Here is a 57,671-nt window from a genome sequence, read left to right as displayed (position 1 = left end):
GCCAACTTCACCTATGCGCTGAGCAACGCCGGCCCGTCGAGCTACACGCTGACCGCCACCGGCATCGGCAAGATGAGCGGCTTCGTCTACACGCTGGACCAGAACGGCCGCCGCGCCACCACCGGCAGCCCGTCCGGCTGGGGCACCAACACCGATTGCTGGGTCGACCGCAAGGGCGGGAAATGTTCGTCCAACTAAGCCGTGGCCGCGGCTTCACGCTGATCGAGATGATGGTCGCCATCGTCGTCATGGGCGTGCTGATGGCCATCGCCATTCCGAGCATGAGCGCCTGGCTGATGGCGACGCGCGCGCGCTCGGCCGCCGAGTTCTACCGGGAAGGCTTTACGCTGGCGCGCCGCCAGGCGGTCAGCCACAACAGCGCCAGCCGCATCACGCTGACCGTCAATCCCGTCAGCGGCCAGATGGACTGGCAGGTCGACATCTGTTTTACGATTCCCGGTTCGCCATGCAATGACCTCACCGGTTCCTGGTCCACCGTTGACGCACCCGCCGGCAACGACCCGCAGGGCGCCGCCGGCTATCGTTCCGTGTTCCGCGCCGCCAGCGCCTTGCCCCCCACCGAGGTGCTGACGCCGAGCATCTTGCCGCAAGGCGCCAACGCGATTTATTACACGGCGCTGGGCTGGGTCGATCCGACCATCCAGCCGCGCGTGGCCCAGTTGCGGCTGGACCCGGCAACCGCCTTGGCGCACGACGTGCCGGTCAGCGCGGTGACGGTGTCGCTGGCCGGCATGCCGAGCCAGTGCGATCCCACCCGCGAGGCCGGCGATGCGCGGGCCTGTCCGCCATGATGCGGCGCCGGCACAGCGCGGCGCAGCGCGGCATCGCGCTGCTGGAGGTGATGATCGCCGTGGTCATCCTCGGCATCGGCCTGCTGGGCGCGATCGGCATGCAGGCGCGCGCCTACTCGGCGCTGTCGGACGCCGGCCTGCGCGCCGAAGCCACGCTGGCCTGCGAAAAGCTGGTCGGCGCCATCAGCACCGACGCCGCCAACGTGGCCAGCTACGCGCTGGCCGAGGGCGCCACGCCCAACAGCACCATCGGCCCGTGGGCCAGGGAGACCGCCGCCGCGATTCCGGGCGCCATCCTCTCGGTGACGGTGACGCAACAGCCGCACCGCAGCCAGGTCGACATCAGCATCCGCTGGACCCGCAAGGCGGGCGCGGCGGAAATCCGCCAGCAACTCACCGCCTATATAGGATCCTGACATGCGACGCCTGCCGCTTCCGCGCCGGTCCGCCGGTTTCTCGCTGGTCGAGCTGATGGTCAGCGTGGTGATCGGCATGCTGGCGATCCTGTTCGCCACGCGGCTGGTGCTCAGCGGCGAGCAGACCAAGGACGGCGCCGTCGGCGGTTCCGCCTCGATGCAGAACGGCATGCTGGCGCTGTACTCGATCAGCAACGACGCGGCGGAGGCCGGCTGGGGTATCAACGATACCCTGGTGGCCGGCTGCAACACCAGTTTTGCCGACAGCGCCGGCTACGCGCTGGCGCAGATCACGGTGGGCGGCGTTGCGCGCACGCCGCTGGCGGCCGCGGTGATCCAGCCCGGCGGCAGCGGGTCGGACGTGATCTCGCTGTATGCCGGCAAGTCGGCCGCCGCCGTCGGTTCGCTGCGCGTCAATGGCGACCTTGCCGTCGGCGCCACCGTACTGCCGACCAGCACCCAGACGCCGTTTGGCTTCGCCGCCGGCGACGTGCTGGTGGTGGTGCCCGAACCGGCCTCGCCAGGCTATACGGATTGCTCCATCGTGCAGATGGCCGGCATGCAGTCGGGCTCGAACAGCGACAAGATCGCCCTCGCCAGCGGCGGCGGCTTCCGCTTCGGCCCGGCCAGCGGCCTGGCGCACGCCTATGCGAAGGGCGGCGGCCGCATCTTCAATCTCGGATCGCCGACGCTGCTGTCCTTCCATACCTGGTCGGTGTCGGCCGGCACCTTGCTGCTGCGCGCCACCGATCTGCCCGGCGCCGGCCCGCAGGGCATGTCGGTGACCGACAACATCGTCTCGATCAAGGCCCAGTACGGCCTGGACACGCGCGTCGTGCCGATCTATAACCCGCTGCCGCCGCCGAACGGCAACGGCGTGCAGCTGACGCAATGGAGCAACACCATGATCGACGCCGACGGCGACGGCGTCGTGGCCGGGCCGGGCGACTTCCAGCGCGTGGTGGCGCTGCGGCTGGCGGTGGTGGCGCGCAGCAAGACGGCGGCGCGGCCCGGCAGCGACGGCAACTGCCATGCGACCGACGCGCAGCCAACCATGTTCAACACGGCGGTGGGCGGCGCGGCGGCGGTGCAGGTGAGCGTCAACGTCGCCGTCGCCGACGACCCGGTCGCCTGGCAGTGCTACACCTACCGGGTGTTCGAAACCGTGGTCCCGGTGCGCAACGCGCAATGGCGGCCATGATGCGGCCACCCGTCCAACCGCGCCAACCGCGCCAGCGCGGCATCGCCCTGCCGGTGATCCTGATCATGCTGACCGTGATGCTGATTGGCAGCATCTACCTGCTGCGCGCCAGCACCTCGACCACGCTGACGGTGACCAACCTGGCCTATGACGCCGCGCTCAGCAAGGAAGCCGACCTCGGCGTGCACGCGGCCTTCGACTGGCTGGCGCAGCCGGCCACCAAGCCGCTGCTGGTGGCCAACAGCCCGGCCAACGGCTATGTCGCCACCATGAATCCGGGCTGGACCGTGAGCACGCCGGCGTTCTGGACCGGCTCGGTCTTCAAGGACCCGGTCGGCGGCGGCAGCCGCGTCGAATACGTGATCCACCGCCTGTGCAATTTTGCCGGCACCTACAACGCCACCACGCCGGTCGCCAACAGCTGCATGCTGAGCGCGGCCAAGCAGGGCGTGGCGGCGCCGACGCCGCTCGGCGCCAGCCTGTCGCAGAACGCGCCGCTGTACGACGGCCAGCCGCAACTGCATTACGTGATCACCGCGCGCATCTTCGGGCCGCGCGGCGGCAACGTGGTGGTGCAGTCGGTGGTGATGATGGGCCCGTGAGGCCGGTTTTTACAATGGAACAACCATGAACTCCTCCCTGTCCACGCTGGGCCGCCGCGCCCTGTTGAGCCTGATGCTGCTGGCCTCGGCCGCCGCCTTCGCGGCCCAGACCCAGATCGCCCAGGTGCCGCTGCTGAACATCCAGGGCACCGGCACCGTCAAGCCCAACCTGATGCTGCTGTTCGATAATTCCGGCTCGATGGACCAGGCCTACACGCCCGACTATGTCGACGACGCCATCTGCCGCGGCGGCGCCACGCTGGCCGCCAGCGCGGTCAGCTGCCAGCCCGGCCATCCGCCGTACATGACGGCCGACTTCAACAAGCAGTACTACAACCCGGCCATCGTGTACGCGGTGCCGGTACGCGCCGACGGCACGTTCTATCCGTCGCAGACCACGTTTACCAATGTCAGCAACGACGGTTTCGGCGTCCGCTACAGCACCCTGGGCGGCACCGCCAGCAGTTCGTCGTCGTCGGTCAACCTGCTGACCGGCTTTCCCGACCTGCTCTGGTGCAATCCGAACAACAGCCGGGACTGCGGCAGCAACACCACCACCTACACCTATCCCGACGCCACCCATACCTCGGCCAGCGTGATCTACGGCGCGCCGTACTACTACACCATCGGCGTGACCGAGTACTGCACCGACGACACCATGACCGTCTGCCGCACCACCTCGGCGGGCGCGGCGGCCCCGCCGAATTACCCGGTGCCGGTCAAGGTGCGCTGGTGCAGCGACAAGACGCTCAACACCTGCCAGGCCAAGCAGGTGGGGGCGTTCAAGTATCCGCGCTATTCGACCTCGGCCGGATCGGTGGCGGCCTATGCCACCATCGCCATCAATGCCTCGATGGGCGCCGGCGCGCTGGCGATCAGCGGTGTCAGCATCAACGAAGGCGGCACCAGCGTGGCGCTGACCTCGGGGGCCGTCACGGCATCCAACGGCACCAACACCGCCGCCAAGAGCCAGGCCTTCGCCAGCGCCCTGGCCAGCAACATCAACAACAACACGGCCACCACCAGCACCGACACCTCGGCGCTGCGCTACATGGCCTGCGTGCGCACGCCTAGCGGGGTCGGCAACGTGCCGACCTGCGCCAGCCTCGGCATCACGCTCAGCGCCGACAACATCGTCGGGGTGGTGGCGGTCGACTGCACCAGCACGCCGAAGAACGCCGCCAACTGCCCGCGCATCTTCGATGCCTCGCGCTCCGGCTACGGACTGACGGTGACCGCCGCGCCGCCGGCCATCGTGCCGCCCACCGCGCTGCTGGCTGTCAGCGGCACGGCCACCAACGCCTCGACCACCACCATCAAGCTCGACTCCGTGACGCTGGCCAGCAACGTTTCGATCAGCCGCCGCGCCAGCGCCGCCGCGGCGGCCAGCGCCATCGCCACCGCCATCGGCACCACCGCCGACGTGCGCGGCTATGTCGGCGGCAGCAACGTCACCGATATCTGCCAGGCCGCCAGCAACAGCACGGTCTGCCTGGTGAATGTGGCGACCACGGCCATCAACCAGGTGCCGTCCGCGACCGGCGTCACCGGCCTGACCTTCAGCGCCACCAAGAGCAGCGGCTTCATCGACGCGATTCCGACCGTGACGGCGCCGATGTCGGGCGGCTCGACCGGCCCGAGCAGCTTTGTCCGCGTCGACATCGTGACCGGCAAGACCTATCCGCGGGCCAGCGAGCGCACCGACTGCGTGGCGCAGGCCGGCGTCTGCACCTACCAGGAGGAAATGACCAACTTCGCCAACTGGTACGTCTACTACAAGACCCGCCTGCAAATGATGAAGACCTCGGTGGGACGGGCCTTCTCGACGCTGACCGCCAATTACAAGGTCGGCTTCGCCAAGCTGTCGGTGGCGGCCACCGGCGGCGCCATGGAAATGGTGCCGGCCGATTTCACCGGCACCTCGCGCAGCACCTGGTACACCAAGCTGTACGCCACCACCACCTCGGGATCGACGCCGACCCGGCCGGCGCTCGACAATCTGGGCCGCATGTTCGCCAACCAGACACCCTACGAGTACGCCGCCGGCCAGGAAGTGGTGCAGTATCCGTGCCAGCAGAACTTCGTGATCCTGACCACCGACGGTTACTGGAACGGCGGTTCGACCAAGGACTACGGCAGCGGCTTCCCGGCGGTGGTGAACAACGACAATGCCGAGAGCGTTTCGCGCTTCTGCAGCTATACCGGCGGCTGCACCGACACCCGGGCGCAAAGCCAGCCGTCGCTGGCGGACGTGGCGCTGCACTGGTACAACGGCGGCTCGAGCACCGGCACCGTGTCGCTGCGGCCGGCGCTGGAACCGAATATGAGCAAGCCCGGCTCGGTGCCGGCGCGCTCGGGCGAAAACACCCACCTGCACATGAACACCTACACGCTGGGCCTGGGCGTGGACGGCGTCATGAACTACGACCCCAATTACGATACCAGCGCGCGCAAGATCGGCGGCGACTACTACAACCTCATCACGCGCCTGGCCACCGGCTGCCCGTGGAACAACAACGGCCCGTATGTGTGGCCGAATCCGGACGTGACCAACACCGGCAACACGGTGCAGGAGCGGGTGGACGATCTGTGGCACGCGGCCGTCAACGGCCACGGCAAGTACTTCAGCGCCTCGCAGCCGAAGGAAGTGGTGGCCGGCCTCAGCGAAGCGCTGTCGAACATGCAGATCCGCCTCGGCGCGGCGGCGGCGGCGGCCACCTCGACGCCGAATATCTCGCTGGCCGACAACGACATCTTCGCCGATACCTTCACCACCGTGAAATGGTACGGCGAACTGGCGGCCAAGAAAATCAACACCTCGACCGGCGAAATCGGCGCCACCACCTGGACCAGTTCCGACACGGTGGGCCGCAACATCGGCGCCACCGGCCCGGACGGCCGCAGCATCAAGATGCTCGACACCAGCAACAACACGCTGAAGGAAGTCAACTTCAACACCATGAGCACGCTGGAAAAGGGCTGGTTCAGCAACAAGTGCACGGCGCTGGCGCAGTGCACGCTGTTGAACAGCACCGAGCGCGACACCGTCAACAACGGCGTCAACCTGGTCAACTGGCTGCGCGGCGCCCAGACCTATGCCGACGACCGCCTGTTCCGCGCCTACACGCTGACCGACCACACGCCGCCTGGCCAGAGCAACGCGATTCCGATCCTGCTGGGCGACATCGCCTCGTCCAAGCCGGCCTATCTGCGCGACGCGCGCAAGAATTACACGCGCGCCGGCTATGCCGACTTCAAAAACGACACGCTGACCCGCCCCCGTCCGGCCACGGTGTTCACCGCCGCCAATGACGGCATGCTGCACGCCTTCGACGCCAGCAACGGCACCGAGCGCTGGGCCTATATGCCGCGCATCACGATGAAAAAGCTGTACCTGCAGGCCAGCATCACCTACGGCACCAATCACCAGTTCACCACCGACGGCTCGCCCGAGCTGGGCGACGTGCAGATCGGCGGCGTCTGGAAAACCGTGCTGGTGGCCGGTCTCAACGGCGGCGGCCGCGGCTACTATGCGATTGACGTCACCGACCCCATCAATCCGGTGGCGCTGTGGGAATTCTGCGCCGATTCCACCGTGTGCAGCCGCAACGATCCGGACCTCGGCCTGACCTTCGGCAATCCGCAATTCGGCCTGTGGAACAACCAGTGGGTGGTGTTCCTGACCTCCGGCTACAACAATGTGCCGGGTACCGACGGCGTCGCCACCGGCAGCGGCCAGGGCATTCTGTACATCGTCGACGTCGCCACCGGCGCCGTGCTCAAGAAAGTCTCGAACCTGACCGGCGACACCACCACGCCATCCGGCCTGGCCAAGATCACCGGCATCAGCAGCGATCCCAACCTGGATCCGACCACCACCTACATCTACGGCGGCGACATCAACGGCCGCATGTGGCGCTTCGACCTGACCGACGCCACCGGCGCCACCGTGCCGGTGGTCAAGATGGGCGACGCCGGCACCAGCAAGCCGATCACCACCCGGCCCGACGTGACGCTGTGCGCCATGACCACCAGCAGCACCGACAACGGCGTCACCAGCAGCGCCACCACCGCCCAGCGCGTGGTGCTGTTCGGCAGCGGCCGCCTGCTCGACGTGCCGGACACCACCAACACCGACGTCCAGAGCCTGATGCTGCTCAAGGACAGCGGCGCCACCATCAACGTGCGCGGCGCCAGCATGGTGCAGCAGACCCTGAGCCAGGTCGGCGACAGCAGCAACATCAGTTTCGCGCTGACCAGCAACCCGGTCGACCTGAGCCAGAAGGACGGCTGGTTCTTCGATTGGAGCGTGACGCCGGGCGAGCGCATGAACCTGGACCCGCAGATCGTCAGCGGCGTGGCCAACGTGGTGACCAACCTGCCATCCTCGACGTCGGCCTGCTCGGTGGGCGGCACCAGCAACATCTACCAGGTCGACGTCTGCACCGGCACGGCGCTGCCGAATACGCCGGCCGGCGTCATCCTGTCGTCGGACTCGGCGGCGGTCGGTTTCACCATCTTCCGCCTGCAGAACGGCCAGCTGATCTCGACCAGCACGCTGGCCACCGGCATCACCAAGAACAACAATTTGCAGGAAGGGAAGTCGGCCGAGGCGCACCGGGTCGGCTGGCGGCGCGTGCAGGGGGAATAAGTTGCTGTCGGCGGGGCCAAGAGCCGGTATAATCGAGGGTTTGCAGAACCGCCTCAGATCGCTCATACATGGTCAACGATAACGAAAACGTAACTCCCGACAGCAACGACGACAGCGCCTCGGCCGCCAGCGCCAGGACGCCGGCGCTGATCGCCCGCGAAGTGCAGCGCCGCCGCACCTTCGGCATCATCTCCCACCCGGATGCGGGTAAAACCACGCTGACCGAAAAGCTGCTGCTGTTCTCGGGCGCGATCCAGATGGCGGGCACCGTCAAGGCCCGTAAATCGGGCCGCCACGCGACCTCGGACTGGATGGAGATCGAGAAGCAGCGCGGCATTTCGGTGGCCTCGTCGGTGATGCAGTTCGAATTCCGCGACCACGTGGTCAACCTGCTCGATACGCCGGGCCACCAGGACTTCTCGGAAGATACCTACCGCGTGCTGACGGCGGTCGACTCGGCGCTGATGGTGATCGACGCCGCCAAGGGCGTGGAAGCGCAGACCATCAAGCTGCTCGACGTCTGCCGCATGCGCAACACGCCGATCGTCACCTTCATGAACAAGATGGACCGCGAGACCCGCGATCCGCTGGAACTGCTGGACGAGCTGGAATCGGTGCTGAAGATCCAGTGCGCGCCGGTGACCTGGCCGATCGGCATGGGCAAGAACTTCCGCGGCGTGTACCACCTGCTGAACGACACCATCATGCTGTTCAAGGCCGGCGAAGAGAAGGCCGACGGCGCGTTCGAGATCCTTGAAGGCATCGACAATCCACGCCTGCAGGAAATGTTCCCGCTGGAGATGGACCAGTTGCGCATGGAAGTGGAACTGGTCAAGGGCGCCTCGCACCCGTTCGACCTGGCAGAATTCCTGGCCGGCGTGCAGACGCCGGTGTTCTTCGGTTCGGCGATCAACAACTTCGGCGTGCGCGAGATCTTGTCGGCGCTGGTCGACTGGGCGCCGGCGCCGCGCGAGCGCGACGCCACCGTGCGTGCGGTCGATCCGAAGGAAGAACCGTTCACCGGTTTCGTGTTCAAGATCCAGGCCAATATGGACCCGGCGCACCGCGACCGCATCGCCTTCCTGCGCGTGTGTTCTGGCCGTTTCGAGCGCGGCATGAAGGTCAAGCATTTGCGCCTGGGCCGCGAAGTGAAGGTATCGTCGGTGGTGACGTTCATGGCCTCGACCCGCGAACAGGTGGAGGAAGCGTATGCCGGCGACATCATCGGCCTGCCGAACCACGGCAACATGCAGATCGGCGACTCGTTCTCCGAAGGCGAGCAGTTGACCTTCACCGGCATCCCGTTCTTCGCGCCGGACTTCTTCCGCCAGGTGCGCATCCGCAATCCGCTGAAAATCAAGCAGCTGCACAAAGGTTTGCAGCAGCTGGGCGAAGAGGGCGCGGTGCAGGTCTTCAAGCCGGTGCAGGGTGGCGAGCTGGTGCTGGGCGCGGTCGGCGTGCTGCAGTTTGAAGTGGTGGCTAGCCGTCTGTTGAACGAATACGGCGTCGATGCGGTCTTCGAAGGCACCAGCATCAGCAGCGCGCGCTGGGTGTCGAGCGACGACAAGAAAGCCCTGTCCGACTTCGAGGACCAATTGGGTCACAACGTCGCCTACGACGCCGCCGGCAACCTGGCTTATTTGGCCACATCGGGCGTCAACCTGCGCCTGACGCAGGAACGCTGGCCGAAACTGCAATTCCACGCCACCCGCGAACACTCGGCCAAGCTGGTCTAAAACCCGGGGTCAGGTCCCTCATTTCTACACGAGCTCTGCGCTAGCCACGGCTAGGGCAGAGCTCATGTAGAAATGAGGGACCTGACCCCGGATTAGCTGATCTTTTTCAGATCCAGCTCGACCCATGTTGGTGCGTGGTCGCTGGGCTTCTCGCGGCCGCGCACATCGCGGTCGACTTCGGCGGCTGTCAGCGCCGGCGCCAGGGCAGGACTCAGCAGCAGATGGTCGATGCGCAGGCCGGCGTCGCGGCCGTAAGCATTGCGGAAATAATCCCAGAACGTATAAATCTTTTCGCCCGGATGCATGGTGCGCAACGCATCGGTCCAGCCCTGTGCGAGCAGCTTGTGATAAGCCTCGCGCACCTCGGGACGGAATAAGGCATCGTCCACCCAGCGCTCCGGTTTATATACATCCAGCTCGGTCGGCATGACGTTGAAATCGCCCGCCAATATTACCGGTGCGCCGCTGTCCAATAATCTGGCGGCATGCGTGTGCAGCCTGTCAAACCATTTGAGCTTGTAATCGAATTTCGGGCCGGGCGCCGGATTGCCATTCGGCAGATATAATCCGCCGATTAATATACCATCGACTATCGCCTCAATATACCGGCTTTGAACGTCGTCCGGATCGCCGGGCAGTCCACGACCGGTTTCAATCGGCTTCTGGCCACGTGCCAATATGGCCACGCCATTCCAGCTTTTCTGTCCGTGCCAAATGGCCTGATAACCGGCGTCGTTAATCGCGGCTTCGGGGAATTTCTCCTGCGGCGCTTTTAATTCCTGCAAGCAGACGACATCCGGTTGGGTCTCATTCAGCCATTGCAGCAGGGCGGGGAGACGGGCGCCGATGCCATTGACGTTGAAGGTAGCGATTCTCATGCGCCCAGTATAAGCAGTTTGCCCATGCCGTGCACGTTCGGCAGCACACGCAGCGCCAGGCAACCAAGCCAACAATTGGCGCGTTCCCGCCAACTCCTGGTGTGGAACGAAAACACTGCTTGACAACGCCGCTGATCATGTTTACTGTATTAATCAACTAATACACTAATATGGCTCTCATGGCTGCGCATACGGCTTCAATGTTCTCGATAGCGACCGGGTCGTCCGATCCTATTTATCGCCAGTTAATCGAGCAGGTGCGGCGGTTAATTGCGGCCGCCGTCTTGAAACCCGGCGATGTATTGCCGTCCGTGCGTGAAGTGGCACTGGTATTGGCGGTCAATCCCATGACAGTTTCCAAGGCTTATAACATGCTGGAAACCGAAGGTTTATTAACGCGCGCACGCGGTGTTGGCATGCTGGTGGCCGATGGCGAAAAAACGCAAGGAAAAGAAAAACTGTTGAGACCCACGCTGGAACGCGCCGCCATCGAAGCGCGTCAATTGGGGCTGGATGATGAAGCTGTTTTAAAACTATTTAAGAATATTCTTGGAGAAAATAAATGAAGCCTTATGTCGTCGAGATCGCCAATTTACATAAAAACTTCGGCAAGCAGCAGGTGTTGCAGGGTGTGAATTGGTCGATTGAACAGGGCAAGGTCATTGGTTTATTAGGCCGCAATGGCGCCGGCAAATCGACGCTGCTGGAATGTTTGCTCGGCCTGCGCGATGTCGAGGCCGGCAGCAGCACGCTGTTCGGCCAGCCCGCCACGGCGCTCAACGACGCCGTCCGCGCCCAGATCGGCTACGTGCCACAGAAATCCGATTTGTTCGAATGGTTGACGCCCTTGCAACTTCTGGACTATTTCAAGGCGCTCTATCCGCACTGGAACCAGGCCAAGGTGGACGGCCTGATGCAACGCTGGGGCTTTCACGGCGACGCCGCCCGCAAACAGATCAGCACGCTGTCCGGCGGCGAACGGCAGCGCCTGTCCATCATCCGCGCGCTGGCCCACGATCCCCGGCTGCTGGTGCTCGATGAGCCGGTCGCCAGCCTGGACCCGATCGGCCGCCGCGATTTTCTGCAGGAACTGATCAACGACGTCATCGAGCGCGACACCACGGTGATTTTCTCCACCCACATCCTGTCCGACCTGGAGCGGGTGGCGCTGGATGTGGCTTTCCTGCAAGGCGGCAAAATCGTCCTGCAAGGCGCGCTGGATGATTTACTGGAGGGAAAAAATCTCAGCCTGGAAGACTTGTTTGTCGAGGTGACCAAGTGAACGCCGCCGTCCGTCGTGGCTACGTCCAGTTGCTGGCGCAAGTGCTCAATGACGTGGCCAGTTACCGTTCCATGAAGCGCATGAGTCTGGCGCTTCTCGGCACCGAGGGGTTTCTGCTCATCATGCACAACACCAATCGTTTCGGTCTCTACAAGGTGCTGATGGTGTGCGTGCTGTGGGGGATGTGCCAGATGTGGTGCGGCGCTTTCGTCCGCAGCGCCGTCAAGCAGAACCGGCCGGAACTCTCCTGCCTGGTGCCGCACCTGCGCCAGCGCCTGATTTGGCTGACCGCCGCGCTGTATGCCGCCAACACGCTGGTGTTTGCCCTGATTGCGCATTGCGCTTTCGGTCACGGCGGTTATGGCCTGCTGGCCGCCACCCTGATCACGACGGTGGCCATCCTGACGCAACGGTTCAACATGCTGGCATGGGGAATGGCGTTGTTGATTCCCTTCGGCGTGCAGTTTGCCTTCAATACCCTGCAGGGCTTGATCGAGGTCTTGTACGAGCCGCTGGTGACCGTCGCCGGCATGCTGCTGCTCCTGCCGCTGATCGGCTGGGGATTGGTCCAGCTGCTGCCACAGGGCGGCGACCGGCACTGGGCCTGGTATCACCATTTTTCCAAATGCCAGGCGGCGCTGCACGGCAACGCGCCGCCTGCGTCGGCCGTCCAGTTGCCGACACGCTGGCAGCAGCTGTTGCGTACCTTCTATGGCGTTGCGTTGCGGCGCGACAGCCGGGCCGGCACGCGGCCGGAACGCGTGATGATGCATGTGCTGGGCCCCGCAGCGCATGGCGGCGGCAACCTCATCTTTTTGCTGCTGGCGACGGTGCTGGCGCTGCTGCCGGTGCTCTATACGATGATTGATGGCGGCAACAAGGTGGTGCTGCCGTGGACCGGGATGATCATGTTGGGTGTGGCGGGCATGTACGTAACCAGCGTCGCCGACAGCATCACCCGCCACGGCGCCGAACAGCGACTGTATCTGATGACGCCCGGCGCGCCGGCCGGCGCCCGCATCAATCGCCTGCTGGGACAGATGCTGCTGCGCCGCTTCCTGGGTGTATGGCTGGCCTCGGTGGTCTGCGCCGCCTGCCTGGATTCCTTCATGCTGGGCCATCTCGCCCTGCGCGGCATTAACTTCACCATCGCCATGGCCATCCTCTGGAGCGCCACTTCACTGCTGGACAACTACGCCGTCAAGCGTCCGCATACGGGCGGTCTCAACCGCAGCCTGCTGCTGATGCTGATTGTCCTGGGCTTTCTTGTCGCGCTGGTGTTGAACCGGATTCAGTCCACCTTCCCGTGGTATCAGACCGGATGCCTGCTGGGCATCGGCGCTGTGGTTCGCGTGACGCTGGCCTGGCGCAAGCTGATGGCCTTGCCGCCGGTGCTGCCGGCCGGGCGCCTGGCGGCCTAGTCGCGCTTGCCCAGCCACAGCACGTCCAGCAGCGCGCCGATCCAGCCGACCAGCAGCACGGCCGCCGCCAGGTTGGTGGCGGCGTTGTCGACACCGGCCGCGTGGACGCGCTGCAGGATGGCGACCGGGTCGAGCGCCAGCTTGCCGCTGTCGAGTTCGTCCTGCAATTGGTAGACCAGGTTGAGCATGGTGCTCAGCAAATACAGCGCGGCGGCGGCGGTCGGCAGCAGGAACAGCATGCCGCGCCCGGTGCGGCGCGGCCGCAATGCCAGGTGTCCCAGTCCGGGAAACAGCAAAGCGGAAATGAGGGCGGCCTTGATCGATGCTTTCATGTTGCTCCTGTTGTTACTTTGTGCGGATTGACCGAGCGCAAGATTGCCTTGCGGCAGCCAGCGTAGATTACAGGTTCTAGCTGCCGGGGGGAATTATGCGTGCTTGGATCATAATCGCTTTGCTGACGCGCTGCATAGCGCGGCTCAACAAGAACCCGCTGAAAGCGCCGCACGCCGGCATCTGCTCGCGCTGAGCTGCCGTGCTGCATTTACTCCAACAAATGCTCGGCAGGCTGCGCATCGGGCCCAAGCTGTTGCTGGCGCCGGGCGTGGTGCTGATCCTGCTGATCGTGCTGTCGGCCGGCGCCTATCTGGGCCTGCTGCGGCAGAACCAGTCGCTCGACAACATCGTGCAGCAGCGCGCCGTGCGGCTGAAGGCGGCGGCCGACCTGGTCGCCAGCGCACACAAGGCGCATACCGAAATCTATCAGTTGCTGACCTGGATCAGCGGCAGCTTCTCGGCGCCGCGCGTGGATGCGCTGGTGCGCGACCTGCACCTGCGCCACGCGGCGCTGGACCGCCAGTTCGCGCAACTGGAAATGGCGACGCAATCGAGTCCGGCCGAGCGGCGCTTCGTAGTGCAGTCGCAGGCCGCGCATGCGGTATATGTGAAGGCGATGGAAGATGTGATCGAGCTGGCCATGGCCGATCAGTCGATCGCCGCCAACGCCATGGCCAAGGCCGAGCGGGCGTTCGACGTGGTGGCGCTGCGGCTGGAGGAACTGGCCAGGCTGGAACAGTCGTTGAGCGAGCGCGCCTATGCCGATGCCGAGAGCGACTTCCGCATCCTGTCGACGTGGATGCCGATCATCGTGGCGCTGTCGATTGCCTTGTCCCTGCTGGTGACCATGGCCGTGCGCAACGCCATGCTGAAGGACGTGCGCGAGATCGGCGCGGCGGCGGTGGATCTGGCCGAGGGCAACCTGACGGTGCGCCAGCGCGTCTACGGCAAGGACGAAATCGCCGACACCTCGCGCGCGCTGGACACCAGCATCCGCAACCTGAACACCACCTTGAAAACCATTCTGGCGTCGGCGCAGTCGATCGACCGCGCCGCGCGCGATATCGCCCAGGGTAATTCAGCGCTGACGCGGCGCAGCTACACGCAGGCCGGCACGCTGGAGGAAGCCGGCGGCGCGGCGCGGCAGCTTGGCGTGCAGGTGTCGGAAGCGGCCACACACGCCGAACTGGCGGGCCAGCTGGCGCAATGCGCGAACAGCTTCGCCGCGCGCGGCGGCAACGTGGTGCAGCGGCTGGTGGTGACCATGGCGTCGATTCGCGGCAGCTCGCGGCGGGTGGTGGAAATCGTCGGCGTCATCGACGGCCTGGCCGTGCAGACGCATATGCTGGCCTTGAGCGCGGCGGTGGAGGCGGCGCGCGCGGGCGAGCAGGGGCAGGGCTTCGCCGTGGTTGCGGGCGAGGTGCGCACGCTGGCCCAGCGCTCGACGTCGGCGGCGCAGGAAATCCGGCTGCTGATGGAAGAATCGGTGGCCCACATCGACAACGGCACGCGCTCGGTGGAGGAAGCCGGCGGCAGCATGGCGGAAATTGTCTCAACCGTGCGCCGGGTCGGCGACATCATCAGCCAGATCGGCGACGCCAGCGCCCAGCAGGCGCAGGGCGTATTGGGCGTGCAGCAGGCGATCGTCAGCCTGGATCAGGTGACGCAGCAGAATCTGGCGCTGGTGCAGCAGGCCGCTGCCGCCGCCAGCAGCTTGCAGCGGCAGGCGCTGTATCTGTCACAGGCGGTGGCCATCTTCAAGCTGGACGAGGGAGCGGAACCGCCGGACGCCAACCGCCTCGCCGGCAGCCCGCGCGTGGTGCGATTGCGTCTGGCCTCGGTACGCAGTTAGGCGGTGCGCCAGCGGTCGCCGGGCTGCTGGATGTAGCGGGCGTAGACGTACTGCCATGGCATGGCCAGCGGGATGATGATGGCGACCATGCATTCCATCGCGGTGCCCATGATGCTGTCGTCCATGGCGCCGCTTTGCCACGCGGGCAGGGCGACGATCAGCAGCCAGATCGACTTCCATGCCAGTTCCCAGAACAGCACCGGCAGCATTTGCAGCGGATAGCGGATTCCGATCACGCACAGCAGGCTGAAGGCGGCCAGCATGCACTTCACCACGCCCTGCGACAGGCCCCACGGCTCGGCGTGCTGGATCACGCTCGGCCACACCACCAGCGCCAGTCCCAGCGCAATAATCAAATATACGGCTCTCAGCGAATACAGGCGAAACAGCGATACTTGCGGCATGGTGATGCTCCTCGATGTGGGTGGAATTACTCGACTTGCTTCAGGATGTTTTCAATGGCGACGATACGCACCTTCAGGTCGGCCAGCGCGGCGGCGTTTTGCTCCTGCGCGGCGACGGCGCGTTCCGCCAGCTGGCGGTACGCCTCGTTACCCTCGGCCGCCAGCTGCGCCTTCCTGATGGCGGTGCGCGAGCGCAGGAAGAAGATGAGGAAGATGGTCCCCAGCGGCATCAGCAGGGTAAGCAGGTAAATATGTTCGGACATCGTAAGCCTCTACTTTTCAGGATTGGTGGTCAGGGTACGTACTGCTTCGGCGATCATGGCCGGGGTGAGGTCGATGGCGAACGGTGCGGCCTCGAAAAAATTCAGCGCCTTGCCGTCGGCCGACAATTCCAGCTGGCTGGTGACCAGGCCCGCTTCTTCCAGCTTCTGCAAATGCAGGTGCAGCAATGGGCGGCTGATATTCAACTCGCGCGCCAGCTGGCTGACGTAATTGCGTCCACCAGCCGCCAGCGCCGCCACCACCCGCAAGCGATGCGGATTCGACAGCGCCGAGAGCGCCGCCAGCAACTGATCGCCTGTGAGATGTTTAGATTTCATGTGTAAAGAATATCTGACAGGTGTCAGCGTGTCAAACGATTTAAATAAAAAAAAGCCCGGCGCGCGGCCGGGCTCTTGCGGGCGAAACGAGATTATTCGTAGTCGCTGATCGGTGCGCAGCCGCAGAACAGGTTACGGTCGCCGTAGACGTTGTCGGCACGGCCGACCGGCGGCCAGTACTTCTGCTTGCGCAGCGATGGCAGCGGATAAGCCGCCACTTCACGCGAGTACTTGCGGTCCCAGACGTCGGCCGTCAGCACTTCGGCGGTGTGCGGCGCGAACTTCAGCGGGTTGTTCAGTTTGTCGAACTCGCCGCTTTCCACTTTGGCGATCTCGCCGCGGATGGCGATCATGGCGTCGATGAAGCGGTCCATCTCGACTTTCGATTCCGACTCGGTCGGCTCGATCATCAGCGTGCCCGGCACGGGGAACGACATGGTCGGCGCGTGGAAGCCGAAGTCCATCAGGCGCTTGGCCACGTCTTCGTTGCTGATGCCGGTGGCATCCTGCAGCGGACGCAGGTCGATGATGCACTCGTGCGCCACCAGGCCGTCGTGGCCCGAGTACAGCACAGGGAAGTGCGGCGACAGGCGACGGGCGATGTAGTTGGCGTTCAGGATCGCGGTTTCGGTCGCGGCGGTCAGGCCTTCCGCGCCCATCATGGCGATGTACATCCACGAAATCGGCAGGATCGATGCCGAGCCGTATGGCGCGGCCGAGACGGCGCCGATGCCGGCGTTGTCGCGGATGTAGCCGTTCGAACGCTGGTTCGGCAGGAACTTGGCCAGGTGCGCGCCAACGCCGATCGGGCCGACGCCCGGGCCGCCGCCGCCGTGCGGAATGCAGAAGGTTTTGTGCAGGTTCAGGTGCGAGACGTCGCCGCCGAACGCGCCCGGCGCGGCCACGCCGACCAGTGCATTCATGTTGGCGCCGTCGACGTACACTTGACCGCCGTGGCTGTGGATGATCTCGCACAGCTCGCGGATGCCTTCTTCAAACACGCCGTGGGTCGAAGGGTAGGTGACCATGACGCAGGCCAGGTTCTTCGAGTGCAGCTCGGCCTTGGCTTTCAGGTCGGCCAGGTCGACGTTGCCGTTTTCGTCGCAGGCGGTAACCACCACCTGCATGCCGACCATGCTGGCCGATGCCGGGTTGGTGCCGTGCGCCGACGATGGGATCAGGCAGATGTTGCGGTGGCCTTCGCCACGCGACTGGTGGTAAGCCTGGATCACCAGCAGGCCGGCGTATTCGCCCTGCGAGCCGGCGTTAGGCTGCAGCGAGATGGCGGCGTAGCCGGTCACCGCGCACAGCATCTCTTCCAGCGACGCGATCATCTCGCGGTAACCGACAGTCTGCGCTTCCGGCGCGAACGGGTGGATGGTCGAGAATTCAGGCCAGGTGACCGGGATCATTTCGCTGGTGGCGTTCAGCTTCATGGTGCAGGAACCCAGCGGGATCATGGTGCGGTCCAGCGCCAGGTCCTTGTCGGCCAGCGAGCGCAGGTAGCGCAGCATCTCGGTTTCCGAGTGATAGCGGTTGAATACCGGGTGGCTCAGGTAGGCCGAGGTACGGGCCACCGCGTCAGGGAACGATTGGGCAACGGTGGCTTCCACGGTGTCGAAATCAGGGCCGTGGGCAGGGCCGCCGACCGGATGCGCGAACACGGTCCACAGCAGCGCGATGTCTTCGCGGGTGGTGGTTTCGTCCAGCGAAATGCCGACGTGCGAAGCGTCGATCACGCGCAGGTTGACGCCGTGCGAGTGGGCCGATGCGTGCAGCTGCTCGGCGTTTTTCACGGCCACGGTCAGGGTGTCGAACCAGGTGTCGTTGGTGACGGTGTAGCCCAGGGTTTTCAGGTTCGAGGCCAGCACGCCGGTCAGACGGTGCACGCGCTGGGCGATCTGTTGCAGGCCTTGCGGGCCGTGGTAGACGGCGTACATCGACGCCATCACCGCCAGCAGTACCTGCGCGGTGCAGATGTTCGAGGTGGCTTTTTCGCGGCGGATGTGCTGCTCGCGGGTTTGCAGGGCCAGGCGGTAAGCCTTGTTGCCTTGCGCGTCGATGGTTACGCCCACCAGGCGGCCCGGCATCGAGCGTTTGAATTCGTCGCGGGTGGCCATGTAGCCGGCGTGCGGGCCGCCGAAGCCCAGCGGTACGCCGAAGCGCTGCGAGTTGCCGACAACGACGTCGGCACCCCATTCGCCTGGCGGCGTCAGCATGGTCAGCGCCAGCAGGTCGGCGGCGGCAACCACCATCGCGCCCTTGGCCTTGACGGCTTCGACGTCGGCCTTGTAGTCGCGCACATTGCCGTTCACGCCAGGGTATTGCAGCAGCACGCCGAAGCACTCGCCCACGCTGGCCAGTTCGGCCGGGTGGAAGGTCTTGACGGTGATGTCCAGCGGCTTGGCGCGCGTTTCGATCACTTCGCGGGTTTGCGGCAGCACGTCGTCGGCGACGTAGAACACGTTCGATTTCGATTTGCTCACGCGCTGGATCAGCGTCATGGCTTCGGCGGCGGCGGTGCCTTCGTCCAGCATCGACGCGTTGGCGATGCCCATGCCGGTCAGGTCGGTGATGGTTTGCTGGAAGTTCAGGATTGCTTCCAGGCGGCCTTGCGAAATCTCAGGCTGGTATGGCGTGTAGGCGGTGTACCAGGCCGGATTTTCAAAGATGTTACGCAGGACGACGTTCGGCGTCAGCGTGTTGTAGTAGCCCTGGCCGATCAGCGACTTGAGCACCTTGTTCTTCGACGCGATTTTTTTCAGCTTGTTCAGCGCTTCGTTTTCCGGCATCGGCTGCGTGTAGGCGCCCAGCGGCAGGGCCGCCGTGTTGCGGATATTGGCAGGCACGATGGCGTCGATCAGGGCGGCGCGGGTGGCGTAGCCGAGGACCGACAGCATGGCTTGCTGTTCTGCGGCGTCAGGGCCGATGTGGCGGGCGATGAAGGCGTCGCGTGCTTCGAGTTGGGAGAGGCTGGTGCGGGTCATGATTTGTCAGGGCGAGAGAGGAGAATACAAAAGGCCAGCACGGGGCTGGCCTCGGAGCGCTCGAATTTAGGCGCCGGTGTTTTTGCCGTAGGCTTCAGCATCCAGCAGGCCGTTGATGGCTGCGGCGTCGCTAGGCTTGATCTTGAACAGCCAGTTGGCGTAGGCGTCGGCGTTGATCGATTCCGGAGCGTTGACCACTTCTTCGTTCACGGCCACGACTTCGCCGGCTACTGGCGCGTAGATGTCGCTGGCGGCTTTCACCGATTCCACCACGGCGGCGTCGCTGCCGGCTTCGTAGGTGTCGCCGACTTTCGGCAGTTCGACGAAGACGATGTCGCCCAGTGCGTCCTGCGCGTACTCGGTGATGCCAACGGTGACAGTGCCGTCGGCTTCAGCGCGTACCCACTCGTGGGATTCGGTGTACTTCAGGTCTGCAGGAATGTTCATGTAAAGCTCCAAAAAGGATCGAGAGGTAAATTTTAATTAAACGGCCAAGATCTTGCCGTTGCGGACGAACGGCAATTTAACCACAGAAGCGGCCAGTTTCTTGTCGCGGATTTCCACATGCACGGTGTCGCCGACGTTCACGCCGTTCGGCACGCGCGCCAGGGCGATGGCCTGCTGCATGCTCGGGCTGAAGGTGCCGCTGGTGATCTCGCCGGTGGCGTCGGTGCCGGCCACGATGACTTTCTGGTGCGCGCGCAGCACGCCGCCTTTTTCGCGCAGGATCAGGCCCACGAACTGGCTGTTCTGGCCCTTGGCCTGCAGCGCGGCCTTGCCGATGAAGTCGCGCTCGGAGACCGGGTCGATGGTCCATGCCAGGCCGGCGTCGAGCGGGTTCACGGTTTCGTCCATGTCCTGGCCGTACAGGTTCATGCCGGCTTCCAGGCGCAGCGTGTCGCGCGCGCCCAGGCCTGCCGGCTTGACGCCGGCGGCGACCAGCGCGTTCCACAGGTTCTCGGCCTGCTCGGCGGCGACGCCGATTTCAAAGCCGTCTTCGCCGGTGTAGCCGGTGCGGGCGATCATCGCCTCGCCGAAGGCGGCGCTTTGCGCGAAGGCGACGTTGAACGGCTTCATTTCAGCGGTGGCGTCCTTCGATTCCGGAATCACTTCCCAGACCTTGGCGCGGGCGTTCGGGCCTTGCACGGCGATCAGCGCCATGGCGTTGGCGCCGTCGCGGCGCTGGGTGATGGTCAGGCCGGAGCCGGTGGCGTCGTTCTGCGCCTGCATCCACGCCACGTCCTTCTCGGCGGTGCCGGCGTTGACCACCAGGCGGAACCAGCTCTCATTGATGAAGTAGACGATCAGGTCGTCGATGACGGTGCCTTCCGGATTCAGCATGCACGAATACAGCGCCTTGCCCGAGACTTGCAGCTTGTCGACGTTGTTGGCCAGCAGGCCGCGCAGGAAGGCGCGCACCTGGTCGCCCTTGATGTCGACCACGCACATGTGGGCGACGTCGAACATGCCGACGTCGGTGCGCACGGCGTTGTGTTCTTCGATTTGGGAGCCGTAGTTGACGGGCATGTCCCAGCCGCCGAAATCGACCATGCGGGCGCCGGCTGCGCGGTGAGCGTTATTGAGGGGGGTAGCTTTGAGCGTCATGGCACGGTCCGAACGAAAAGAGGTTAACAGGGAATACTAATATTCCAAACCCCTCTGTCCTTGGTACCTGAGAGATAGCGGAAAAGATCTTTCCGCACGCCCCTTCGGTGGATTGCCCATGCAATCTCTCTCCAGAGTTTGAGTCATTGATGACCCCTTGACCGGTCCTTTTGCCTGAGAGTTTGTGGGTAGTGCCCCTTCGGCGGCAACGCGAGTTTGCCCTCTCCCGATCAAGACTCGGGAATATATGTCAGAAGGGCCTGAATGTCAATCTTGCGGCCCGGCGTGGGGTCGCGCACGAATGAGGCAATAAAAAAGCTTCCATACCGACAATTTGCTAGAATAAATCACACTTATTCAAGAGCCCAGCCATGAGCCAAGATCATACAAATTACGAAGGACATGCGTGGTTCACGCTTTCCGGGGATGTTAACAGCGACATGGTTCGCCGCGTTTTCGACGCGGTGGCCGACATGACGGAAGACCGCATCACCACCGCCCACATCCTGATTCAGTCCAATGGCGGCTATGTCAGCGACGGCATCTGCCTGTACAACTACCTGAGCAAGTTGCCGATCAAAATCGTCACCTACAACGCCGGCGCGGTGGCGTCGATCGCCGTCATATTGTTTCTGTCGGGAAGCGAGCGCTACGCCAGCGACACTGCCCGTTTCATGGTGCACAAGTCGCACGCCAGCGCGCCGCACGGCGCCCGTCCGGACGCGCTGCGCATCATCGTCGAGGGCTTGCAGGCGGACGACGCCCGCACCGAGCAAATCCTGCGCAACCACGTCGAACTGGCGGAAGAGCAATGGCGCACGCACGAGTATTCGGACCTGCATCTGACGTCCGCCCAGGCGCTCAAAGTGGGGATGATCAACGGTGTGGAAGATTTTGTGCCGCCTAGCGGGCAACGGGTGACCAACATCTGATGGGGCAACGATGCGGCGCGCAAGGCGCCGCATTTACCGCTGATTGTCTACTTAGCGATTGCCGGATTGCTTGTTGCCGTCATTTTTGTGGCTTTGACGACCAGCTTCGACGTGCTGCTCATGGGTGCCGCCCTGGGTGCCGCTTTGCTGATTGCTGCGCGACCCGCTGGACGAGCCGGCGGTGCCGGACTGCTTGCTGCTGCCTTGGTTCGAGCCTTGTTTCGAGCCCTGGTTACTGCTGCTGCCTTTTTGGTTCGAGTTCATTTTGCTTCCTTTTTAAAGTGAAAAGAACGTACTCGCCAGAATCGTCCCGGCCGTTTGCTAGCTGAGGCGTTTCCGGTGACGCCATCATGCGTTTTTGAGCTTCTGCCCGGTATCGGAGTTCGCCCTGATGGTCTGTAGGAGTAGACCTCACTGGCAGATTAAAATTCTTCCCACTCGACTTCCTTGCGCGGCGTGCGCGCCGGCTGCGGCAGGGTGGCGCGCACGGCCGGTTGCGGCCTGGCGACTTCCGGCGCCATCGCCCCCGGTGGCTCGGCGGCGATGGCAAACACGCTGATGGCCGCGCTTAGTTTGGCGGTTTCGCCCTGCATCGACGCCGCCGCAGCCGCCGCCTGCTCCACCAGCGCCGCATTCTGCTGGGTCGCCTGGTCCATGGCGGAAATTGCCTGATTCACCTGTTCCAGCCCGGCGGTCTGCTCGGCGCTGGCGTCGGCGATTTCGCCGATCAGTCCGGTCACCTGCTTGACGCTGCCGACCACTTCGTCCATGGTCTTGCGCGCCTGATCGGCCAGTTGCGTGCCGCGCGCCACCTTGTCGACCGAATCGTCGATCAACTCCTTGATTTCCTTGGCTGCCGCTGCCGACCGCTGCGCCAGGTTGCGCACTTCGGACGCCACCACCGCGAAACCGCGCCCCTGTTCGCCGGCGCGCGCCGCTTCCACCGCCGCGTTCAGGGCCAGGATATTGGTCTGGAAGGCGATGCCGTCAATCACGCCGATAATCTCGGCAATCTTGCGCGAGCTGTCGTTGATCGACGCCATGGTGCCGACCACCTGCGCCACATCGCCGCCGCCGCGCACCGCCACGGCGGACGCCGACAGCGCCAGCTTGTTGGCTTCCATCGCATGGCCGGCGTTCTGGCGCACGGTGGCGGTCAGCTGCTCCATGGAGGACGCGGTCTGCTCCAGCGCCGACGCCTGCTGCTCGGTACGCGCCGACAAATCCTGGTTGCCTTCCGCAATTTCGGCCGCCGAACCGCCGATCGCCCGCGCGCCGCTCTGCACCTGGCTGACGATGGCGTGCAGGCTGTCGTTCATGTGCTGCATGGCGCACAGCAGCTTGCCGGTCTGGTTGTTTGGCTGCGGCGGAATGCGCGTGCCGAGGTCGCCGCCGGCGATGCGTTGCGCCACCAGCATCGCGTGCTGCAAGGGCGAGGTGATCGAGCGCGCCGTCCACAGCGCCAGCAAGGCGCCGCCGGCGATGGCGGCAAACAACAGGCTGAACGTCGTGACGCGGGCGCCGGCGTACAATTCATCTTGCTGCTTTGTTGCCTCCTGGCTGGACTGGATGGCGCTGACCAATAGCTGACTCAGCTGCGTGTTCAGGGCCTTCGCCTGTTGCAGCCGGGTTTCCAGCGACGGTTCCGAGCCTTCGCTGAGCAGGGTTTCATTGCGGCGGGACAAGGCGTTGATGGTCTGCGGCAGCCACTGGCCGTTGAGGTCGGCCGAGGCATGGTTGATGGCGCTGATGCGCGACAGCGCGCTGATCCCCACCAGCGCCGTCAGGCACAGCACGACGGCAAAGGCGGCCAGCAATTTGCGGGACGTTTCCAGGTTGTGCAGGAATTTCATGGGCATCCTTGGTGGCGGTTGATGGACGGAAAGAGAGTTTTTTATCTTAGGGAAACTGCAATCTTGTCTGTTGAGCCGTCTCAAAATACGCAAAAAATTGCAGATACTTGGTGGTTTGGTATTGCTTGATGGAAATATCATGCAAGAATGGTGAAATACGCTGATTGACTCCGCAGGAACGCCCATGGTTGCAACTCCAATAACGCCCGCTACGCCGAAAAAGACGGTGTCGCCGCGCCATGCCTTGCTGGAAGAGCTGATCGGCATCGCGGTCAAGCATGCGGGCGATCAGTATCTGGATCTGGCCGCCAGGCTGGCCGGGGCGCTGATCGATGCGACCGATGGCGATACGCGCCTCATCCAGCAGCGCATTCGCGCCGGCAATCTGCTGCGCAACCGGAATTTCGCGTTTTTGCATCTGGCCACCAGCACGCTGGAGAAGGCGCTGCGGCGCGAGATCGCGGAGCTGGCGCCGGCCGCCAAGCGGGTGGCGCGCGGCGCGGACCAGCCGCTGTCGCTGGTGCCGTTCGAGGAGATGGACAACAAGGTCGCTTTGAGCGGCGTCAGCAAGCCGTTCGAGGTGCAGTATGCGGATGCCTTGCAGACGCTGAATGTGCGGCTGGCGTTTTTGCTGGAGCGCGACATTTTGCGTGTCAGCCAGAATCCATTCCGGCCGGCGGTGTTTCTGGAGGCCTTGCAGCAGGCGTGGACGGAGTTTGATCCGGAGGAAGAGTCGGCCGGGCTGTTGCAGCCGTGGATCAAGCCGGACATGTTTATCGAGCTGGGGCCGATGCTGGAGGCCTTGAGTCTGGCCTTGCAGAGCAAGGGCGTGTTGCCGGGCAATGTGGACGGCTACAAGCGCCGCAAGGCGGATGGCGGGGCGGCCAAGGCCAGGACGAATCAGGCGGCGCTGGCGCAGCAGTTACGGCAGTTTTTTGCGTCCAGCGATGTGGCGGGATCGGCGGCCGGGCAGATTGTCGATGGCATCGCCAGCGGCATGCTGGGCGGCGGCGTTGATTTGACGATACCGGATCTGCCGGCATCGGTGCTGTCGGCCGGCAGCACGTGGGCGCCGAACGGCGCGCAGCAGCCACCAGGCGGCCAGCAGGGCGGCTCGCAGGCCGCTGGCGCAGCGTTTGCCGGTCAGCCCGGCCCGCACGCGGTGAGCGGGCCGGTGCAGGGCTTTGTTGGCGGCCCGTTTGCCAGCGGCCCGCTCGTCGGTGGCGTGGTTGCGGGCGGCGCGGTCGCAGGCGGCGCGCAGATGGCGATGCCGGCTGGCGGCTGGCCGCAAGGAGCGGCGCAAGGCTTCCACGTCGGCGCGGTGCCGAACGAAGAACTGCAACGCGCGGCACAACTTCATGCCCGGCAGCCGTTGCTGGCCTACCTCGCCACGCTGCAGAAAGCCGTCCCGTTCGAGTCGAGTGGCAGCGCCGCGCCGGCGCAGACAGGCAACGTCTTCTACCTGCCCAGCCTGAAGCAGACCATGCCGGAAGGCAGCCTCACGCGCGCCGATGAATCCACCATCGACCTGCTGTCGGCCGTCTTCGACACCGTATTCCGCGACCAGAGCATCTCGCCGGAAATCCGCGAACTGATCCGCTTCCTGCAAATCCCGGTGCTGAAAGCCGCACTGGTCGACAAGAACTTCTTCTTCCAGGAAGCCCACCCGGCGCGCCGCCTGCTGGAACTGTTGTCGCGCATGGGCTGGGAACAGCGCAAAGGCCCGGACGATCCGCTGTTCCAGGCCATGCAGCGCAGCGTCGACCGCGTCGGCCGCGACTACGAGCAGGAGCTGTCGGTGTTCACCGAAGCTGTTAACGAACTGGAAGCCTCGATCCAGGCCGAGGAAAAAGCCGCCGCAGCCGCCATCGCCGCACCGATCGCCGCCGCGCTCAAGCAGGAAAAAATGGCCGAGTCGAACAAGCTGGCCAAAAACGCCGTCGCCTTGCGCATCGGCACCGGTGAAGTGATCGCCGTGGTCGAAGCCTTCCTCGAACAGCGCTGGGTGTCGGTGCTGACCATCGCCTACAGCATCGAGGACGACAAGCCAGGCGCCGTCAACAACGCCACCAGGGCCATGGACGACCTGATCTGGAGCGTGCGGCCGAAAATGACGCCGGACGACCGCAAACAGCTGATCGCCAAGCTGCCGGGCCTGCTGTCCGCGCTGAACAAATGGCTGGACGTCATCAAGTGGCAGGACGCCGACCGTCTGCAATTCTTTGCCGAGCTCGCGGAATGCCACGCCTCCATCGTGCGTGCGCCACTGGACATGTCGCCTGAACGGCAAGTGGAAATCTCCATGCAGGTGGCCCAGCAGGCGGCCGAACGCCGGCTGGCGCTGCAAGCCAAGGCCGACGCCGAAGCCGCGCGGCAGGCGGCACCGGAGCCGGAAGAGGAAGACGCGATCATCGAAGTCGACAGCCTGACGCGCGGCATGTGGCTGGAGTTCGAGCAGGAGGACGGCAGCAGCCGCAAGGTCAAGCTGGCCTGGATCAGTCCGCAGCGCACGCTCTACATCTTCTCAACGGCGGCACGGCAGGAAGCCTTCTCCATGTCGGGCGTCGACCTTGCCCGGCGCTTCCGCGAAGGCAGCGCCCAGGTCGTTCGTGCCGAAGGCGTGGTCGCCGTCGCCTTGTCCCAAGCCCTGTCCCGCACCGCCGACAACGACGCCAGCATCATCCCACCTGCCGCCGCCGGCTAACTAGACTGCATGCCGCCAGAGCGACGATGATGGCTGCTTCCAGCACATCGAAGATGACGTTCTGGCCTTCGCGCAAGCGCAGTTGCGCGTCTGCCCAGCCGTGGAACAGCACGCTGGCGAGATAGGTGGCGACCAGCAGGGCGGTGACGAGAGGGCGGCCGCGAAACGGCCGGGCCGAAACGACCAGCAGCGCGATCAGCACCAGCGCCGGCGCCAGCGGCCAGCCCGTCAGCGCGAAAAACAGGCAGCCGAACAGCCGCAGCGCAATCAGCGGCAAGGCGGCCAGCCGCACCAGCCCAAGCAGCAGCGCACAATAGATTGCCTTGTCCCGTCCTTTGGTTATCATGTGAGCTGCGCCGAGGTGATCGGAATTGCGAGAATGCTACCACTGTTAAGGTGATCTTGACTGTTGTGGTGCGGCAATAATCGCTAGAATGTGTTCACGTGAATTGATAGGTGCAAAGTGATGATTTGGCATTGGTTGAGTTTGATCGGCAGTATGGCGGTGACAGGGCCGATAGGCGGCGCCATCGCGGTGTGGCTGTTGGCGGGCAAGTCCTGGCGACTGGCGGCCGCCTGGGTGGTCCTGTACGGCGCCGGCATGGCGCTGGTGGTGGTCACCAAGATGGCCTTCATGGGCTGGGGCATCGGCGTGCAGTCGGTGGACTTCGCCGGCTTCAGCGGCCATGCGATGCGGGCGGCGGCCGTCTATCCGGTGGTCGGCTTCCTGATCACCCGTTCATCGCCGCCGTGGGCGCAGATACTGGGTAGCACCGCCGGCGTGCTGCTCGCCGTGCTGATTTCGCTGTCGCGCATCTATACCCACTCCCATTCGCCGTCCGAAGCCTGGACCGGATGCCTGCTGGGCCTGGCCGTGGCCGGCGCCTTCATCTGGTATGCCAGCGGTGAGCATCACCTGGCCTTGAGCCGCATCCTGGCGGTGCTGTGCGTGCCGGTGTTCCTGATGGCGCCCCATGTCAAGCCGGTGCCGGCGGAACTGTGGATAGCCAAGGCCGCGCTGTACCTGTCCGGCCATGACCATCTCTATACCCGCGCCATGTGGCACGCGCCCCGGCCGCAGACGCGCTGACAATGGTGCAGCGTGTTGTGTTTTCGGCCTGATATCATACGCAAAATGGTATTATTGTGAAATTTTCCAGCCCAACCACCAGATAACAACGTGCGTCTATCTTCCATTAAATTGTCGGGATTTAAGTCTTTCGTTGATCCCACCAATTTCCAGGTGCCGGGTCAATTGGTAGGCGTGGTCGGTCCTAACGGCTGCGGCAAGTCGAACATCATCGACGCCGTGCGCTGGGTGCTGGGCGAATCCAAGGCCTCGGAGCTGCGCGGCGAGTCGATGCAGGACGTGATCTTCAACGGCTCGACGCACCGCAAGCCGGCCGGCCGCTCGTCGGTGGAGCTGGTGTTCGACAACAACGCGGGCAAGGCCGCCGGGCAGTGGGGCCAGTATGCCGAGATCGCGGTCAAGCGCACGCTGACGCGCGACGGCACCTCCACCTACTACATCAATGGTCAGCCGGTGCGCCGGCGCGACATCCAGGACATTTTCCTCGGCACCGGCCTCGGCCCGCGCGCCTACGCGATTATCGGCCAGGGCATGATCTCGCGGATTATCGAGTCGCGCCCGGAAGAGCTGCGCGTGTTCCTGGAAGAGGCGGCCGGCGTATCGAAGTACAAGGAACGCCGCCGCGAAACCGAAAACCGCCTGCACGACACGCGCGAAAACCTGCTGCGCGTGGAAGACATCCTGCGCGAACTGAACTCCAACCTGGAAAAGCTGGAAGGCCAGGCCGCCGTGGCGACCAAGTTCCACCAGCTGCAAGCCGACCAGGAAGAGAAGCAGAAGCTGCTCTGGCTGCTGCGCAAGATCGAAGCCGAGAACGAACAGAAGAAATACTTCCGCGAAGTCGAACAGGCGCAGAACGATCTGGAGGAGCAGACCGCCAAGCTGCGCAACGTCGAGCTGTCGCTGGAGCAGATGCGCCAGTCGCACTTCGCCGCCGGCGACCGCCTGCACACGGCGCAGGGATCGCTGTACCAGACCAACGCCGAAATCGGCAGCCTGGAAGCGCAGATGAAATTCGTGGTCGAATCGCGCAGCCGTCTGCAGGTGCAACTGGCCACGCTGGCCGCGCAGCGCGACCAATGGCAGCGCCAGGCCAGCGAATTCGGCGAGCAGATCGAGGAAGCGGAATTCAACCTGGAAGAATTGAGCGCCAAGGTCGAGGAATCGCAAGTCATGGCCGAGCAAAAGGCCGAATCGCTGCCGATGCTGGAACAGGCCTGGAAGGAAGCGCAGACCCGCAGCACCGAATCGCGCTCGCGCATCATGCAGGCGCAACAGCAGTTGGAACTGGAATCCGCGCACCAGCGCAACGCCAACAACATCCTCAACGGCCTGGCCGTGCGGCGCGAGCGCCTGCAGCAGGAAAAGAACGGCTTGAGCCTGCCGGATAACGCGCATTTGTCCAATCTGCGTTTGCAGCTTGAAGAGAAGCAGCAGGCGCTGGAAGAACAGAGCTTCGTGCTGGAAGAAGCGCTGGAGCAGCAGCCGAAGCTGGAGCAGGAACGCCAGGACGCGCAGCAGCAGGTCAACACCGAAACCGCCGCCAACGCGCAACTGGAAGCACGCCTGAACGCGCTGCGCCAGTTGCAGGAGCGCGTGCAAACCCAGGGCAAGGTCACGCCGTGGCTGCAAAAGCACGAGCTGGAATCGCTGCCGCGCCTGTGGCAGAAACTGAATATCGAAGCGGGCTGGGAGCCGGCGCTGGAGTCGGTGCTGCGCGAGCGCACCTCGGCGCTGCAAATGTCGAACATCGAATGGGCCAAGGCCTTCTTCAGCGATGCGCCGCCGGCCAAGCTGGCGCTGTACGCGCCGTCCACCGCCGTGCCGCCGGCGCCGGTGGAAGCGGCCGGCCTGAAACCGTTCCTGAATCTGCTGAAGATTAACGATCCGGGCCTGCGCGGCCTGTTGCAGGACTGGCTGCACAATGTCTACATGGCCGAGGACACGGCCGAAGCATTCGCCGACCGCGCCAGGCTGCCGGCGGGCGGCAGCATCATCACGCGCCAGGGCCACGTCGTCACGCAGAACAGCGTGCGTTTTTACGCCGCCGATTCCGAGCAGGACGGCATGCTGGGCCGCCAGCAGGAAATCGACAACATCACCAAGCAGCTGCGTGCGCAGCAGATGCTGGCCGACGAAGCGCGTTCGCGCTCGGTGCGCGCGGATGCCGCCGTGTCGGACCTGACGCGCCGCCTGACCGAGTACCGCGCCAAGCTGCAAAGCCTGCAGCAGTCGGTGCACACGCTGCAACTGGATGTGGTCAAGCTGTCCGAGATCGAAGCGCGCTTCAACCAGCGCAGCACGCAGATCGAGACCGACCTGGCCGAGATCACCGCGCAGGAAGAAGAGCAGACCCAGATCAAGCTGGAATCGGAAGAAAAATTCGAACAGCTGGATATGGAGCTCGGCAACCTGCAAGGCACGCACGAAGACGGCCAGACCGACTTCATGGAAAAGGAACAGCGTTTGGCCGACGCCCGTGAAGCCTTGCGCGACCTGGAACGCGCGGCGCAGGAAGTGCAGTTCGCCGAGAAGACCCAGCGCAGCAAGATCGAGGAATTCCGCCGCAACGTGGCCACCGCCACGGCACAGGTGGCGCAGGTGACCGAGAGCATGGAAGCCGGCCGCATGGAGCTGGAAGGCCTGGAAGCCGGCGAGAGTAACGACGGCCTGCAGGAGCTGCTGGACCGTCGCACGGCGCAGGAAAAAGCGCTGTCCGACGCGCGCCACGAACTCGATCAGATCGCGCAGCAACTGCGCCTGTTCGAGGAAGGCCGCATGTCGACCGAGCGCGCGCTGCAACCGCAGCGCGACAAGATCATGGAAATGCAGCTGAAGGAACAGGCGGCGCGCCTGAACCAGGAGCAGTTCGCCGCGCAACTGGCCGAAGTGCAGGCCGACGAGGCGGCGCTGGCCGAGAAGCTGCATCCGGACATGAAGGCGTCCTACCTGCAGGGCGAGGTGACGCGCCTGACCAATGCGATTTCGATGCTGGGCGCGGTCAACCTGGCGGCGCTGGACGAACTGGCCACCGCGTCCGAGCGCAAGAACTTCCTCGATTCGCAGAACGCCGATCTGACCGAGGCGATCAACACGCTGGAAGACGCCATTACCCGGATCGACAAGGAAACGCGCGACCTGCTGCAAGACACCTTCGACCGCGTCAACGGCCACTTCTCCGAACTGTTCCCGATTCTGTTCGGCGGCGGCCAGGCGAAGCTGATCATGACCGGCGACGAAATTCTGGACTCCGGCGTGCAGGTCATGGCCCAGCCGCCGGGCAAGAAGAACGCCACCATCCACCTGCTGTCCGGTGGCGAGAAAGCGCTGACGGCTACCGCGCTGGTGTTCTCCATGTTCCGGCTGAATCCGGCGCCGTTCTGCCTCCTCGACGAGGTCGACGCGCCGCTGGACGACGCCAATACCGAACGATTCTGCCGTATGGTCAAACGCATGTCTGAACATACCCAATTCCTCTTCATCTCGCACAACAAGATTGCGATGGAGATGGCCAATCAATTAATCGGTGTGACGATGCAGGAGCAGGGTGTATCGCGCATCGTGGCGGTGGATATGGAATCCGCCGCAAACTTCGCTTCCGAGGCACAAGCAGCATGACAGATCTCCAAATCAGCTTAATCGCAGCCGCCGGCGTGTTTGTCGCCGGCGTCTTCACGTACAACAAAATCCAGGAATACAAGGCCAAGAAGAGCGTCGAACGCGCTTTCTCGACCGACCATGACGATGTGCTGATGCGCACCGGCGAAGAGCCGCAGCTGGCGCCGACGCCCAACGCGCCGGCCGCGCCGCATGCGCGCCAGGAACCGAGCTTCTCGCTCGACGGCACCGCGCCTGGCGTGGCCGGCGGCGAAGCCTCGGCTGCCGCGGCTGCACTCGGCGCCCTGGCTGCGGATTTCACCAGCGATGAAGGCGCAATGCTGACGGCAAGTGAAGACGAACTGGCGGCGCGCGCCAACGCGGCGTCTGCCGCGGCGGCGGAGCAGGCCACGGCACTGGTCGATCCGCTGATCGACTGCCTGCTGCCGCTGGCGCTGGAAACCCCGGCGCGCGGCGACAAGCTGCTGCCGGTGCTGCAAACCCTGCGCATGGTCGGCAACAAGCCGGTGCACTACATTGGCAAGGCCGTCAGCGGCGACTGGGAGCCGGTGGTGCATGGCGGCGTCTACACCGAGCTGCAAGGCGGCGTGCAGCTGGCCAGCCGCAGCACCGCGCTGAACGAACTGGAATATTCGGAACTGGTGACGCGGCTGCGCGCCATGGCCGATGAAATCGGCGCCGAACCGGTGATCCCGGACATGATCGAGGTGATGGCCGAAGCGCGCAACCTGCACCGCTTCGTCGCCGGCCACGATGCGCAACTGGGCGTCAACCTGCAAACCAACGGCGCGCCATGGGCCATCAACACGCTGATCGGCGCGCTGGAGAAGCAGGGCTTCGACGTGCGTCCGGACGGCCGCTTCGTGATGCCGGATGGCGACGGCGGCTTCCTGTTCTCGCTGTCGACCAATGTGACGCCGGCCGAGGAAACCACGGCGCGCCTGACGCTGCTGCTGGACGTGCCATGCGTGGCGCCGGCGCGCGACGGCTTCGGCGCCATGGTCGCCTGCGCCAGGGGCCTGATGGCGCGCCTGGACGGCACCATTGTCGATGATTACAACCAGCCGCTGTCGGATGCGGCGCTGACCGAAATCGCCGGCCAGGTGCAGGATTTCTACGCCGAGATGAACGATGCCGATATTCCGGCAGGCTCCACCCGCGCAATGCGTTTGTTCAGCTAAGGTAAAGCAATGACGGTAGATTTTAAAACGCGCATCGAGCAACTCAGCGCGGAGCTGAACCGGCATTTGCACGCCTATCATGTGGAAGACGCGCCGACCATTCCGGACGCGGAGTACGACAAGCTGTTTATCGAGCTGCAAAAGCTCGAAGAAGAACACCCGGCGCTGGCGCTGCAAGACTCGCCGACCAAACGCGTTGGCGCCGCGCCGCTGCCGCAGTTCGAGCAGGTGACGCACACGGTGCCGATGCTGTCGCTGAATAACGGCTTCACCGACGAAGACATCGAGAACTTTGACCGCCGCGTGCGCGATGGCCTGGATACGGCGGCGCTGGTGGAATACGCCGCCGAAGTCAAATACGACGGCCTGGCGATCAACCTGCGCTACGTGGACGGCCTGCTGGTGCAGGCGGCCACGCGCGGCGACGGTTACACCGGCGAGGACGTCACGGCCAACATCCGCACCATCCGCAGCATTCCCTTGCGCCTGAAAACTGCCCATCCGCCAGCCATCCTCGATGTGCGCGGCGAGGTGCTGATGTTCAAGCGCGATTTCGAAGCGATGAATGCGCGCCAGCGCGAGGCTGGGCAGAAGGAGTTCGTCAATCCGCGTAACGCGGCGGCGGGCAGCCTGCGCCAGCTCGATTCGCGCATCACCGCATCGCGCAAGCTGAGTTTCTTCGCTTACGGTATCGGTGCGCTGGAAGGCGCCGATATGCCGCTGTCGCATTCGGCGCTGCTGGACTGGTATCGCGAGCTGGGCCTGCCGGTGGCGAAGGAAGCCTCGGTGGTGCGCGGCTACGATGGCCTGATGACCTATTACAAGCAGATCGGCGAAGCCCGTCCGACCATGCCATACGAGATCGACGGCGTGGTCTACAAGGCCAACCTGCTGCAGGACCAGCGCACGCTGGGCTTCGTCTCGCGCGCGCCGCGCTTCGCGCTGGCGCACAAGTTCCCGGCCGAGGAAGCGCTGACCGTGGTGCAGGCGATTGAAGTGCAGGTCGGCCGCACCGGCGCCATTACGCCGGTGGCGCGCCTGGCGTCCGTGTTCGTCGGCGGCGTCAATGTCACCAACGCCACGCTGCACAACGAAGATGAGGTACGCCGCAAGGACGTGCGCGTCGGCGACACGGTGATCGTGCGCCGCGCCGGCGATGTGATTCCGGAAGTGCTGGCGGTGGTGCTGGAACGCCGGCCGTCGCCGGAACCGGAAGCGTATGTGCTGCCGAAGACCTGCCCGGTGTGCGGCTCGCACGTGGTGCGCGAAGAGGGCGAGGCCATCGCCCGCTGCTCCGGCGGCCTGTTCTGCTCCGCGCAGCGCAAGGAAGCGATCCGCCACTTCGCCGGCCGCCGCATGATGGACATCGAAGGCCTGGGCGACCGCTACATCGACAGTCTGGTCGAATGGGGCAAGGTGCAGCGCGTGGCCGACCTCTATTCGCTCAAGCTGGATGACCTTCTGGAGATGAAGCGCCTTGCCGATGAACGCGACGGCACCACACCGGAAACGGTCGTCAAGGGCAAGATCGCCACCAAGTGGGCGGACAATCTGCTGGAGGCCATTGCCGCCAGCAAGAACCCGCCGCTGGAGCGCATGCTGTTCGCGCTGGGCATCCGCCACGTCGGCGAATCGACCGCCAAGACGCTGGCCGAGTGGCTGGGACGCTTTGAACTGATCCGCCGCGTGCCGGCCGCGCTGCTGCGCGTGCTGCCTGACATCGGCGGCACGGTGGCGGAATCGATTGCCGACTTCTTCGCCGAACCGAAAAACCAGGAAGCCATCGACGCCTTGCTGGCGGCCGGCGTGGCGCCGAAAGGCGAACATCCGCCAAGCGCCAAGCTGCGCGACAAGCTGGACACGGTGCAGCTGATGGCGGCGCTGGGCATTCCAAAATTGACGGAGCCACGCAGCAAGCAACTGGTGGAAGAGGGCGTGACGCTGGAAGCGTTGGCGTACCTGCAGGTGTTCAACGTGTTCGGCCTGCCGGCGACGGTGTCGGACGCGCTGGAGGCATGGATGGCGGAGCCGGCCAACCGCGCGCAAGTCAAGGCGTTGCACCTGCTGCGCAATGATCTGCTGGCGCAACTGCCGGAAAGCGTCGCCGCCGAAGGCCACCTGACCGGCAAGACCTTCGTCCTGACAGGCACGCTGCCGACCATGGGCCGCGACCAGGCTGCCGCGCTGATCGAAGCGGAAGGCGGCAAGGTGTCCGGTTCGGTCTCGAAGAAAACGCATTACCTGGTTGCCGGCGCCGACGCCGGCAGCAAACTGGCCAAGGCGCAGGAACTGGAAGTGACCATTCTCGACGAAGCCGGCCTGCTGGCGCTCCTCGCACAAAAATAACCATGACAAAAATTAGAAAAGCCGTGTTTCCGGTGGCCGGTCTCGGTAGCCGTTTTTTACCCGCCACCAAGGCGCAGCCGAAAGAGATGCTGCCCATCGTCGACAAGCCGCTGATCCAGTACGCGGTGGAAGAGGCGGTGGCGGCGGGCATCACGGAAATGGTGTTCATCACCGGCCGTAACAAGCGCGCCATCGAAGACCATTTCGATACCGCTTACGAGCTGGAATCGGAGCTGGAGGCCGCCAACAAGCAGCAGCTGCTGGATCTGGTGCAGAACGTGATTCCCAAGCATATCCACTGCATCTACATCCGCCAGTCGGCGCCGCTGGGCCTCGGCCACGCGGTGCTGTGCGCGCGGCCGGTGGTGGGCGACGAGCCGTTCGCGGTGCTGCTGGCGGATGACTTCATGGACACCGCCGATGGCGTCAAGCCGGTGCTGGCGCAGATGACCGACCTGTATGCCAGCGAAGGCTCCAGCATCCTGGCGGTGCAGGACGTGCCGCGCGCGGCCACGCGCCAGTACGGCATCGTCAGCGCCAGCGCCTACCAGCCCAAACTGGAAGTGGTGAACGGCATCGTCGAAAAGCCGATGCCGGATGTGGCGCCGTCCACGCTGGCGGTGGTAGGACGTTATGTGCTGAGTGGCCGCATCTTCAACTATCTGGAGAACTTGGGCAAGGGCGCCGGCGGCGAAATCCAGCTGACCGACGGCATCGCGGCGCTGATGAAGGACGAGCGCGTGCTCGCCTACCGTTACGATGGCACGCGCTACGACTGCGGCTCCAAGCTGGGCTACCTGAAGGCGACCACCGCGATGGGCCTGAAGCATCTGGAAACCGGCGATGAGTATTGCCAGTTTTTGCGCGAGATACAATGCGAGATCAAGGGGGATGCACAATGACGGTACGAGAAATCCTGAAAATGGGCGATCCGCGTTTGCTGCGCGTGGCCGAACCGGTGACCGAGTTCGATACGCCGGCGATGAAAGAGCTGATCGCCGATATGTTCGACACCATGCACGCGGCCAATGGCGCCGGGCTGGCGGCGCCGCAGATCGGCGTCAACCTGCAACTGGTGATCTTCGGCTTCAAGCAGAATGCGCGCTACCCGGATGCGCCGCAGGTGCCGGAGACGGTGTTGATCAATCCCGTGCTGACGCCGTTGTCGGAAGAGATGGAAGAGGGCTTTGAGGGCTGTCTGTCGGTGCCGGGTTTGCGCGGCAGCGTGCCGCGCTATGTGCGGTTGCGCTATGAGGGCGTGGATGAGCATCAGCAGCCGATCAAGCGCGAGGTTGACGGCTTCCATGCGCGCGTGGTGCAGCACGAGGTCGACCACCTGCTGGGCAAGCTGTACCCGATGCGTATCAAAGACTTCTCCAAATTCGGGTTCACAGAAGTGATGTTCCCCGGTCTCGACCCCAACGACGACGATTAAAGCCCCGAACGAAAGGGTCTGACCCCGTACGGGGTCGGACCCTGGCCGCAGCGGTGTGCGGGTTTCGCGGGTGCCGCGCATTATTACACCTGGTTCAAGCCTCGGACACGCACGTCCTAACCCGTATAGAAATCGCCCATGCAGCCATTCTCGTTTCAACAAAAAATGTTCCTGCTGCTTCTGGCCGTAGTCACCATCGGCTTCGGCTGGATACTCGCGCCATACGGCGGGGCGATTTTCTGGGGTGTGGTGCTGGCAATCCTGTTCGCCCCCATTTACCGCTGGCTCTTGCAACGCACCCGAAACCGCGCCGCGCTGGCGTCGTTCCTGACGCTGCTGCTCATCGTGGTGATCGTCATCCTGCCACTAACAATGGTATCGATCTCCATCGTCAACCAGGCCGCATCGGTGGTGGAAATGGTGCGCTCCGGTGAAATCACCGTCGCCATGTTCTTCAACAAAATCATGGCGGCGCTGCCGAACTGGCTGGTCTCGCTGCTCGACCGCTTCCACCTGACCAGCCTGGCCTATTTGCAGGATAAGCTCACCGAAGCCGCATCGCAAGTGAGCCAGGAAGTGGCCAAGCGCGCCATCAACGCCGGCCTGTACACCTTCGATTTCCTCACCAGCCTGTGCATCCTGCTCTACCTGCTGTTCTTCCTGCTGCGCGACGGCGACAAGCTGGCCAAGCGTATCCGCGAGGCGGTGCCGTTGAGCCGCAAGTACAAGCAGCGCCTGTTCCAGAACTTCACCACCGTGATCCGCGCCACCGTCAAGGGCAACATCCTGGTCGCCATCGCGCAGGGCGCGCTGGGCGGGCTGGCGTTCTGGTTCCTGGATGTCAGCGCGCCGGTGCTGTGGGGCGTGCTGATGGCCTTCCTGTCGCTGCTGCCGGCGGTCGGCGCGGCCATCGTGTGGGCGCCGGTGGCGATCTACTTCCTGGCGACGGGATCGATCTGGCAGGGCATCAGCCTGGCCGTATTCGGCGTGTTCGTGATCGGCCTGGTGGACAATTTTCTGCGTCCGGTGCTGGTCGGCCAGGATACCAAGATGCCCGACTACGTGGTGCTGTTGTCCACCGTGGGCGGCATGGCGCTGTTTGGCCTAAACGGCTTCGTCATCGGTCCGGTGGTCGCGGCGCTGTTCATCGCGGCCTGGGATTTGTTTGCCACCGCCAGCGAGTTCCACACCGACTAACTGGCGTCGTCCTCCGCGCGCAGCAGGTCGCGGGCATTCAGCAAGGCATAGATGATTTCCGGATGCCGGCCGAAGCAGCGGCGGATCGCGGCCGGGATGTTTTCGCGGGTACGCCGGCACAGGCCCGGCTGCTCCGCCAGCTTGATCTGCAAGCCCATGACGGTACGCACGCCATTGGCGCTGGGCGTAATGGTCAGGCGGATACCCAGCAGTTCCTGCATGCGCTGTTCGAGGCGGCCCAGCGCTTCATAGCTGTCGACCGCCTCGATGCGGGCGATCAGCGCTTTCTCTTCCTCGCGCGTCAGGCGCAAAATGCGGATGTCGGTTTCGCCGTCGCGCTCCCAGGCGTCCAGCAGCTCGCCGTGCCGGCACTCGCAGGCGCCGGGCGGACACTCTTTGCGGATGAGGAATGGCGGGGCAGTGGGCATGGACCTGATTCTACTCCGAAGCCCGGCGCGGCGCGAGCCGCGTTGCCGCGCTTCAGTCAGTGTGTAGACGCTGCTGCAACAACGCCAGCACCGCTGCCTCTTCAGGCCGCAGCGCGTGCAGGTCTTCCTTCAGCTCTTGTCTGGCGCGCTGGCGCAGCGCGGTCAGCATCGTACCGTCGAGGTAGGACTCGATCACCGCCGGATGCACATAACACTTGCGGCAGATGGTGGGCGTATTGCCGAGTTTCTTGGCCACCGATTCGATGGCCTGCACCACGTTCTTCTTGGCTTGCACTTCGGTGTCGTACTTCTCGTATTCCAGCAGCGCGACGGCGGCCAGCACGGTGCCGGCCCAGGTGCGGAAATCCTTGGCCGTGTAGTCGGCGCCGGTGATGGCGTGCAGGTAGTCGTTGACGTCGGCCGAGTCGATGGCGTGCGGATTGCCCTCGTCGTCTTCATACTGGAACAGCTCCTGGCCCGGCAGGTCGCGGATGCGGCCGATGATGCGCGCCAGCCGGCGGTCCTGCACCTCCACCGCGTGATGCACGCCGCTCTTGCCACGGAAGCGGAACTGCACCTTGCTGCCATCCAGCCGCACATGCCGGTCGCGCAGCGTGGTCAGGCCGAAGGACTTGTTCTCGCGCGCGTACTCCTCGTTCCCGATGCGCATCAGCGTCGCTTCGAGCAGGAAGACGATGGTGGCCAGCACCTTCTCGCGCGGCAGGCCGGGCTTGCGCAGCGCTTCGTCGACGGCGCTGCGGATCGCCGGCAGCGCCTTGCCGAAGCTGAGCATGCGCTCGTACTTGGCGTCGTCGCGGTGCGTGCGCCAGCGCGGATGGTAGCGGTATTGCTTGCGGCCGCGCGCGTCGCGGCCCGTGGCCTGCAGGTGGCCCAGCGGATGTTTGCAGATCCAGACGTCTGTCCATGCCGGCGGAATCACCAGCGATTTGATGCGCGCCAGCGTGTCCTCATCCTTGACGGCGTGGCCGTCGGCGTCGAGGTAGCGAAACTGCTTGCCATGCGGCTTGCGGGCGATGCCGGCCTGGCCGTCCTGCACGTAACGCAGGCCGGCCAGGCGTGCGGCCGCTGGTGGCGGCATGGCGGCCGCCGGGAGATCATCGCGCTTCATCACTATCCTTGGTGGGCAGAATACGACCGATGCTACGCCCCGCCAGGACGGTACGATGTGCGCTAGCGCACGATGTGTTTAGTCCATGCGCTTCAGGCGCTGGCCGACGATGCTCCACTTGCAGGCTTCGCCGTCCACGGTGCCGGTCAGCACCCAGCCGGTGCCGATCTTCTCGACGCCGATCTCGCATTCAAGCTCTTTGGCCAGCTTCTCGGCCCAGCCCTTGGCGGCGCCCTGGCCCTTGAACAGCTCATGACCGTCGTAGATCACGGTGGCGTCGAAAACGGAGGCGGCAAATATGGTCATGATGGTCTTCCCGAAAAATCAAGCCGCTATTGTGCCATGACTGCGCCGCGTCGCGGCTGCGCCACTACGTCATTCAACGTATTCCTAGGAGATTGTCACCTGGTTAATCTTGTCTCATCCAAAACCGAACGGGGAGAGCAAGATGGGGGTGAACAAGAAGCTGCTGGCGGCGCTGGCTGCGGCGGCGGTGGGCAACGCCTGGGCCGGGGCGACGATCAATATGGGCGACGACAAGTCGGTCACGGTCGGTTTCGGCCTGCGCGAGAGCTACACCAGCGCTGAAAATGGCGCGCCGGACGGCGGCCGGTCCAGCGACTTTAACCTGGACAGCGGCCGCCTGTTCTTCGGCGCTTCGCTCAACAAGAACATCAAGGGCATGTTCAACACCGAGTGGGACGGCGACAAGATCCGCGTGCTGGATGCGGCCGGGCAGTTCGCCATTTCGCCGGAACTCAATATCTGGGCCGGCCGCCTGCTGTCGCCGTCCGACCGTGCCAACATGGCCGGTCCGTACTACTCGCTGGGCGGCGGCTACTGGGCCGGCGTGGCCTCGCGCTACGGCTACAACGGCGGCATCTTCCGTGGCCGCGACGACGGCGTGGTCGTCTGGGGCAATGCCGGAGACGGCGGCCGCCTGGGCTACTCCTTCGGCGCCTTCGAGGGCCATACCTTCGGCATCGGTTCGCTGACGCAGTCGCAGGCCAAGGCGGCCGGCATCAAGGCCGACGACGCGCTGATGTACGCGGGCCGCGTGCAGTACGACTTCTGGGACGCGGAACCGGGCTACTACGGCACCGGCAATTACCTCGGCGGCGCCGACATCCTCGCCATCGGCGTGGCGGGCCGCTATCAGAAGGACGGCATCCTGACCCCGGGTGCGGTCGGCAAGTACAGCTCCTATAACGTCGACTTCCTGCTGGAGAAGCGCATCAAGGGCGCCGGCGCCTTCGCGGTGGAAGCCGCCTGGTACAAGTACGACACCGACGACATCATCAAGGCCGAGCAGGGCAAGGCGTATTCCGCCGGCGCTTCCTACATCTTCGAGCAGAAGGTCGGCTGGGGCAAGTTCCAGCCCTTCGTGCGCTGGCAGAAGTTCGCCGCCGATACCAACATCGACACCAAGCAGTATGACGCCGGCGTCAATTACATCATCGACGGCTACAACGCGCAGGTCAGCGCGGTGTACTCGAAGACCAAGATCACCAGCGTGGCCGATCAGGACAAGTTCCAGATCGCGCTGCAACTTCAATACTGATTAACCACCACGGAGTTTAGCCATGCAAAATCGTCGTCATTTTATCGGCACCTTGAGCCGCATCGCCGCCGCCACCGCCTTGCTGGCGGCCGGCACGCAGGCCTATGCTGCGGACACCATCAAGATCGGCATCCTGCATTCGCTGTCCGGCACCATGGCCATTTCGGAGACGTCGCTGAAGGACGTGGCGCTGATGACCATTGATGAAATCAACGCCAAGGGTGGCGTGATGGGCAAGAAGCTGGAAGCGGTGGTGGTCGATCCGGCCTCCAACTGGCCGCTGTTCGCGGAAAAAGCACGTGGCCTGATCGCGCAGGACAAGGTGTCGGTGGTGTTCGGTTGCTGGACCTCGGTGTCGCGCAAGTCGGTGCTGCCGGTATTCAAGGAGCTCAATAGCCTGCTGTTCTACCCGGTGCAGTATGAGGGCGAGGAGCTGGAGAAGAATGTGTTCTACACCGGCGCGGCGCCGAACCAGCAGGCGATTCCGGCGGTCGAGTACCTGATGAGCAAGGACGGCGGCGGCGCCAAGCGCTTCGTGCTGCTGGGGACCGACTATGTTTATCCACGCACCACCAACAAGATCCTGCGCGCTTTCCTGAAGAGCAAAGGCGTGAAGGATAGCGATATCGACGAGGTGTACACGCCGTTCGGTCATTCGGATTACCAGACCATCGTCGCCAACATCAAGAAATTTGCGGCGGGCGGCAAGACGGCGGTGATCTCGACCATCAATGGCGATTCGAATGTGCCGTTCTATAAGGAGCTGGGCAATGCCGGCCTGAAGGCGACCGATGTGCCGGTGGTGGCGTTCTCGGTCGGCGAGGAAGAGCTGCGCGGTGTGGATACCAAGCCGCTGGTGGGGCACCTGGCGGCTTGGAACTACTTCGAGTCGATCAAGAATCCGGTGAACGCGGAGTTCATCAAGAAGTGGAAAGCGTATGCGGTCGCCAAGAAGCTGCCGAATGCGGCGACGGTGGTGACCAACGATCCGATGGAAGCGACTTATGTCGGCATTCACATGTGGGCGCAGGCGGTGGAGAAGGCCAAGTCGACCGACACCGACAAGGTGATCGCGGCGATGGCGGGGCAGACGTACAAGGCGCCGGATGGCTTTACGCTGACGATGGATGCGACCAATCACCATTTGCACAAGCCGGTGTTCATTGGCGAGATTCGTCCGGATGGACAGTTCAACGTGGTGTGGAAAACGCCAGGTCCGGTGCGTGCGAATCCGTGGAGTCCGTACATTCCGGGTAACGAGGGTAAACAGAAACTGTAGATTGAGCCGCGCCGTACCCCTAAGTGATAGGGTCTGACCCCTGCGGGGTCAGACCCTTGTCCGCCGCAGTGCGGGTTTCACGATTTCCGCATACTGGAGCTGTATGTTACGCAAACTATTTCTGATCGCCTGCCTGTGTTTCGCCCGCGCGGGTTATGCGGGCATTCCCCCGGACATGCTGGCGCCGCTGGCTGGCGACGACCCTGACGCACGCGTCGCCGCCATCGCCGCCATCGGCGCGCTGGCCACCGACGACGCCACGCGCCTATTAACCGCGCTGCAAAACGGCGACGTCTACACCACGCCGGACGGCAAGCTGTATATCGTCACCGACGACAAGGCCTACAATCCTGCCACCGGCGCCATCACCGCACCGCCCGACGGCATCGACGGCATCATGATCAACAACCGCCTGCGCGGCGCCATCGAAGAAGCATTGTCGGCACTGAAGATGTTCTCGCCCGACCGCGCGCAACGCCTGGCCGCCGTCACCGAACTGCAAAAGACCGCCACGCTGGCGCAGGCGCCGCTGATCGAGAAGGCGCTGGCACGCGAACAGGACGCCGAAATCCGCGAACTCCTGCGCCTGGTCGCCGCCACCGCCAATCTGCAATCCCCGCAAGCCGCTAAACGCAAGGCCGCCGTCGAAGCGCTGGCCGACAGCAGCAACGCCAACCTGCGCCCCGCGCTACAAGCCATGCTGACCAGCGACGCCGACCAGAACGTGCGCGTCGCCGCCGCCCACACGCTGCAAGCGCTGGACAGCCGTCTGGCGCGCACCGAATTTGTCGGCAACCTGTTTTATGGCGTCTCGCTCGGCAGCGTGCTGCTGCTGGCGGCGCTGGGCCTGGCCATCACCTTCGGCCTGATGGGCATCATCAACATGGCGCACGGTGAACTGCTGATGATCGGCGCCTACACCACCTATCTGTGCCAGCTGGCCTTCCGCCGCTGGGCGCCGGACGCGCTGGACTGGTATCTGGCCGCCGCGCTGCCGGCCGCCTTTATCGTCACCGCGCTGGTCGGGATTGTGCTGGAGCGCACGGTGATCCGCTGGCTCTACGGCCGTCCGCTGGAAACGCTGCTGGCCACCTGGGGCATCAGCCTGATACTGATGCAGGCGGTGCGCACGATCTTCGGCGCGCAGAACGTGGAAGTGGCCAATCCCGCCTGGATGTCCGGCGGCGTGACCGTGCTTGGATCGCTGGTGCTGGCCTACAACCGCATCGCCATCATCGTCTTCGCCGCGCTGGTGGTGGCCGGCGTGTGGCTGATCCTGAACAAGACGCGTCTCGGCCTGTTCGTGCGCGCCGTGATGCAGAACCGCCGCATGGCCGGCTGCGTCGGCGTCTCCACCGCCAAAATCGACATGATGACTTTCGGCCTCGGCTCCGGCATCGCCGGCCTGGGCGGCGTGGCGCTGTCGCAGTTGGGGAACGTGGGGCCGGACCTGGGCCAGGGCTACATCGTCGATTCGTTCATGGTGGTGGTGCTGGGCGGCGTCGGCCAGCTGGCCGGCACGGTGATCGCCGCGCTGGGGCTGGGCGAAGCGAACAAGTTCCTGGAACCTGTGGCTGGCGCGGTGCTGGCCAAGATCGCCATCCTGGTGTTCATCATCATCTTTATCCAGAAGCGTCCGCAAGGGCTGTTCGCCATGAAAGGCAGGAGCGCTGAATGAATCATCCCTCGTTATTTTCGCGCCGGGCGTGGACGGGCATTGTCGCCTGCGCCGTGGTGCTGGCGGCGCTGCCGCTGCTGAATCTCTTCTTTGCCGACGGCCATGCGCTGCACGTGCCGAGCTATATGGTGAGCCTGATCGGCAAATTCATGTGCTACGCACTGGCGGCGCTGGCGCTGGACATGGTGTGGGGCTATGCCGGCATCCTGTCGCTGGGCCACGGCGTGTTCTTCGCGTTGGGCGCTTACGCGCACGGCATGTACCTGATGCGCGCCATCGGCCGCGAGGGCGTGTACCAGAGCGACCTGCCGGACTTCATGGTGTTTTTGGACTGGAAGACCTATCCATGGTTCTGGAGCGGCACCGACAGCTTCTGGGTATCGCTGGCGCTGGTGGTGCTGGTGCCGGGCGTGCTGGCCTTCGTGTTCGGCTTCTTCGCCTTCCGCTCGCGCATCAAGGGCGTGTACTTCTCGATCATCACGCAGGCCATGACGTATGCCTTCATGCTGCTGTTCTTCCGAAATAACACCGGCTTTGGCGGCAACAACGGCTTCACGGACTTCAAGCGCATCCTCGGTTATTCGATCAGCGCGCCTGGCACCAAGGCCACGCTGTACCTGGTGACGCTGGCGGTGCTACTTGGCGCGCTGCTGCTGTGCCGCTGGATCGTCACCTCCAAGCTGGGACGCGTGCTGCAGGCGGTGCGCGATTCGGAGTCGCGGCTGATGTTCATCGGTTATAACCCGCTGTGGTTCAAGCTCTTCGTGTGGACCTTGTCGGCGGTGCTGTGCGGGATCGCCGGCGCGCTGTATGTGCCGCAGGTGGGCATCATCAATCCTTCCGAGATGTCGCCGGCGAATTCGATCGAGATGGTGATCTGGGCGGCGGTCGGCGGGCGTGGCACGCTACTGGGCCCCATCATCGGCGCGTTCTCGGTGAATGGCCTGAAAAGCTGGTTCACCGGCGCCTTCCCGAATCTGTGGCTGTTTGCATTGGGCTTGATCTTTATCCTGGTGACGCGCTATCTGCCGCGCGGGCTGGCCGGGCTGGTACGCAAGGAGCAGGCATGACTTTGAACGATGCGCGCATTGCGCAGCAAGGGCTGGACACGACCCACGGCGCGATCCTGTACCTGGAAGAGATCAGCGTGGTGTTCGACGGTTTCCGCGCACTCAATAAACTGAGCCTAGATATTTCGGTCGGTGAGCTGCGCTGCATTATCGGCCCGAATGGCGCCGGCAAGACCACCATGATGGACGTCATCACCGGCAAGACGCGGCCGACGTCCGGCACCGCCTACTTTGGCCAGACCATGGACCTGAGCCGCATGAGCGAGCACCAGATCGCGCACGCCGGCATCGGCCGCAAATTCCAGCGGCCGACGGTGTTCGAGCAGCACACGGTGTTCGAGAATCTGGAGCTGGCCATGAAGCTGGACAAGCGCGTGCGGCCGACGCTGTTCGCGCGCCTGTCGTCCGAACAGCGCGGCAAGATCGACGAGATCCTTAAGCTGATCCGGCTGAACGGCAGCGAGCAGCGACTGGCCGGGCTGCTGTCGCACGGCCAGAAGCAGTGGCTGGAGATCGGCATGCTGCTGATGCAGGAGCCGCAATTGATTTTGCTGGATGAACCGGTGGCCGGCATGTCCGACGCCGAAACGGCGCGCACGGCGGAGCTGCTGAACGAATTGCGCGGCCAGCATTCCATCGTGGTGGTCGAGCATGACATGGCCTTCGTCACCGAGATCGCGCAGCAGGGCGTGGTGACGGTGCTGCATGAAGGCTCGGTGCTGGCGCAGGGCCGCATGGAGGAAGTGCAGGCCGATGAACGTGTGATTGAAGTCTATCTGGGACGCTGACGCTATGCTGCAAGTGGAAAAAATCAACCAGTACTACGGTTCCTCGCATACCTTGCGCGGCGTGTCGCTGGAGCTGGAGAAGGGCAAGTGCATGGCGCTGCTGGGCCGTAACGGCGTCGGCAAGACCACGTTGCTCAAGTGTCTGATGGGCGTATTGCCGGTATCGGCCGGCAGCGTGAAGCTGGAAGGGCGCGACATCACCAAACTGGCGCCGCACCAGCGCGCGCGGGCCGGCATCGCCTACGTGCCGCAAGGGCGCGAGATCTTTGCCCGGCTGACGGTGGAGGAGAACCTGCTGATGGGCCTGGCCACGCACAGCGGCAAGAAGGCGCACACCATCAAGGGCGAGGTGTATGAACTGTTCCCGGTGCTGAAGGAGATGCTGCACCGGCGCGGCGGCGACCTGTCCGGCGGCCAGCAGCAGCAACTGGCGATTGCGCGCGCGCTGCTGGCGGAGCCGAAGCTGATCATCCTCGACGAACCGACCGAAGGCATCCAGCCGTCCATCATCAAGGACATCGGCAACGTGATCCGCCTGCTGCGCCAGCGCGGCGACATCGCGATCCTGTTGTGCGAGCAGTACTTCGACTTCGCGCACGAGCTGGCGGACCAGTTCATGGTGCTGTCGCGCGGCGAGGTGGTGGCCTCCGGCGTGCAGACGGTGATGAACGACCCGGAGGTCAAGCGCCATCTCGCGGTTTAATGCGTCTTGAAGAAGTTGCGGGCGATGTTATCGATCTCGCCCGTGCGCTTCATCTGGTAGATGGCGTTGTCGAACTGTTTGACGAAGTCGTTCTTGTACGTGAATTTTCCGTTATCGCGGTCGGTAAAGCCGAGGAAGCCTTGCTCCACCGCGATCACCGCCGCTTCGGCGATGCCGGCGTGGGCGCCGCCTTCATCGTATTTTCCCTGGGCCTTGAGCTGGTTGAGCGTCCACTGGATCGACAGGCGGTCATTGATGTAGCAGTCGATGCGCTTCAGTCCCAGCTTGACGATGTTGGTTTCGCTGTCCTTGGCTTCCTCCACGCGCAGCTGCCGGGCGCGGACGGCCTTGTCGAAGGCCTCGCCGCCGACGATGAAGCCGGCGTTGTTGCCGATGGTGAGACCATAGAAATCCTCCGGCCAGCGCTTGCGCGGCTTGGCCGCCAGGATGTCCTTGCGGCAGACGGCCACCACGCGCTCTTCGTACAGCGGCAGCGAATAGGGCCAGGTCCACGGTTCGTCCTTGGTGTTCATGTAGGGCGGATAGAGGGCGAAGCCGGCGCCGGTGCGTAGCATCGCCATGCCGCGCTTCCAGGGCACCGGCTGGATATCGACCTTGTAACCCTGCATGTGGCCGACGGCGGCGCGCACGATGTCGTAATACAGACCGGCGGGCTTGCCGTCTTTTTCGTAGGCGTAGGGTGGATAGCCGGCGTCGGCGTAGATCGTGACCGGGATGTCGGCCGCCTGCGCACTCGCGCATAGCACAGAGATCAACGAAGTTAGCCATAATTTCATGTAAGCCATCCTAACATGATAGTTACGGATGGAGATAACTTCCTGCCCATTCCATGATCTGGGCAATGGTATATAACAACAGGCCGATCATGCCGCCGACCAGCGTGCCGTTGACGCGGATGAATTGCAGGTCCTTGCCGATATTGAGTTCGATCTGGCGCGACATGTCCTGGTTGTCCCAGGCCTTGACGGTGTCGCTGATATGGCGCGTGAGGAAGCTGGAGAAGGCCGGCGCCAGCGTGCGCGCCATGCCGGCCATGTGTTGGTTGAGCGAGGCGCGCATGCCGGGATGACGCAGCAGTTCTTCGCTGAGCCACTGGCTGGCCTGGATCACGCCGTCGTTCAGCTTCGACTCGCCGCCGGCGATATCGGCCTTGATCCAGTCACGCACGCTGCCCCACAGATCGGCGATGTAGTTGTTGAAGGTGTCGCCGTCGCGCAGGTAGCGCTTGAACTCTTCGCCCCGGGCGATGAAGGCCGGATCGGATTCCAGCCGCACCAGGAAGCGCTGCACCATGTCGTCGAACTTGAGACGCAGCTTGTGATCGCGGTCGGCGGCGATGTCGAGCATGATATTGTTGAGGGCCTTGGCGATCATGGCCGCGCCGTTCTCGCTGATCCATTCGGTGGGCAGCACCAGTTCCATGGCGGCGTGTTCGCGTTTCAGCCAGGCGGCGATCTGGCCGGCGATGACGTCGCGCGTGGTGGGGCGGTTGATGACGCCCATCAGCGCCACCATGCCGTCGTCCAGCAGTTCCTGGTGGCGGCCGTCCTTGGTCAGTGCGGCCAGCAGGGAGCCCAATGAGCGCGACATATCGAGCTTGCCGATGGCGGAGTTCAGGGCGTCGCGCAGCAGTTGCTGGATGCGGGCGTCGTCGACGGTGGCCAGGATTTCGGGCAGCAGTTGCAGCAGGTGGCTGGCGAGGTAGTTGCGGTTGGCTGGTTCTTTCAGCCATTCGGCGACGCTGGTGGCGGGATCGGTTTTCAGGATCACGGCGGCCAGCGATTCGGGCTTGAGGAATTTTTCTTCGACGAAGCCGGCCAGGTTGTCGGCGATGCGGTCCTTGTTGTTGGGGATGATGGCGGTGTGGCGCGAGATGAACGGAATCGGCACCTTGCGGAACAGCGCCACCACGGCGAACCAGTCGGCCAGCGCGCCGACCATGGCGGCCTCGGAGACGGCGCGCAGGCCGTCGGTCCACAAACCGCGCGGCATCAGCGAGGTGACGACAAATACCGCCGCCGCCGCGGCCAGCAGCGACAGCGCCAGCCGCTTGGAGCGTTTCAGTTCTTCTTCCTTGGTCATTGCCATCGCCCGCTGAGTGGAACATGCAGGCAGTGTATGCCAAAAAGCCAATCAGGAGCGCTCGATCCTGGCCAGCGCCACGGAGGCGGCGGAGGTGCGGGTTTCGACGCCGAGTTTGACGAAGACGTGTTCCAGGTGCTTGTTGATGGTGCGCGGACTGGTGCCGAGGATGTCGCCGATGTCGCGGTTGGTCTTGCCCTTGATGACCCAGTTCAGCACTTCCGATTCGCGCTGCGTCAGCTTGAAGGAGGCCATCAGCTTTTCGATTTGCGCGGTGTCGGATTCCTCGCGCAGCACGATCATCCACTGCTCGTTCTCGCTGAACTCCGCCGCCGAAAAGATCAGGCGCCGCGCGCCGCGCGCCAGCGTCAATGGCGGATGCGATAAGCCCTGGCTGTGCGCCAGCTGGGTCGCCTGCAACCACGCCGGCAGTTCGGCATCGGCCATATAGCCCTGCATCAGCGTGCGCGCCAGCGGCGTTTGCCAGACCACCTTGCCGTCACGCGGCGTCATGGCGATGACGGCGTTGCCGAACGCGTCCAGCGCGCTGCGGGCCTGGTCGACCAGCTTCGCGGTCTGCATGTGGGCGGCGATACGGGCCAGCACCTCGCTGGTGCGCAGCGGCTTGGTCACGTAGTCGTTGCCGCCGGCGTCAAACGCGGTGACCACGTGTTCGGCCTCGGTCAGCCCGGTCATGAAAATCACCGGAATGTGGCGCGTGGCGAGATTGGCTTTCAGCTGGCGGCAGGTTTCGAAGCCGTCCATGCCGGGCATGATGGCGTCCAACAGGATGATGTGCGGCTGCGCCTCGGCCGCGCGCAGCAGCGCCGCTTCACCGTTGTTCGCCACCAGCACCGTGAAGCCCGATTCGTCGAGCGCATCGTGCAGCACCGCCAGGTTCTCCGGGACGTCGTCCACCACCAGCACCACGCCTGCTTCAGTGTTGAAGTTCATCGTTGTTGTTCTCTCTGACAAAGTCCGCCATCGCATCTAATTGGAAGCGGGCGGCAAAGTTGCGCATGGTTTGCGTGAAGTGCTGGTAGCGCGGATCGAGCGCGCCGATTTCGTCCAGCTTGTTCTGTATGCCGCGCACGTAGCCGATGCGTATCAGCTCGCGCAGCGAGGCCATGACGGCGGACGGCGGAAATACCAATATCGGCGGCGCGGCAGGCGCCACCGGTTCCGCCGGCGCCTGCGTGATCCATTCCAGCGCCAGGCGCGCGCCGATCCAGTCCAGCAGCTCTCCCACGTTTACCGGCTTGATGAAGAAGTCCTCGGCGCGGATGGCGGCGGGATTCTCCATGCCCTTGTCGAAGGCATTGGCCGAGACGATGGCGATCGGCACCGCCGACATCTGTTTGCGGCGCAGGATGTAGCTCGCCTCCCAGCCGTCCATGCCGGGCATGGCCAGGTCCATCAGGATCAGGTCCGGCTGGAAGCTGGCGTACAGGTCCAGGCATTCCAGTCCCGACGCGGCCTGCGCCACTTCAAAGCCCAGCGGTTGCAGGATGTTGTGCAGCAGTTCGCGGTCGACGTTTTCGTTATCGACCACCAGGATGCGGCGGCGCGGACCGCGATAGCCGGTGCGTTGCCGCGCCTCGCCGGCCAGCAGCGCGGCGCGCGTGGCGCGGCCTTCCGGCACGTGCACGCTGGGCAGGAACAGCCGCACCTGGAAGGTGCTGCCCTGCGGCGTGGTGCGGACTTTCAGTTCGCCGCCCATCAGCTGCGTCAGCATGCGCGCGATCGGCAGGCCAAGGCCGGTGCCGCTGGCATTGGCGTGGGCGCTGGCGCTGCCGCGCGAGAACGGTTCGAAGATGTGATCGATTTCCTCTTGCAGGATGCCCGGCCCGCTGTCTTCAATTTCCACCGACGCCATCTCGCGCGCATATTGCAGCCGCATGACGATACCGCCATGGCTGGTGAACTTGACGGCGTTGCCGAGAATGTTGATCAGGATCTGGCCCAGCCGCTTGCGGTCGGCGCGCACGCAGGCCGGCAGCACGCCGGTCAGCTCGTAGCGGAAGCTCAGGCCCTTGTTGGCCGCCTGCAGTTCGAACATGCGCACCACCTGGCCGATGAAATCCGGGAAGTCCAGCTCCTTCATGTCGAAATTGAACTTGCCGCCCTCGATGCGGGCGATATCCAGCGTGCCTTCGATCAGCGACAGCAGGTGTTCGCCGCTGTTGCGGATCACGCGCACCGCCTGCTGTCGGTGCGCCGGAATGGCCGGATCGTTGTCCAGCAACTGCGCGTAGCCGAGGATGGAATTGAGCGGCGTGCGGATCTCGTGGCTGATGCCGGCGATGTAGCGACTCTTGGCCTGATTCGCCAGGTCGGCCGCCTGCTTGGCCTGTTGCAGCTGGGCGTCGGTCTGTTGGTGCAGCTCGATCTCGCGCGTCAGCAAACCGGTCTGGCGGTTGGATTCTTCCTGCGCCACGCGCCGGCTTTCGCTGGTCAGCACCAGCCACCACGCCACGATGCCGCTGGCCAGCAGCAGCGCCGCGAAGATCTTGAAGAACACCAGCCGCAGCTGCGGCAGCAGCGCTTCCGAACCTGGCGGCAGCACCGACTGCTCGTGATAGTAGATCAGCCCAAGCAGCGCGCCCAGCGACAGCACGGTGACGATCATCAGCAGCAGGTAATGTCCCAGCCCGCTGCTCAGGTAGCGCCACAGCGATTGCGGCAGCAGCGCGCGCATCGCTTCCTGCCACTGCACGGCGACGCGCGCGTGCGGCTTGCAGGTGTCGTTGCAGCGCGCGTCCAGGCAGCAGCACAGCGAGCAGATCGAGCCTTGATACGCAGGGCAGTGCGCCATGTCGTCGGCCTCGTACTCCTTCTCGCAAATGACGCAGGTCTTGCTGTGGATGTGCTCCGGCTGGCGCGCCATGTAGTATTTGCCGCGCGTGGCGAGCGCGATCAGCGGCGACGCCACGAAGGCCGTCAGCAGCGCGATGAAGGCCGAGAAGGCGTGCGCCTGCTGGCCGAACAATCCCATGAACGCGGCGATCGACAGGGCCGACGCCAGCAGCATGGCGCCGACGCCGACCGGATTGATGTCGTACAGGTAGGCGCGGCGGAATTCGATGCCTTTCGGGCTGAGGCCCAGCGGCTTGTTGATCACCAGGTCCGCCACCACCGCCGTGATCCACGAGATGGCGATGTTGGAGTACAGCCCGAGCACCTGGTCCAGCGCCTGGAACACGTCCAGCTCCATCAGCAGCACGGCGATCAGCGCGTTGAACACGGCCCACACCACGCGGCCCGGATGGCTGTGCGTCAGCCGCGCAAAGAAGTTGGACCACGCCAGCGAGCCGGCGTAGGCGTTGGTCATGTTGATCTTCACCTGCGACACCACCACCAGCAGCGCGGTGGCCGCCAGCGCCACCTGCGGCTGCGGGAACACCAGCCCGAAGCCGACCAGATACATATGGGTGGGATTGACCGCCTGCTCCAGCGGCACCGCCACGCTGATGGCCAGATACGCCAGCAGCGCGCCGCCCAGCATCTTGGCGATGCCCAGCACGATCCAGCCGGGACCGGCCACCAGCACGCCCAAATGCCAGCGCAGCCGGTTCTCGCGCGTCTGCTGCGGCATGAAGCGCAGGAAGTCGACCTGCTCGCCGATCTGCGTGATCAGCGCCACGCCGACCGCCGTCGCCGCGCCGAACATCAGCACATTGAACTGGCCGTTGGCGCCGTCGCGGCCGGCGTAGTGCAGCAGTTCGGCCGGCAGTTCCGGGCGCTTGATCCAGATGGCGATGAAGGGCAGGGCCATCAGCACCAGCCACACCGGCTGCGTCAGCATCTGGATGCGGCTGATCAGCGTCACGCCGTGCGTCACCAGCGGGATCACCGCCAGCGCGCTGACCATGTAGCCGAGCCACAGCGGCATGTGGAAATACAGCTCCAGCGCATAGGCCATGATGGCCGCTTCCAGCGCGAACAGGATGAAGGTGAACGAGGCGTAGACGAAGGACGAAATGGTCGAGCCGATGTAGCCGAAGCCGGCGCCGCGCGTCAGCAAGTCCATATCGACGCCGTAGCGCGCCGCGTAATAGCTGATCGGCAGTCCGGTCAGGAAGATGATCAGGCCCACCGCCATGATGGCCCACAGCGCGTTGATGAAGCCGTAGTTGACGCTGATGGTGCCGCCGATCGCCTCCAGCACCAGGAACGAGATCGCGCCGAAGGCGGTATTCGAGACGCGGAACACCGACCACTTGCGGAAGGCGCGCGGCGTGAAGCGCAGCGCGTAATCCTCGATGGTCTCGTTGGCCACCCAGGTGTTGTAATCGCGGCGGATTTTGACGATGCGCTGTGTGGTGGTCATAAAAAAAGCAGCTAGTGGACTAGCTGCTTTTCAAGCAAGGAACGTGCCGTCGGCAGCGCTCCACCATGATCAACGGTGGTGCTTGCCGCTGTTGAGTTTGTCGAGCAGGCGCTTCAGTTCTTCTTCCATCGCCGGCGACAGGTTGATGAACTGGCAGCCGATCTGCACCTGCTCGCCCAGCAGGAAGGAGCGGAAGGTGCGCGACAGGCGGATTTCCAGGTCGGCGATCATCACCGAGTCCGGGCCCAGCTCCAGCCGCACGCGCTGCAGCTTGCGGCCGATGTGCAGGCCGACCGCGTCGCGCGGCGCGGCGCGCATGCCGACGCCGCCCGCCGAGAAGTCGTACAGCTGCAGCTCATACGGCTTGCCGTTCAATACGAACGAGGCCATGTAGTAGACGCCCAGTGGCGTTTCCAGCCGCGCCGAGGCGCGCCGGTTCAGCACCAGGCACTTGAGCGGGAATTCCAGCGGCAGCACGGTTGGCTCGTTGGGCTTGCTCGGCCACTCGGTCGAGGTCAGCGTGAACTGGATCTTGGCCGAACGCAGCCAAGCCACGAAGGTGGCGTCGCCGGGCGGCAGGAATTCGCCCTCGTTGAGCTCCACCTCGAAATACGGATTTTCCGGATCGACCGACTTGATGCGCGCCATCACCACGTTGGTGGAACTGGACGGATAAATCGAGATCGGCTCGCCGCTATCGGCCAGCAAGGTCAGGGCATCACCGATGTCATGTTCATCGGTCATGTCGTGCGGCTTCGAACCCGTCGCAATGGGCTCCACAGCATCTTTTAGGCTGGGGGGACCGCGACGGAATTCATTAGGTATAGGATCGTTCACGACGGCATATCTCTTTGATAATGACTCTACAATGCGAGGTCGATCTGCGCAGTTTACAGTGGATTCCGCTTTTTGGCTTGCAAAAGAGCAAGAATTTTTATCCCTCTGTGGTCAGAAGCGTTCATCCGGCCGCAAATAACGCCATTGGCCGACCGGCAAGTCCCCCAGTTTCACTTTGCCGATGCGAACTCGTTTCAATCCAACAACTTTCAAGCCCACCATGTCGCACATGCGGCGGATCTGGCGCTTCTTGCCTTCACGCAGCGTGAAGCTCAACTGGTCGTCGTTCTGCCAGCGCACCTTGGCCGGCAGCAGCGGCTTGCCGTCCATCCACAGGCCGTGGTTCAGCTTTTTCAGGTCGCTGTCGGGCAGCTTGCCCGGCTTGGTGTACTCGACGCGCACCAGGTATTCCTTGTCGACCTCGGTGGTCTCGCCGATCAGGTGCTTGGCCACGCGGCCGTCCTGGGTCAGCACCAGCAGGCCGACCGAGTCGATGTCGAGCCGGCCGGCCGGCACCAGCGAGCGTAGCTGCGTCGGGTGGAACAGTTCCGGCGACGGATCGTCCGGCCAGCGGTTTTCCGGCTTGACCAGCACCACGGCCGGCTGGTAGCCGTCCTCGGCCTGGCCGGAGACGTAGCCCATCGGTTTGTTGATCAGGATGGTCACGCGCTTCGACTGTTCGGCCGCCGCCTGGCGCTCGACGGTGACGTGCTGGCTCGGGTAAATCTTGGTGCCCAGTTCGGACACGACTTTGCCGTCGACCCGGACCCAGCCGCGCGCGATCCATTCATCGGCCTCGCGGCGCGAGCACAGGCCCAGTTCGGACATGCGTTTGGACAGGCGGAGTAATTCTTCAGACATGGTAGCTTCTTTAAAACAGGGGTTAAACCTTGATGGCGTCCAGCAGGTCGGTTTCCAGCTGGATCTGGTTGCGGGCGCTGCCCAGCGCCGCGCCGTCGATCAGGAACACGTCTTCCACGCGCTCGCCCAGGGTCATGACCTTGGCCGTGTGCAGGTTGAGCTTGTACTTGGCCAGCACGTTGGCGATCGCGTACAGCAGGCCGGTGCGGTCGTTGGCCGCCACCGACAACAGATAGTATTGTCCCCGCTCGTCGGGGCGCAAGTCCACTGTCGGTTGGATAGGGAAGGTGCGCGACAGGCGCGACAGCCGGCCCTTGCCCGGCGCCGGCAGCGGCTCGGGGAAGGTCAGCAGGCCGCACAGCTCGTGCTCGATCAGGCTGATGATGTCGCGGTAGTTCTTGGCGAAGTTCTGCTCGGTGACCAGGAAGGTGTCGAGCGCGTAGCCGTGGCGCGTGGTGTGGATCTTGGCGTCGAGGATGGAAAAGTTCTTGCGGTCGAAATAGCTGCAGATGCGCGCGAACAGGTCCGGCTGGTCCTTGATGTAGACGGCGATCTGCAAGCCTTCGCCGATCGGCGCCAGGCGGCACTTGACCACCGGCTGCTCGCTGTTGAGGCGCTCGTACAGCGCGCGCGTCTGCCAGGCGATGTCGGAGGCGTCGTGGCGCAGGAAGTAGGCGACGTCGAGCTGCTTCCAGAACGCCTCGTGGGCGTCCGGCGCCAGGCCGTACAGGCGCAGGGTGGCCAGCGCTTCCTGCTGGCGGTTGCGCAGTTCGTTGTCGGCGCTGTGCGGCTCGCCGCCCAGCACGCGCAAGGTGATCTTGTACAGGTCTTCCAGCAGCTTGGCCTTCCAGGCGTTCCACACCTTGGGGCTGGTGCCGCGGATGTCGGCCACCGTCAGCAGGTACAGGCCGGTCAGGTGGCGTTCGTCGCCGACCAGCTTGGCGAAGGCCTGGATCACGTCCGGATCGGACAGGTCCTGCTTCTGCGCCACCTGCGACATGGTCAGGTGGTTCTCGACCAGGAACACCACCAGTTCGGTGTCCTCGTCGCTCATGCCGTGCTCGCGGCAGAACTGCTCGGCGTCGGCCATGCCCAGCTTGGAGTGGTCGCCGCCGCGGCCCTTGGCGATGTCGTGGAACAGCGCCGCCAGGAACAGCACCCACGGCTGCGGGAAGTTGGCCATCAGCTGGCTGCAGAACGGGTATTCGTGCGCGTGCTCGGCCATCGTGAAGCGGCGCATATTGCGCACCACCATCAGGATGTGCTGGTCGACCGTGTAGACGTGGAACAGGTCGTGCTGCATCTGGCCGACGATCTTGCGGAAGTTGGGCAGGTAGCGGCCCAGCACCGACAGGTCGTTCATGCGGCGCAGCGCGTGGATGATGCCGCGCGGCGCCTGCATGATGCGCAGGAACAGCGAGCGGTTGACCGGATCGGCGCGGAACGCGGCATCGATCTGGAAGCGTTCGTGCCACAGCGCGCGGGTGGCGCGCGCCGTCATGCCCTTGAGCGACGGCCGCTCGGTCATCACCAGGAAGATCTCCAGCATGGCCGACGGCGTTTTTTCAAACGTGTCGTCCTCGGCGATGTCGATCAGGCCGTTGACGTCGTTGAAGCGCTCGTTGATCGGCACCGCCACGCCTTCCGATGGGAACAAGCGCTCTTCGATGTTCTGCAGCAGGATGGTGTTGAGCTGGGTGACGGTCTTGGCGGCCCAGTAGTAGCGCTGCATCAGGTATTCGCTGGCGCGCCGCATGTTGGCGCCGCTGCCGGTGGCGGTCAGGCCCAGCGACTCGGCGATCGCCGTCTGCACGTCGAACACCAGGCGGTCCTCGCGCCGCCCGGCGTGCAGGTGCAGGCGCACGCGGATGTCCTTGAAGGCGCGTTCCTTCTCCATCAGCTGCTTGGCCTCGGTCTGCGTGATCAGGCCGCTGGTGGCCAGCGTGCGCCACGAATTGGCCAGCCCGGCCGCCTTCACCAGCCACAGGATCACCTGCAGGTCGCGCAGGCCGCCCGGGCTTTCCTTGCAGTTCGGCTCCAGGCTGAAGGCCGTGTCCTCGTACTTGGCGTGGCGCTGGCGCATCTCCAGCAGCTTGGCGTGGTAAAAGGCGCGCGGGTCCATCGCCGCGTGGTAGCGGTGCTGGAGCTCGGCGAACAGCTGCTCGTCGCCGCAGATGATGCGCGCTTCGAGCAGGCTGGTTTGCACCGTGATGTCGGCCGCCGATTCGGTCAGGCACTCGTCCACCGTGCGGATGCTGTGGCCGATCTCCAGGCCCAGATCCCACAGCAGCTGCACCAGCTCTTCCAGCCTGGCCGTGGTGGCGGCGTCCGGCGCGTCCTGCAGCAGGATCAGCAGGTCGACGTCGGAATACGGGAACAGCTCGCCGCGGCCGTAGCCGCCGACGCCGACCAGCGCCGTGCTGTCCGGCAGGCCGGCCGTGTGCCAGGCCGTGGTCAGCACCGCGTCGACGCTCTGGCGCAGGCTGCGCAGCAGCTTTTCCGGCATGCCGTCTTCCTTGAAGGCGGCGATCACGATCTGGCGATCGGCCTTCAGCTGGCGCTTGAGCTGCTCGCGCAATTCGTTCTTCATCACGGCCGCGTTCACGGGATTACGCCGCCTTGGCGGAATGGGCCGACCCTGCGCCGGTGACAAACGCCGGCGGCGGCGGGCTGCCGGCCGACAGCGTCAGCACCTCGTAGCCGCTGTCGGTCACCAGGATCATGTGTTCCCACTGCGCCGACAGGCTGCGGTCCTTGGTCTTGATGGTCCAGCCGTCGCCCATTTCGCGGATTTCGCGGCGGCCGGCGTTGATCATCGGCTCGATGGTAAACACCATGCCGGCTTCCAGCTTGACGCCGGTGCCCGGGCGGCCATAGTGCAGCACTTGCGGCTCTTCGTGGAACACCTTGCCGATGCCGTGGCCGCAGAACTCGCGCACCACGCTGTAGCCGGCTTTTTCGGCATGCTGCTGGATGGCGTGGCCGATGTCGCCCAGGAAGGCGCCCGGCTTGACCTGCTCGATGCCCAGCCACATGCACTCATAGGTGACGTCCGACAGGCGTTTGGCCAGGATCGACGGTTCGCCGATGAAGAACATGCGGCTGTTGTCGCCGTGATAGCCGTCCTTGATGACGGTGATGTCGAGGTTGACCACGTCGCCCTGTTTCAGCACCTTGTCGCCCGGAATGCCGTGGCAGATGACGTCGTTGACCGAGGTGCAGATGGCCTTGGGGTAGGGCGTGTAGCCCGGCGGCGCGTAGTTCAGCGGCGCCGGAATGGTGCCCTGGACGTTGACCATGTATTCGTGGCACAGGCGATCCAGCTCGCCGGTGGTGACGCCCGGCTTGACGAAGGGGGTGATGTAGTCCAGCACTTCGGAGCCGAGGCGGCCGGCCACGCGCATGCCTTCGATATCTTCGGCGGTTTTGATGGAAATAGACATAGTGGATCGCAATCAGCAAGGTAAACGGTGAAGACGCCACGCGCCGTCCGCAGGTGGCGGACGGCGCATGGCGTGCCATATATGGAAATTATAAACGACGCCGGGGCCTGCGCGTGCAGCCCCGGCAGGGGACGCCTAGCGGGCGGCGCCGGCGGCGGCTTTGGCGCGGCGGCGCGCGGCCCAGCCCATCAGTCCCAGGCCGCCCAGCAGCATGGCCCAGGTGTCGGCTTCCGGCACGGCGGTGTGGATGATGCCATCGCCGCCGCCGTTGATGCCGATGCCGAACGCCATGCGGCGCGCATACTGGTCGGCCAGGCTGTCCAGGT

Annotated in this window: 49 protein-coding genes and 2 riboswitches (2 of these 51 cut by a window edge); of the genes, 26 read left to right on the top strand and 23 right to left on the bottom strand. The window is 64.3% G+C overall.

Going from position 1 to position 57,671, the window contains the following annotated elements:
• From GJ695_RS19335 to GJ695_RS19305, 7 genes are all read left to right on the top strand, one after another.
• Positions 1-198, top strand: partial view of a type IV pilin protein gene (locus GJ695_RS19335; RefSeq protein WP_154367557.1) — the end only. 231 nt of this gene lie to the left of the window's left edge; the window shows 198 of its 429 coding nt (coding positions 232-429); the start codon falls outside the window, past its left edge; it ends in the stop codon at positions 196-198.
• Entirely contained in the window at positions 183-812 is a 630-nt protein-coding gene (locus tag GJ695_RS19330; RefSeq protein ID WP_154367556.1) for a pilus assembly FimT family protein, read from the top strand. Before GJ695_RS19335 ends, GJ695_RS19330 begins: the two co-directional genes overlap by 16 nt.
• Positions 809-1,228 (top strand): type IV pilus modification PilV family protein, encoded by a 420-nt coding sequence (locus GJ695_RS19325; protein WP_154367554.1) that lies wholly within the window; start codon positions 809-811, stop codon positions 1,226-1,228. The genes GJ695_RS19330 and GJ695_RS19325 overlap by 4 nt, the downstream gene beginning before the upstream one ends.
• Before the next feature lies 1 nt (position 1,229).
• Positions 1,230-2,429, top strand: coding sequence for a PilW family protein (locus tag GJ695_RS19320; RefSeq protein ID WP_154367552.1), 1,200 nt, complete (start codon positions 1,230-1,232; stop codon positions 2,427-2,429).
• Positions 2,426-3,031: a pilus assembly PilX family protein gene (locus tag GJ695_RS19315; protein ID WP_229260516.1), complete on the top strand. Its 606-nt coding sequence runs from the start codon at positions 2,426-2,428 to the stop codon at positions 3,029-3,031. Before GJ695_RS19320 ends, GJ695_RS19315 begins: the two co-directional genes overlap by 4 nt.
• Before the next feature lie 25 nt (positions 3,032-3,056).
• Positions 3,057-7,682 (top strand): pilus assembly protein, encoded by a 4,626-nt coding sequence (locus GJ695_RS19310; protein WP_154367548.1) that lies wholly within the window; start codon positions 3,057-3,059, stop codon positions 7,680-7,682.
• A 68-nt stretch (positions 7,683-7,750) separates the two neighbouring features.
• Positions 7,751-9,418: a peptide chain release factor 3 gene (locus GJ695_RS19305; protein WP_154367546.1), complete on the top strand. Its 1,668-nt coding sequence runs from the start codon at positions 7,751-7,753 to the stop codon at positions 9,416-9,418.
• Positions 9,419-9,510: 92 nt separating this feature from the next.
• Here the strand turns inward: GJ695_RS19305 and xth are convergent, their stop codons facing one another.
• On the bottom strand, positions 9,511-10,296 hold the full coding sequence (gene xth, locus GJ695_RS19300) for an exodeoxyribonuclease III (RefSeq protein ID WP_154367544.1): 786 nt from the start codon (positions 10,294-10,296) through the stop codon (positions 9,511-9,513).
• 179 nt (positions 10,297-10,475) lie between these two features.
• Here xth and GJ695_RS19295 point away from each other — a divergent pair, with 179 nt between their 5' ends.
• From GJ695_RS19295 to GJ695_RS19285, 3 genes are read left to right on the top strand one after another with little or no spacing between them, the layout of a single operon-like run.
• A complete protein-coding gene (locus GJ695_RS19295; RefSeq protein ID WP_154367542.1) occupies positions 10,476-10,862 on the top strand; it encodes a GntR family transcriptional regulator in 387 nt (128 codons plus the stop codon).
• Complete coding sequence (locus GJ695_RS19290; RefSeq protein WP_154367540.1) at positions 10,859-11,578, top strand: ABC transporter ATP-binding protein; 720 nt, start codon at positions 10,859-10,861, stop codon at positions 11,576-11,578. Before GJ695_RS19295 ends, GJ695_RS19290 begins: the two co-directional genes overlap by 4 nt.
• Complete coding sequence (locus GJ695_RS19285) at positions 11,575-12,999, top strand: hypothetical protein (protein WP_154367538.1); 1,425 nt, start codon at positions 11,575-11,577, stop codon at positions 12,997-12,999. The genes GJ695_RS19290 and GJ695_RS19285 overlap by 4 nt, the downstream gene beginning before the upstream one ends.
• Here the strand turns inward: GJ695_RS19285 and GJ695_RS19280 are convergent.
• Positions 12,996-13,331, bottom strand: a complete 336-nt coding sequence (locus tag GJ695_RS19280; protein WP_154367536.1) for a hypothetical protein — start codon at positions 13,329-13,331, stop codon at positions 12,996-12,998. The two genes, GJ695_RS19285 and GJ695_RS19280, sit on opposite strands and share 4 nt — an antisense overlap.
• A gap of 200 nt (positions 13,332-13,531) precedes the next feature.
• Here GJ695_RS19280 and GJ695_RS19275 point away from each other — a divergent pair, with 200 nt between their 5' ends.
• Positions 13,532-15,184 (top strand): methyl-accepting chemotaxis protein, encoded by a 1,653-nt coding sequence (locus GJ695_RS19275; RefSeq protein WP_371866579.1) that lies wholly within the window; start codon positions 13,532-13,534, stop codon positions 15,182-15,184.
• Here GJ695_RS19275 and GJ695_RS19270 read toward each other — a convergent pair.
• From GJ695_RS19270 to gcvT, 6 genes are all read right to left on the bottom strand, one after another.
• Positions 15,181-15,588 carry a hypothetical protein gene (locus tag GJ695_RS19270; protein WP_154367534.1) on the bottom strand — a complete coding sequence of 136 codons (408 nt, stop codon included), beginning with the start codon at positions 15,586-15,588 and terminating at the stop codon, positions 15,181-15,183. The genes GJ695_RS19275 and GJ695_RS19270 overlap by 4 nt on opposite strands.
• A gap of 26 nt (positions 15,589-15,614) precedes the next feature.
• Positions 15,615-15,851: a hypothetical protein gene (locus tag GJ695_RS19265; RefSeq protein ID WP_154367532.1), complete on the bottom strand. Its 237-nt coding sequence runs from the start codon at positions 15,849-15,851 to the stop codon at positions 15,615-15,617.
• Positions 15,852-15,860: 9 nt separating this feature from the next.
• Positions 15,861-16,187: an ArsR/SmtB family transcription factor gene (locus tag GJ695_RS19260; RefSeq protein WP_154355612.1), complete on the bottom strand. Its 327-nt coding sequence runs from the start codon at positions 16,185-16,187 to the stop codon at positions 15,861-15,863.
• Between the two features lie 92 nt (positions 16,188-16,279).
• Positions 16,280-19,174: an aminomethyl-transferring glycine dehydrogenase gene (gene gcvP, locus GJ695_RS19255; RefSeq protein WP_154367530.1), complete on the bottom strand. Its 2,895-nt coding sequence runs from the start codon at positions 19,172-19,174 to the stop codon at positions 16,280-16,282.
• Positions 19,175-19,240: 66 nt separating this feature from the next.
• The gene (gene gcvH, locus GJ695_RS19250; RefSeq protein WP_154355614.1) at positions 19,241-19,621 is read right to left on the bottom strand and encodes a glycine cleavage system protein GcvH; all 381 of its coding nucleotides are present in this window, start codon (positions 19,619-19,621) and stop codon (positions 19,241-19,243) included.
• 36 nt (positions 19,622-19,657) lie between these two features.
• A complete protein-coding gene (gene gcvT / locus GJ695_RS19245; protein WP_154367527.1) occupies positions 19,658-20,779 on the bottom strand; it encodes a glycine cleavage system aminomethyltransferase GcvT in 1,122 nt (373 codons plus the stop codon).
• 44 nt (positions 20,780-20,823) lie between these two features.
• A riboswitch (glycine riboswitch) is annotated at positions 20,824-20,924 on the bottom strand.
• A gap of 7 nt (positions 20,925-20,931) precedes the next feature.
• A riboswitch (glycine riboswitch) is annotated at positions 20,932-21,018 on the bottom strand.
• 132 nt (positions 21,019-21,150) lie between these two features.
• Here gcvT and GJ695_RS19240 point away from each other — a divergent pair.
• Positions 21,151-21,711, top strand: a complete 561-nt coding sequence (locus GJ695_RS19240) for an ATP-dependent Clp protease proteolytic subunit (RefSeq protein WP_154367526.1) — start codon at positions 21,151-21,153, stop codon at positions 21,709-21,711.
• A 51-nt stretch (positions 21,712-21,762) separates the two neighbouring features.
• Here the strand turns inward: GJ695_RS19240 and GJ695_RS19235 are convergent, their stop codons facing one another.
• Positions 21,763-21,975, bottom strand: a complete 213-nt coding sequence (locus GJ695_RS19235) for a hypothetical protein (RefSeq protein WP_154367524.1) — start codon at positions 21,973-21,975, stop codon at positions 21,763-21,765.
• Between the two features lie 158 nt (positions 21,976-22,133).
• Entirely contained in the window at positions 22,134-23,564 is a 1,431-nt protein-coding gene (locus GJ695_RS19230; RefSeq protein ID WP_154367522.1) for a methyl-accepting chemotaxis protein, read from the bottom strand.
• Positions 23,565-23,748: 184 nt separating this feature from the next.
• Between GJ695_RS19230 and GJ695_RS19225 the strand changes: the two genes are divergently transcribed.
• Positions 23,749-26,268, top strand: a complete 2,520-nt coding sequence (locus tag GJ695_RS19225; protein ID WP_154367520.1) for a DUF1631 family protein — start codon at positions 23,749-23,751, stop codon at positions 26,266-26,268.
• Here GJ695_RS19225 and GJ695_RS19220 read toward each other — a convergent pair.
• Positions 26,243-26,614 carry a hypothetical protein gene (locus GJ695_RS19220; RefSeq protein WP_154367518.1) on the bottom strand — a complete coding sequence of 124 codons (372 nt, stop codon included), beginning with the start codon at positions 26,612-26,614 and terminating at the stop codon, positions 26,243-26,245. The genes GJ695_RS19225 and GJ695_RS19220 overlap by 26 nt on opposite strands.
• Positions 26,615-26,734: 120 nt before the next feature.
• Here GJ695_RS19220 and GJ695_RS19215 point away from each other — a divergent pair, with 120 nt between their 5' ends.
• From GJ695_RS19215 to GJ695_RS19185, 7 genes are all read left to right on the top strand, one after another.
• The gene (locus tag GJ695_RS19215; RefSeq protein ID WP_229260515.1) at positions 26,735-27,358 is read left to right on the top strand and encodes a phosphatase PAP2 family protein; all 624 of its coding nucleotides are present in this window, start codon (positions 26,735-26,737) and stop codon (positions 27,356-27,358) included.
• 90 nt (positions 27,359-27,448) lie between these two features.
• Complete coding sequence (smc, locus tag GJ695_RS19210; RefSeq protein WP_166455206.1) at positions 27,449-30,976, top strand: chromosome segregation protein SMC; 3,528 nt, start codon at positions 27,449-27,451, stop codon at positions 30,974-30,976.
• Positions 30,973-32,157, top strand: coding sequence for a cell division protein ZipA C-terminal FtsZ-binding domain-containing protein (locus tag GJ695_RS19205; protein WP_154367516.1), 1,185 nt, complete (start codon positions 30,973-30,975; stop codon positions 32,155-32,157). Before smc ends, GJ695_RS19205 begins: the two co-directional genes overlap by 4 nt.
• Before the next feature lie 9 nt (positions 32,158-32,166).
• Positions 32,167-34,503, top strand: a complete 2,337-nt coding sequence (gene ligA, locus GJ695_RS19200) for an NAD-dependent DNA ligase LigA (RefSeq protein WP_154367514.1) — start codon at positions 32,167-32,169, stop codon at positions 34,501-34,503.
• Positions 34,504-34,505: 2 nt separating this feature from the next.
• Positions 34,506-35,405 (top strand): UTP--glucose-1-phosphate uridylyltransferase GalU, encoded by a 900-nt coding sequence (galU, locus tag GJ695_RS19195; protein ID WP_154367512.1) that lies wholly within the window; start codon positions 34,506-34,508, stop codon positions 35,403-35,405.
• Positions 35,402-35,938 (top strand): peptide deformylase, encoded by a 537-nt coding sequence (gene def, locus GJ695_RS19190; protein WP_154367510.1) that lies wholly within the window; start codon positions 35,402-35,404, stop codon positions 35,936-35,938. Before galU ends, def begins: the two co-directional genes overlap by 4 nt.
• Before the next feature lie 138 nt (positions 35,939-36,076).
• A complete protein-coding gene (locus tag GJ695_RS19185; protein WP_154367508.1) occupies positions 36,077-37,135 on the top strand; it encodes an AI-2E family transporter in 1,059 nt (352 codons plus the stop codon).
• Here the strand turns inward: GJ695_RS19185 and GJ695_RS19180 are convergent.
• From GJ695_RS19180 to GJ695_RS19170, 3 genes are all read right to left on the bottom strand, one after another.
• Complete coding sequence (locus GJ695_RS19180) at positions 37,132-37,563, bottom strand: hypothetical protein (protein ID WP_154367506.1); 432 nt, start codon at positions 37,561-37,563, stop codon at positions 37,132-37,134. The two genes, GJ695_RS19185 and GJ695_RS19180, sit on opposite strands and share 4 nt — an antisense overlap.
• Positions 37,564-37,615: 52 nt before the next feature.
• Positions 37,616-38,692 carry a DNA topoisomerase IB gene (locus GJ695_RS19175; protein WP_154367504.1) on the bottom strand — a complete coding sequence of 359 codons (1,077 nt, stop codon included), beginning with the start codon at positions 38,690-38,692 and terminating at the stop codon, positions 37,616-37,618.
• Between the two features lie 78 nt (positions 38,693-38,770).
• Entirely contained in the window at positions 38,771-38,998 is a 228-nt protein-coding gene (locus GJ695_RS19170; protein ID WP_154355628.1) for a hypothetical protein, read from the bottom strand.
• 142 nt (positions 38,999-39,140) lie between these two features.
• On the opposite strand from GJ695_RS19170, the gene GJ695_RS19165 reads away from it, so the two are divergent.
• The 6 genes from GJ695_RS19165 to urtE all read left to right on the top strand — a co-directional run bounded on the left by GJ695_RS19165 (position 39,141) and on the right by urtE (position 45,771).
• On the top strand, positions 39,141-40,253 hold the full coding sequence (locus tag GJ695_RS19165) for a porin (protein WP_229259773.1): 1,113 nt from the start codon (positions 39,141-39,143) through the stop codon (positions 40,251-40,253).
• Positions 40,254-40,275: 22 nt separating this feature from the next.
• The gene (urtA, locus tag GJ695_RS19160) at positions 40,276-41,532 is read left to right on the top strand and encodes an urea ABC transporter substrate-binding protein (protein WP_154367502.1); all 1,257 of its coding nucleotides are present in this window, start codon (positions 40,276-40,278) and stop codon (positions 41,530-41,532) included.
• Positions 41,533-41,635: 103 nt separating this feature from the next.
• The gene (urtB, locus tag GJ695_RS19155; protein ID WP_154367500.1) at positions 41,636-43,210 is read left to right on the top strand and encodes an urea ABC transporter permease subunit UrtB; all 1,575 of its coding nucleotides are present in this window, start codon (positions 41,636-41,638) and stop codon (positions 43,208-43,210) included.
• A complete protein-coding gene (urtC, locus tag GJ695_RS19150; protein WP_154367497.1) occupies positions 43,207-44,280 on the top strand; it encodes an urea ABC transporter permease subunit UrtC in 1,074 nt (357 codons plus the stop codon). The genes urtB and urtC overlap by 4 nt, the downstream gene beginning before the upstream one ends.
• Positions 44,277-45,068 carry an urea ABC transporter ATP-binding protein UrtD gene (gene urtD / locus GJ695_RS19145; protein WP_154355631.1) on the top strand — a complete coding sequence of 264 codons (792 nt, stop codon included), beginning with the start codon at positions 44,277-44,279 and terminating at the stop codon, positions 45,066-45,068. The genes urtC and urtD overlap by 4 nt, the downstream gene beginning before the upstream one ends.
• A 4-nt stretch (positions 45,069-45,072) precedes the next feature.
• Positions 45,073-45,771 carry an urea ABC transporter ATP-binding subunit UrtE gene (gene urtE / locus GJ695_RS19140; protein ID WP_154367575.1) on the top strand — a complete coding sequence of 233 codons (699 nt, stop codon included), beginning with the start codon at positions 45,073-45,075 and terminating at the stop codon, positions 45,769-45,771.
• Here urtE and GJ695_RS19135 read toward each other — a convergent pair.
• The 9 genes from GJ695_RS19135 to GJ695_RS19095 all read right to left on the bottom strand — a co-directional run.
• The gene (locus GJ695_RS19135; RefSeq protein WP_154367495.1) at positions 45,768-46,568 is read right to left on the bottom strand and encodes a substrate-binding periplasmic protein; all 801 of its coding nucleotides are present in this window, start codon (positions 46,566-46,568) and stop codon (positions 45,768-45,770) included. The genes urtE and GJ695_RS19135 overlap by 4 nt on opposite strands.
• A gap of 22 nt (positions 46,569-46,590) precedes the next feature.
• Positions 46,591-47,880, bottom strand: a complete 1,290-nt coding sequence (locus tag GJ695_RS19130; RefSeq protein WP_154367493.1) for a DUF445 domain-containing protein — start codon at positions 47,878-47,880, stop codon at positions 46,591-46,593.
• A gap of 45 nt (positions 47,881-47,925) precedes the next feature.
• Positions 47,926-48,828, bottom strand: coding sequence for a response regulator transcription factor (locus GJ695_RS19125; RefSeq protein WP_154367491.1), 903 nt, complete (start codon positions 48,826-48,828; stop codon positions 47,926-47,928).
• Positions 48,812-52,204: a hybrid sensor histidine kinase/response regulator gene (locus tag GJ695_RS19120; protein ID WP_154367490.1), complete on the bottom strand. Its 3,393-nt coding sequence runs from the start codon at positions 52,202-52,204 to the stop codon at positions 48,812-48,814. Before GJ695_RS19120 ends, GJ695_RS19125 begins: the two co-directional genes overlap by 17 nt.
• 69 nt (positions 52,205-52,273) lie before the next feature.
• A complete protein-coding gene (locus GJ695_RS19115; protein WP_154367488.1) occupies positions 52,274-52,948 on the bottom strand; it encodes a flagellar brake protein in 675 nt (224 codons plus the stop codon).
• 204 nt (positions 52,949-53,152) lie between these two features.
• Positions 53,153-53,902, bottom strand: a complete 750-nt coding sequence (locus tag GJ695_RS19110) for a pseudouridine synthase (protein WP_208023415.1) — start codon at positions 53,900-53,902, stop codon at positions 53,153-53,155.
• Between the two features lie 22 nt (positions 53,903-53,924).
• Positions 53,925-56,492: a [protein-PII] uridylyltransferase gene (locus tag GJ695_RS19105; protein ID WP_154367486.1), complete on the bottom strand. Its 2,568-nt coding sequence runs from the start codon at positions 56,490-56,492 to the stop codon at positions 53,925-53,927.
• Positions 56,493-56,511: 19 nt separating this feature from the next.
• Entirely contained in the window at positions 56,512-57,345 is an 834-nt protein-coding gene (gene map / locus GJ695_RS19100) for a type I methionyl aminopeptidase (protein WP_154367484.1), read from the bottom strand.
• A 135-nt stretch (positions 57,346-57,480) separates the two neighbouring features.
• A protein-coding gene (locus GJ695_RS19095) for an MHFG family PEP-CTERM protein (protein WP_154367481.1) crosses the window boundary here: on the bottom strand, positions 57,481-57,671 show its end. The gene runs 619 nt beyond the window's last position; the window shows 191 of its 810 coding nt (coding positions 620-810); the start codon falls outside the window, past its right edge — the gene reads right to left on this strand; it ends in the stop codon at positions 57,481-57,483.

Source organism: Duganella alba, assembly GCF_009674495.1.
In the GTDB taxonomy this organism is placed as follows: Bacteria; Pseudomonadota; Gammaproteobacteria; order Burkholderiales; family Burkholderiaceae_D; genus Rugamonas; species Rugamonas alba.
This window is presented reverse-complemented; position numbering and strand designations above follow the sequence as displayed.

Bases quoted from the DNA above. Each gene is read 5' to 3' on its own strand.
- gcvP (WP_154367530.1), bottom strand. From the start codon at position 19,174: ATGACCCGCACCAGCCTCTCCCAACTCGAAGCACGCGACGCCTTCATC.
- GJ695_RS19220 (WP_154367518.1), bottom strand. From the start codon at position 26,614: ATGATAACCAAAGGACGGGACAAGGCAATCTATTGTGCGCTGCTGCTT.
- urtA (WP_154367502.1), top strand. From the start codon at position 40,276: ATGCAAAATCGTCGTCATTTTATCGGCACCTTGAGCCGCATCGCCGCC.
- GJ695_RS19215 (WP_229260515.1), top strand. From the start codon at position 26,735: ATGATTTGGCATTGGTTGAGTTTGATCGGCAGTATGGCGGTGACAGGG.
- GJ695_RS19265 (WP_154367532.1), bottom strand. From the start codon at position 15,851: ATGTCCGAACATATTTACCTGCTTACCCTGCTGATGCCGCTGGGGACC.
- GJ695_RS19115 (WP_154367488.1), bottom strand. From the start codon at position 52,948: ATGACCGATGAACATGACATCGGTGATGCCCTGACCTTGCTGGCCGAT.
- GJ695_RS19125 (WP_154367491.1), bottom strand. From the start codon at position 48,828: ATGAACTTCAACACTGAAGCAGGCGTGGTGCTGGTGGTGGACGACGTC.
- GJ695_RS19175 (WP_154367504.1), bottom strand. From the start codon at position 38,692: ATGAAGCGCGATGATCTCCCGGCGGCCGCCATGCCGCCACCAGCGGCC.
- GJ695_RS19165 (WP_229259773.1), top strand. From the start codon at position 39,141: ATGGGGGTGAACAAGAAGCTGCTGGCGGCGCTGGCTGCGGCGGCGGTG.
- GJ695_RS19310 (WP_154367548.1), top strand. From the start codon at position 3,057: ATGAACTCCTCCCTGTCCACGCTGGGCCGCCGCGCCCTGTTGAGCCTG.
- GJ695_RS19105 (WP_154367486.1), bottom strand. From the start codon at position 56,492: ATGAAGAACGAATTGCGCGAGCAGCTCAAGCGCCAGCTGAAGGCCGAT.
- GJ695_RS19225 (WP_154367520.1), top strand. From the start codon at position 23,749: ATGGTTGCAACTCCAATAACGCCCGCTACGCCGAAAAAGACGGTGTCG.
- GJ695_RS19180 (WP_154367506.1), bottom strand. From the start codon at position 37,563: ATGCCCACTGCCCCGCCATTCCTCATCCGCAAAGAGTGTCCGCCCGGC.
- def (WP_154367510.1), top strand. From the start codon at position 35,402: ATGACGGTACGAGAAATCCTGAAAATGGGCGATCCGCGTTTGCTGCGC.
- GJ695_RS19325 (WP_154367554.1), top strand. From the start codon at position 809: ATGATGCGGCGCCGGCACAGCGCGGCGCAGCGCGGCATCGCGCTGCTG.
- GJ695_RS19295 (WP_154367542.1), top strand. From the start codon at position 10,476: ATGGCTGCGCATACGGCTTCAATGTTCTCGATAGCGACCGGGTCGTCC.
- ligA (WP_154367514.1), top strand. From the start codon at position 32,167: ATGACGGTAGATTTTAAAACGCGCATCGAGCAACTCAGCGCGGAGCTG.
- GJ695_RS19280 (WP_154367536.1), bottom strand. From the start codon at position 13,331: ATGAAAGCATCGATCAAGGCCGCCCTCATTTCCGCTTTGCTGTTTCCC.
- gcvT (WP_154367527.1), bottom strand. From the start codon at position 20,779: ATGACGCTCAAAGCTACCCCCCTCAATAACGCTCACCGCGCAGCCGGC.
- xth (WP_154367544.1), bottom strand. From the start codon at position 10,296: ATGAGAATCGCTACCTTCAACGTCAATGGCATCGGCGCCCGTCTCCCC.
- GJ695_RS19240 (WP_154367526.1), top strand. From the start codon at position 21,151: ATGAGCCAAGATCATACAAATTACGAAGGACATGCGTGGTTCACGCTT.
- GJ695_RS19230 (WP_154367522.1), bottom strand. From the start codon at position 23,564: ATGAAATTCCTGCACAACCTGGAAACGTCCCGCAAATTGCTGGCCGCC.
- GJ695_RS19320 (WP_154367552.1), top strand. From the start codon at position 1,230: ATGCGACGCCTGCCGCTTCCGCGCCGGTCCGCCGGTTTCTCGCTGGTC.
- GJ695_RS19205 (WP_154367516.1), top strand. From the start codon at position 30,973: ATGACAGATCTCCAAATCAGCTTAATCGCAGCCGCCGGCGTGTTTGTC.
- GJ695_RS19330 (WP_154367556.1), top strand. From the start codon at position 183: ATGTTCGTCCAACTAAGCCGTGGCCGCGGCTTCACGCTGATCGAGATG.
- GJ695_RS19305 (WP_154367546.1), top strand. From the start codon at position 7,751: ATGGTCAACGATAACGAAAACGTAACTCCCGACAGCAACGACGACAGC.
- urtC (WP_154367497.1), top strand. From the start codon at position 43,207: ATGAATCATCCCTCGTTATTTTCGCGCCGGGCGTGGACGGGCATTGTC.
- GJ695_RS19315 (WP_229260516.1), top strand. From the start codon at position 2,426: ATGATGCGGCCACCCGTCCAACCGCGCCAACCGCGCCAGCGCGGCATC.
- GJ695_RS19270 (WP_154367534.1), bottom strand. From the start codon at position 15,588: ATGCCGCAAGTATCGCTGTTTCGCCTGTATTCGCTGAGAGCCGTATAT.
- gcvH (WP_154355614.1), bottom strand. From the start codon at position 19,621: ATGAACATTCCTGCAGACCTGAAGTACACCGAATCCCACGAGTGGGTA.
- GJ695_RS19130 (WP_154367493.1), bottom strand. From the start codon at position 47,880: ATGGCAATGACCAAGGAAGAAGAACTGAAACGCTCCAAGCGGCTGGCG.
- urtB (WP_154367500.1), top strand. From the start codon at position 41,636: ATGTTACGCAAACTATTTCTGATCGCCTGCCTGTGTTTCGCCCGCGCG.
- map (WP_154367484.1), bottom strand. From the start codon at position 57,345: ATGTCTATTTCCATCAAAACCGCCGAAGATATCGAAGGCATGCGCGTG.
- GJ695_RS19170 (WP_154355628.1), bottom strand. From the start codon at position 38,998: ATGACCATATTTGCCGCCTCCGTTTTCGACGCCACCGTGATCTACGAC.
- GJ695_RS19260 (WP_154355612.1), bottom strand. From the start codon at position 16,187: ATGAAATCTAAACATCTCACAGGCGATCAGTTGCTGGCGGCGCTCTCG.
- GJ695_RS19110 (WP_208023415.1), bottom strand. From the start codon at position 53,902: ATGTCTGAAGAATTACTCCGCCTGTCCAAACGCATGTCCGAACTGGGC.
- GJ695_RS19290 (WP_154367540.1), top strand. From the start codon at position 10,859: ATGAAGCCTTATGTCGTCGAGATCGCCAATTTACATAAAAACTTCGGC.
- urtD (WP_154355631.1), top strand. From the start codon at position 44,277: ATGACTTTGAACGATGCGCGCATTGCGCAGCAAGGGCTGGACACGACC.
- urtE (WP_154367575.1), top strand. From the start codon at position 45,073: ATGCTGCAAGTGGAAAAAATCAACCAGTACTACGGTTCCTCGCATACC.
- GJ695_RS19120 (WP_154367490.1), bottom strand. From the start codon at position 52,204: ATGACCACCACACAGCGCATCGTCAAAATCCGCCGCGATTACAACACC.
- GJ695_RS19135 (WP_154367495.1), bottom strand. From the start codon at position 46,568: ATGAAATTATGGCTAACTTCGTTGATCTCTGTGCTATGCGCGAGTGCG.
- galU (WP_154367512.1), top strand. From the start codon at position 34,506: ATGACAAAAATTAGAAAAGCCGTGTTTCCGGTGGCCGGTCTCGGTAGC.
- GJ695_RS19185 (WP_154367508.1), top strand. From the start codon at position 36,077: ATGCAGCCATTCTCGTTTCAACAAAAAATGTTCCTGCTGCTTCTGGCC.
- GJ695_RS19235 (WP_154367524.1), bottom strand. From the start codon at position 21,975: ATGAACTCGAACCAAAAAGGCAGCAGCAGTAACCAGGGCTCGAAACAA.